The 57671-nt window shown below is 45.9% G+C and carries 52 protein-coding genes, 4 tRNA genes and 2 rRNA genes (1 of these 58 running past the window's edge); 25 read left to right on the top strand and 33 right to left on the bottom strand.

From position 1 onward, the window contains the following. The 16 genes from BM257_RS04055 to BM257_RS03990 form a co-directional block, all read left to right on the top strand. Positions 1-1172, top strand: partial view of a DNA gyrase/topoisomerase IV subunit A gene (locus BM257_RS04055; protein ID WP_092068617.1) — the final stretch only. The gene continues 1534 nt to the left of window position 1, outside the view; the window shows 1172 of its 2706 coding nt (coding positions 1535-2706); the start codon falls outside the window, past its left edge; it ends in the stop codon at positions 1170-1172. Next, complete coding sequence (locus BM257_RS04050) at positions 1156-1974, top strand: DUF3316 domain-containing protein (protein WP_255405519.1); 819 nt, start codon at positions 1156-1158, stop codon at positions 1972-1974. The genes BM257_RS04055 and BM257_RS04050 overlap by 17 nt, the downstream gene beginning before the upstream one ends. Beyond that, positions 1971-2996, top strand: a complete 1026-nt coding sequence (locus BM257_RS04045) for a S41 family peptidase (protein ID WP_092068614.1) — start codon at positions 1971-1973, stop codon at positions 2994-2996. The genes BM257_RS04050 and BM257_RS04045 overlap by 4 nt, the downstream gene beginning before the upstream one ends. A gap of 129 nt (positions 2997-3125) precedes the next feature. Next, a tRNA-Leu gene (locus tag BM257_RS04040) sits at positions 3126-3207 on the top strand. Positions 3208-3215: 8 nt separating this feature from the next. After that, a tRNA-Val gene (locus tag BM257_RS04035) sits at positions 3216-3289 on the top strand. A 163-nt stretch (positions 3290-3452) separates the two neighbouring features. Further along, the gene (locus BM257_RS04030) at positions 3453-4988 is read left to right on the top strand and encodes a phage integrase SAM-like domain-containing protein (RefSeq protein WP_092068611.1); all 1536 of its coding nucleotides are present in this window, start codon (positions 3453-3455) and stop codon (positions 4986-4988) included. A gap of 199 nt (positions 4989-5187) precedes the next feature. After that, positions 5188-5409, top strand: a complete 222-nt coding sequence (locus BM257_RS04025; RefSeq protein ID WP_092068608.1) for a hypothetical protein — start codon at positions 5188-5190, stop codon at positions 5407-5409. Between the two features lie 46 nt (positions 5410-5455). Further along, positions 5456-5629 carry a hypothetical protein gene (locus tag BM257_RS14720; protein ID WP_177216010.1) on the top strand — a complete coding sequence of 58 codons (174 nt, stop codon included), beginning with the start codon at positions 5456-5458 and terminating at the stop codon, positions 5627-5629. A gap of 269 nt (positions 5630-5898) precedes the next feature. Then, positions 5899-6213, top strand: coding sequence for a helix-turn-helix domain-containing protein (locus tag BM257_RS04020; protein WP_092068605.1), 315 nt, complete (start codon positions 5899-5901; stop codon positions 6211-6213). Continuing rightward, the gene (locus tag BM257_RS04015) at positions 6206-6496 is read left to right on the top strand and encodes a helix-turn-helix domain-containing protein (RefSeq protein WP_092068602.1); all 291 of its coding nucleotides are present in this window, start codon (positions 6206-6208) and stop codon (positions 6494-6496) included. Before BM257_RS04020 ends, BM257_RS04015 begins: the two co-directional genes overlap by 8 nt. A gap of 3 nt (positions 6497-6499) precedes the next feature. Next, positions 6500-7747 carry an AAA family ATPase gene (locus BM257_RS04010; protein ID WP_092068599.1) on the top strand — a complete coding sequence of 416 codons (1248 nt, stop codon included), beginning with the start codon at positions 6500-6502 and terminating at the stop codon, positions 7745-7747. Between the two features lie 138 nt (positions 7748-7885). Further along, the gene (locus tag BM257_RS04005) at positions 7886-9106 is read left to right on the top strand and encodes a DUF6371 domain-containing protein (protein WP_092068596.1); all 1221 of its coding nucleotides are present in this window, start codon (positions 7886-7888) and stop codon (positions 9104-9106) included. A gap of 557 nt (positions 9107-9663) precedes the next feature. Further along, entirely contained in the window at positions 9664-10317 is a 654-nt protein-coding gene (locus BM257_RS04000; RefSeq protein WP_092068593.1) for a recombinase family protein, read from the top strand. Between the two features lie 472 nt (positions 10318-10789). Beyond that, a complete protein-coding gene (locus BM257_RS03995) occupies positions 10790-11464 on the top strand; it encodes a hypothetical protein (RefSeq protein WP_092068590.1) in 675 nt (224 codons plus the stop codon). Between the two features lie 21 nt (positions 11465-11485). Continuing rightward, on the top strand, positions 11486-11689 hold the full coding sequence (locus BM257_RS14515; RefSeq protein ID WP_143096737.1) for a hypothetical protein: 204 nt from the start codon (positions 11486-11488) through the stop codon (positions 11687-11689). 100 nt (positions 11690-11789) lie between these two features. Then, positions 11790-12161 (top strand): hypothetical protein, encoded by a 372-nt coding sequence (locus BM257_RS03990; protein ID WP_092068587.1) that lies wholly within the window; start codon positions 11790-11792, stop codon positions 12159-12161. A 382-nt stretch (positions 12162-12543) separates the two neighbouring features. Here BM257_RS03990 and BM257_RS03985 read toward each other — a convergent pair whose 3' ends face one another. From BM257_RS03985 to BM257_RS03975, 3 genes are all read right to left on the bottom strand, one after another. Next, positions 12544-13557 (bottom strand): aspartate-semialdehyde dehydrogenase, encoded by a 1014-nt coding sequence (locus tag BM257_RS03985; RefSeq protein ID WP_092068584.1) that lies wholly within the window; start codon positions 13555-13557, stop codon positions 12544-12546. 133 nt (positions 13558-13690) lie between these two features. After that, positions 13691-16015 carry a glycoside hydrolase family 31 protein gene (locus tag BM257_RS03980; protein WP_092068581.1) on the bottom strand — a complete coding sequence of 775 codons (2325 nt, stop codon included), beginning with the start codon at positions 16013-16015 and terminating at the stop codon, positions 13691-13693. A 35-nt stretch (positions 16016-16050) separates the two neighbouring features. Next, positions 16051-17631 (bottom strand): carboxylesterase/lipase family protein, encoded by a 1581-nt coding sequence (locus BM257_RS03975; RefSeq protein WP_255405517.1) that lies wholly within the window; start codon positions 17629-17631, stop codon positions 16051-16053. 129 nt (positions 17632-17760) lie between these two features. Here BM257_RS03975 and BM257_RS03970 point away from each other — a divergent pair, with 129 nt between their 5' ends. The 3 genes from BM257_RS03970 to BM257_RS03960 are packed head-to-tail and all read left to right on the top strand — an operon-like array spanning position 17761 to position 21217. Then, a complete protein-coding gene (locus tag BM257_RS03970; RefSeq protein ID WP_092068578.1) occupies positions 17761-19887 on the top strand; it encodes a cation:proton antiporter in 2127 nt (708 codons plus the stop codon). A gap of 20 nt (positions 19888-19907) precedes the next feature. Continuing rightward, the gene (locus BM257_RS03965) at positions 19908-20594 is read left to right on the top strand and encodes an ABC transporter ATP-binding protein (RefSeq protein ID WP_092068575.1); all 687 of its coding nucleotides are present in this window, start codon (positions 19908-19910) and stop codon (positions 20592-20594) included. After that, positions 20591-21217, top strand: a complete 627-nt coding sequence (locus tag BM257_RS03960) for a CvfB family protein (RefSeq protein ID WP_092068573.1) — start codon at positions 20591-20593, stop codon at positions 21215-21217. Before BM257_RS03965 ends, BM257_RS03960 begins: the two co-directional genes overlap by 4 nt. Here BM257_RS03960 and asnS read toward each other — a convergent pair. The 19 genes from asnS to BM257_RS03865 all read right to left on the bottom strand — a co-directional run bounded on the left by asnS (position 21214) and on the right by BM257_RS03865 (position 44492). Continuing rightward, the gene (gene asnS, locus BM257_RS03955; protein ID WP_092068570.1) at positions 21214-22653 is read right to left on the bottom strand and encodes an asparagine--tRNA ligase; all 1440 of its coding nucleotides are present in this window, start codon (positions 22651-22653) and stop codon (positions 21214-21216) included. The two genes, BM257_RS03960 and asnS, sit on opposite strands and share 4 nt — an antisense overlap. A 39-nt stretch (positions 22654-22692) precedes the next feature. Further along, positions 22693-24141, bottom strand: coding sequence for a pseudouridine synthase (locus tag BM257_RS03950; RefSeq protein WP_092068567.1), 1449 nt, complete (start codon positions 24139-24141; stop codon positions 22693-22695). Between the two features lie 82 nt (positions 24142-24223). After that, entirely contained in the window at positions 24224-25570 is a 1347-nt protein-coding gene (gene purB, locus BM257_RS03945; protein WP_092068564.1) for an adenylosuccinate lyase, read from the bottom strand. 234 nt (positions 25571-25804) lie between these two features. Next, positions 25805-26230: an HU family DNA-binding protein gene (locus BM257_RS03940; protein WP_143096736.1), complete on the bottom strand. Its 426-nt coding sequence runs from the start codon at positions 26228-26230 to the stop codon at positions 25805-25807. Positions 26231-26441: 211 nt separating this feature from the next. Beyond that, positions 26442-26519, bottom strand: a tRNA-Val gene (locus tag BM257_RS03935). 78 nt (positions 26520-26597) lie between these two features. Then, the gene (locus tag BM257_RS03930; RefSeq protein WP_092068560.1) at positions 26598-27023 is read right to left on the bottom strand and encodes an ACT domain-containing protein; all 426 of its coding nucleotides are present in this window, start codon (positions 27021-27023) and stop codon (positions 26598-26600) included. 19 nt (positions 27024-27042) lie between these two features. Continuing rightward, entirely contained in the window at positions 27043-28341 is a 1299-nt protein-coding gene (locus tag BM257_RS03925; RefSeq protein WP_092068557.1) for a phenylacetate--CoA ligase family protein, read from the bottom strand. Positions 28342-28502: 161 nt separating this feature from the next. Next, a tRNA-Val gene (locus tag BM257_RS03920) sits at positions 28503-28577 on the bottom strand. 57 nt (positions 28578-28634) lie between these two features. Continuing rightward, positions 28635-29813: an OmpA family protein gene (locus BM257_RS03915; RefSeq protein WP_092069317.1), complete on the bottom strand. Its 1179-nt coding sequence runs from the start codon at positions 29811-29813 to the stop codon at positions 28635-28637. Positions 29814-29991: 178 nt separating this feature from the next. Then, on the bottom strand, positions 29992-31785 hold the full coding sequence (mutL, locus tag BM257_RS03910; RefSeq protein ID WP_092068554.1) for a DNA mismatch repair endonuclease MutL: 1794 nt from the start codon (positions 31783-31785) through the stop codon (positions 29992-29994). Next, entirely contained in the window at positions 31778-33424 is a 1647-nt protein-coding gene (locus BM257_RS03905) for an OstA-like protein (protein ID WP_092068551.1), read from the bottom strand. The genes mutL and BM257_RS03905 overlap by 8 nt, the downstream gene beginning before the upstream one ends. Beyond that, a complete protein-coding gene (locus tag BM257_RS03900) occupies positions 33421-34797 on the bottom strand; it encodes a peptidylprolyl isomerase (protein WP_092068548.1) in 1377 nt (458 codons plus the stop codon). The genes BM257_RS03905 and BM257_RS03900 overlap by 4 nt, the downstream gene beginning before the upstream one ends. 2 nt (positions 34798-34799) lie before the next feature. Further along, complete coding sequence (locus BM257_RS03895; protein WP_177216009.1) at positions 34800-35933, bottom strand: peptidylprolyl isomerase; 1134 nt, start codon at positions 35931-35933, stop codon at positions 34800-34802. A gap of 1 nt (position 35934) precedes the next feature. Continuing rightward, positions 35935-37416, bottom strand: coding sequence for an IMP dehydrogenase (gene guaB, locus BM257_RS03890; RefSeq protein WP_092068542.1), 1482 nt, complete (start codon positions 37414-37416; stop codon positions 35935-35937). A 98-nt stretch (positions 37417-37514) separates the two neighbouring features. Then, on the bottom strand, positions 37515-39698 hold the full coding sequence (recQ, locus tag BM257_RS03885) for a DNA helicase RecQ (protein WP_092068539.1): 2184 nt from the start codon (positions 39696-39698) through the stop codon (positions 37515-37517). A 12-nt stretch (positions 39699-39710) separates the two neighbouring features. After that, positions 39711-40928 (bottom strand): ATP-dependent Clp protease ATP-binding subunit ClpX, encoded by a 1218-nt coding sequence (clpX, locus tag BM257_RS03880; RefSeq protein WP_092068536.1) that lies wholly within the window; start codon positions 40926-40928, stop codon positions 39711-39713. Continuing rightward, positions 40928-41596: an ATP-dependent Clp endopeptidase proteolytic subunit ClpP gene (clpP, locus tag BM257_RS03875; protein ID WP_092068533.1), complete on the bottom strand. Its 669-nt coding sequence runs from the start codon at positions 41594-41596 to the stop codon at positions 40928-40930. The genes clpX and clpP overlap by 1 nt, the downstream gene beginning before the upstream one ends. A 122-nt stretch (positions 41597-41718) precedes the next feature. Then, complete coding sequence (gene tig / locus BM257_RS03870) at positions 41719-43083, bottom strand: trigger factor (RefSeq protein WP_092068530.1); 1365 nt, start codon at positions 43081-43083, stop codon at positions 41719-41721. Positions 43084-43937: 854 nt separating this feature from the next. After that, positions 43938-44492 carry a hypothetical protein gene (locus BM257_RS03865; protein WP_092068527.1) on the bottom strand — a complete coding sequence of 185 codons (555 nt, stop codon included), beginning with the start codon at positions 44490-44492 and terminating at the stop codon, positions 43938-43940. A 163-nt stretch (positions 44493-44655) separates the two neighbouring features. Here BM257_RS03865 and BM257_RS03860 point away from each other — a divergent pair, with 163 nt between their 5' ends. From BM257_RS03860 to BM257_RS03845, 4 genes are all read left to right on the top strand, one after another. After that, a complete protein-coding gene (locus tag BM257_RS03860; protein WP_092068524.1) occupies positions 44656-45648 on the top strand; it encodes a CDP-alcohol phosphatidyltransferase family protein in 993 nt (330 codons plus the stop codon). 58 nt (positions 45649-45706) lie between these two features. Beyond that, on the top strand, positions 45707-46744 hold the full coding sequence (locus tag BM257_RS03855; RefSeq protein ID WP_092068521.1) for a lysylphosphatidylglycerol synthase transmembrane domain-containing protein: 1038 nt from the start codon (positions 45707-45709) through the stop codon (positions 46742-46744). Positions 46745-46809: 65 nt separating this feature from the next. Continuing rightward, positions 46810-47874, top strand: a complete 1065-nt coding sequence (locus tag BM257_RS03850; protein ID WP_092068518.1) for a pyridoxal phosphate-dependent aminotransferase — start codon at positions 46810-46812, stop codon at positions 47872-47874. A gap of 19 nt (positions 47875-47893) precedes the next feature. Continuing rightward, positions 47894-48640 (top strand): phosphocholine cytidylyltransferase family protein, encoded by a 747-nt coding sequence (locus BM257_RS03845; RefSeq protein WP_092068515.1) that lies wholly within the window; start codon positions 47894-47896, stop codon positions 48638-48640. A gap of 39 nt (positions 48641-48679) precedes the next feature. Here the strand turns inward: BM257_RS03845 and lptB are convergent, their stop codons facing one another. Further along, a complete protein-coding gene (gene lptB, locus BM257_RS03840) occupies positions 48680-49501 on the bottom strand; it encodes an LPS export ABC transporter ATP-binding protein (RefSeq protein ID WP_092068512.1) in 822 nt (273 codons plus the stop codon). 195 nt (positions 49502-49696) lie between these two features. Between lptB and BM257_RS03835 the strand changes: the two genes are divergently transcribed. Further along, positions 49697-50449, top strand: coding sequence for an MlaE family ABC transporter permease (locus BM257_RS03835; protein ID WP_092068509.1), 753 nt, complete (start codon positions 49697-49699; stop codon positions 50447-50449). Continuing rightward, complete coding sequence (locus BM257_RS03830; RefSeq protein WP_092068506.1) at positions 50446-51240, top strand: ABC transporter ATP-binding protein; 795 nt, start codon at positions 50446-50448, stop codon at positions 51238-51240. The genes BM257_RS03835 and BM257_RS03830 overlap by 4 nt, the downstream gene beginning before the upstream one ends. Here the strand turns inward: BM257_RS03830 and BM257_RS03825 are convergent. The 10 genes from BM257_RS03825 to BM257_RS03780 form a co-directional block, all read right to left on the bottom strand. Next, a complete protein-coding gene (locus tag BM257_RS03825) occupies positions 51194-51586 on the bottom strand; it encodes a hypothetical protein (RefSeq protein WP_092068503.1) in 393 nt (130 codons plus the stop codon). The two genes, BM257_RS03830 and BM257_RS03825, sit on opposite strands and share 47 nt — an antisense overlap. Further along, on the bottom strand, positions 51583-52896 hold the full coding sequence (der, locus tag BM257_RS03820) for a ribosome biogenesis GTPase Der (RefSeq protein WP_092068500.1): 1314 nt from the start codon (positions 52894-52896) through the stop codon (positions 51583-51585). The genes BM257_RS03825 and der overlap by 4 nt, the downstream gene beginning before the upstream one ends. Beyond that, the gene (locus BM257_RS03815; protein WP_143096735.1) at positions 52896-53306 is read right to left on the bottom strand and encodes a hypothetical protein; all 411 of its coding nucleotides are present in this window, start codon (positions 53304-53306) and stop codon (positions 52896-52898) included. Before BM257_RS03815 ends, der begins: the two co-directional genes overlap by 1 nt. Before the next feature lie 26 nt (positions 53307-53332). Further along, positions 53333-54235, bottom strand: coding sequence for a GTPase Era (era, locus tag BM257_RS03810; protein ID WP_092069314.1), 903 nt, complete (start codon positions 54233-54235; stop codon positions 53333-53335). Continuing rightward, positions 54228-55238, bottom strand: coding sequence for a beta-ketoacyl-ACP synthase III (locus BM257_RS03805; protein WP_092068496.1), 1011 nt, complete (start codon positions 55236-55238; stop codon positions 54228-54230). The genes era and BM257_RS03805 overlap by 8 nt, the downstream gene beginning before the upstream one ends. Then, the gene (gene rpmF, locus BM257_RS03800; protein WP_092068493.1) at positions 55238-55426 is read right to left on the bottom strand and encodes a 50S ribosomal protein L32; all 189 of its coding nucleotides are present in this window, start codon (positions 55424-55426) and stop codon (positions 55238-55240) included. Before rpmF ends, BM257_RS03805 begins: the two co-directional genes overlap by 1 nt. Positions 55427-55454: 28 nt before the next feature. Continuing rightward, positions 55455-55979: a YceD family protein gene (locus BM257_RS03795; protein ID WP_092068489.1), complete on the bottom strand. Its 525-nt coding sequence runs from the start codon at positions 55977-55979 to the stop codon at positions 55455-55457. 135 nt (positions 55980-56114) lie between these two features. Beyond that, a complete protein-coding gene (locus BM257_RS03790; RefSeq protein ID WP_092068486.1) occupies positions 56115-57272 on the bottom strand; it encodes a sensor histidine kinase in 1158 nt (385 codons plus the stop codon). Positions 57273-57331: 59 nt separating this feature from the next. Beyond that, a 5S ribosomal RNA gene (rrf, locus tag BM257_RS03785) occupies positions 57332-57444 on the bottom strand. Between the two features lie 145 nt (positions 57445-57589). Then, positions 57590-57671: ribosomal RNA gene (locus BM257_RS03780) — 23S ribosomal RNA — on the bottom strand; the annotation flags it as partial.

The following is a 57671-nucleotide window of genomic DNA, read 5'->3' as shown; positions in this document are numbered from 1 at the left end:
CAAACCAGAAACTCTACATCAACCGCTCGGACGGTTTCATCGGGACAGGACTGAAGAAAGACGAGTTCGTATGTAACTGCTCCGATATTGACGATATCATCATCTTCTACAAAGACGGTAAGATGAAGGTGGTACGTGTTGCCGACAAGCTGTTTGTGGGTAAGAACGTGCTATGGCTGGGTGTCTTCAAGAAAAACGACCAGCGCACCATCTATAACGCCGTCTATCGTGACGGAAAGAAGGGCATCTACTATATCAAGCGCTTCAACGTACCATCGATTACCCGTGACCGTGAGTATGACATCACCAACGGTACACCTGGGTCGAAGGTGGTCTATTTCACTGCCAATCCAAATGGTGAGGCGGAGGTGATTAAAGTGACGCTTGACCCGGCTCCCAAACTCAAGAAGATTTTCTTCGACAAGGACTTCTCGGAGGTTGGCATCAAAGGACGCAGCGCCAAAGGCGTCATCCTTACGAAATACCAGATACACCGCATCGGACTCAAGAGTCACGGACACTCCACACTGGGTGGACGCAAGGTGTGGTACGACCCCGATGTCAACCGTCTCAACTACGACGAGCACGGACGACTGCTGGGAGAGTTCAACGATGGAGATGCCATCCTCGTCATTCTCAAAAATGGTGACTACTACCTCTCCGGTTTCGATGTCAACGTCCATTTTGAGGATAACATTGCCCTCCTGGAGAAATACGAGGCGGAAAAGGTATGGAGCTGTGTCCTCTATGATGCCGACAACCAAGGCTACCCATATGTCAAGCGTTTCCTGATGGAAGCCTCGAAGAAAAAACAGAACTACCTGGGCGAGAATCCTAACTCGCAACAGCTACTGTTGACTGACCAAGTTTACCCACGTATCCTGGTCACCTATGGAGGAGCTGATGAGTTCCGGGGCAGCGAGGAGATTGACGTAGAACAGTTTATTGCCGTCAAAGGCTATAAGGCTAAAGGTAAGAGACTCACCACTAACCAGACGGAAAGTATCGTGGAACTGGAGCCTCTGCGCTTCCCCACAGAACCTACCGAACCTGTCGATCCTGTTGAGGAAGAGGAAGAAAACCTCGACCCTGATGCCGGCAAGAGCCAGCAACAGGTATTAGATGAACTGACTGGACAGCAAAACCTATTCTCCGATGATGACTATCAGTAAACCTCTATTCTGCCTGCTCACCCTGCTTACCCTCGTGCACCTACCCCTTAGTGCCCAGAGTGACTCGGCAAAGATTATTACCAGCAGTCGTATGATAGGTGTAGGAGGCACGAATATCCTGGACACCTATCTTTCCGCAGAGCATTTCAAAGGGGTGGGTATCAGTTTCGTTGCCACAGTAGAACGAAAGAGACCACAACGCAGATGGAGCACACTGATGGAGCATGAGGCAAACCTTTCCTATGTCCATGATCGTGCGAATTCCAGAAAAGAACTAGAGGGTGCCTATAATTTCTATTGGGGAAAGTTCTATAACTGGAGCTTATTCGACCATCGGTTGACATTACAGGCTGGTGCCCTGGGAAATGCCACACTGGGATTCATTTATAACACCTCTAACTCCAACAATCCAGCTCAGGCTCGTTTCCATCTGAATATCATGCCTACTGGTATTGCCTCCTACAAGTTCACGCTCTTCCATAAGCCGATGATGGTACGCTATGAACTGAACCTACCTTTGGCTGGCGTGATGTTCTCACCCAACTACGGACAGTCATACTATGAGATATTCAATCGCGGCAACTACGACCATAACGTGGTATTCACGACTTTTGTAACAGCTCCGGAATGGCGCCAGATGCTCACCCTTGATGCCAACCTCACAGGCAAGTGGACACTGCGCATCGGTTACCTCGGCAACTATCAGCAATACAAAGTCAATCAGCTGAAACAACATGTCTATACACATCGTTTCCTGATAGGCTTCACACGTCGTTTCTCACTCATCCCGCATCGCTTATGAAGAAGATCATTAATATAGTTACTATAGTCACTATAGTATTAATAGTACCTGTAGTGTTTTCCTCCTGCGTTGATGAGGAGCAAAGAACGGATACACCAGCAGGCAACTTCGAGGCACTATGGCATATTATCGATGAGCACTATTGTTTCTTCGACTATAAGCAACATGAGTATGGACTCGACTGGCTGGAGGTGTATCATAAATATAAGGTACGCGTGAACGACCACATGACAGAGACTCAACTCTTTGAAGTGTTGTGTGATATGCTTGCAGAACTACGGGACGGACATGTCAATCTCTCATCCAGTTATGACTATGGCCGCTATTGGACTTGGCAGGAAGCCTACCCCAAGAACTATAGTGATTCATTGGAGCGCAAATACTTAGGGACGGACTATAAGATATCAAGTGGACTACAATATAAGGTCTTGGACGACAATATAGGATATATCCGCTATGAGTCTTTCACGAATCCGATTGGTGAGGGTAACCTGGACGATGTCCTCGCCTACTTCGCCCTTTGCCAAGGTATCATCATTGATATCCGTAACAATGGGGGAGGCGACTTGACGAACGCTGAGAAACTTGCTGCCCGTTTCGTTCAAGAAAAGACCCTGGTAGGTTACATGCAACACAAGACAGGAAAAGGTCATCAGGACTTCAGTGGTATGGAACCTCAATATCTGGAGCCGTCAAGTAATATCCGTTGGCATAAACCTGTATGTGTACTGACCAACCGCTCCGTATTCAGTGCCGCCAACGAGTTTACATCCATGATGCAAGCACTGCCTAACGTCAAGATTGTAGGCGACCATACAGGAGGAGGCTCTGGCATGCCTATGAGTAGCAGTCTGCCTAACGGATGGAGTGTCCGTTTCTCTGCCTGTCCGATGTACGACAAAGACAAGCAGCAAACGGAGTTTGGCATTGACCCGGACTATAACGTACAACTGACTGATGAGGATACGATGAAAGGAATTGATACGATTATCGAGACGGCAAGGAAACTTTTAGCGGAATAAATGGGGGTTTTTGCTCACTTATTAGATAAAATTCTCACGCTCGACCTAAAAAGTTCACTTTTTTGTTCTCACTTAATCGAATTTTTCGTACCTTTGCACCCGCAAACAATAGACTGCGTCAAATTGCAAGCGCCTGTGGCGGAATTGGTAGACGCGCTAGACTTAGGATCTAGTGTTTCACGACGTGCAGGTTCGAGTCCTGTCAGGCGCACAGAAAAAGTCGGCATAGCTCAGCTGGTTAGAGTATCACCTTGACATGGTGGGGGTCCTTGGTTCGAATCCAAGTGTCGACACAAAGCGTAAGTGGTTGATTTTCAGCCACTTTTCTTTTTCTGCCTATTTTGAGGTTAAGCGAGTTACTGCATTTTTACTGCATTTTTGTGTTTTTGCTATTTGGTAGTCTGAAAATAAACATCTATCTTTGCAACAGATTTATAACAGCAAAATTCAAATAGTATGGCTAATTTCTTTCTACAAACTACAAAGAAGAGTGGGACAGCAACTCTTTATGTGAGGATTAACCGCCCGGCCTTGGGAGTCAGGCAATGGTATGTAAATACGGAAATCAAAGTCGATGTTGTGGAATGGACTAAGGCTCAATCAGGCGCGAAGTATCTTGCAAAGTATCTTTCTACAGAGGAAGGAAAGAAAGTGCAGACATTGACGGACATTGTTGATGGTGTAATCAAAAATTTCTTTGATGGCATTAAAACGGTAAATAAGGGAAGTAAGGATCTGTTGTGTGACAGAATCAAATCAGTTGTGCGATTAGATTCCGATAAAGCCGAGGAAGAGGTAAGGCAACGTGAACTGGATGCAGTCAAGGCAAAGGCAGATGAAGAAAAGAATCGGTTGTATCAGATCTGGAACTATTTCGAGTTCTTTCTAAATGGTATTAAGGATGGCAGTATCAGGCATGGTGAGCAGAAGCGTTACACACCATCATCAATTAGCGCGTGGACTACATTCGGCATACATTTACAAGGCTTTCTCGAATATCGCCACAATTTAACTATGACATTCGAGGACATAGACCGTACAACGGCAACAGCCTTCATAACCTACTTAGAGCGCAAAGAGTTGATGAAGGCTACAATCAGCCAACAGACGAACCATTTCCGCAAACTTTGTAACATTGCCGCAGAAGATGGAAAGAACCGTAACGGAACAAGTCTTAGAGTTTGGAAGTCCCATGAGCAGAAGGATGATGAAAAGCGTGCTGAAATCGTTTTGTCGGATGGAGAGATAGATGCACTTTACGAATTGAATCTAACAGGGCATATTGAACAATGTCGCGACTTATGGATATTAGGGTATTTCTCTGCACAGCGAGTTTCAGACTACAGCAACTTTACAAGAGATAACTTTGCCATAAATGAAGATGGTACTCCAGTTATACGGCTACGTCAGCAAAAGACCCAAACAGAGTTAGAAGTACCTATATTGGATGATAGGGTATTTGAACTTTGCGAGAAATACAACTACCATTTCCCACCGTTAAAGCGTGACGCAATCAATCGAGGCATAAAGGCGGCTTGTAAGATGTTGGCTGAATCTGTCCCAACACTTAACCAATGGGAGGTTACGTTACTAGCTGCAAAGGAACGTGAAAAAGAGCAATGGTTTATAGAGACTAAGAAAAGGGTAGAGGCTGGCGAGAAACTTCACGGTGAAGAATCCAAACGTTACAAACGACTAAGGGAATATGCAATCGAACATGATAGCGGAGATTTTCTCTATAAAAGAGACTACCAGGGGCGAGTGATACGGCAACGTTGGGAGTTGGTGAGTTGTCACACAACTCGCAGAAGCATGATAACATCATTGCACAAGTCCGGGTTGTTCTCAGACCGAGAGATAATGAGTGTATCAGGTCACAGCACAATCAAGTCTTATGAAAAGTATATGAAGGTCAAAAAGACAGAGAGAGCAACAGACATCTTTAATAAATTCAAGAAAGCAAAGGAAATCAAAATGAAGAAGGAGGCTTAAAAATTTGTTTTTACTTAAACAAGCGAAAAAACCCTTTTGAGTAGTCTATAAAATAATACGTTAAGCACAATGAGAGACGTTAAAACCTTCATAAACAAAGGACTTTAAAAGCGTTTGCAGTTAGAACAAAGTGCAGTATTTACAAAGTAAAAAAGCGAGTAAAATAACATTATTGTCGAACTTTTAAAATTAAAGCATTATGACTAAAATGAATGAAAGTGAATGGTATTCGTTAAAAGCGTCTGTTGCAGATGCGTTTTCCGATGTGTATGCAGCCGAATGTGCAAGCAAACTGACTGAAGGTCAAGCCGAAAATCTCAAAATCTGCTTGAGTACTCTTAATATGTTTTTGGAAGAATATTCCACTACTTTTAATGATGGGAAAGATTACGACCCCGTAGATAAAGACATTCAGGAATGAAGATTGATCAGGAACAATTAAAGGCTGTCAAAGATACCTTGATACTTTGAAAAAGCGAACTGAGGTATTAGAGCAACAGAAAGAGGAGCAACGGAAGGTAGATGAACAAAAGCGAATTAAGCGTGAATACTGGCGCAAACGACTATATGAGACAAAGGGGCAAGGCTTAACCGTTGTTGTTCCCGATGATTCTATATTCAATAGGAAAGACGATGAATGAGCCACAGAAACGGCTTTCTACTGGCTTAAATCTTCAAAGGGGTGTAACTATTCGTTGCATCCTTTTTTTTGCTTATAGACAAAGATAGATACACCATGAAAAAACAATATTCAGCATCAATATTTTTTCTTTAAATTGGAAATGTTGCGGCGAAATCCCTTTTTCTTGCATTTTTTTCCTTGATGTTTCACAGATTACCATTAATTTTGCGTGCATCCTATTAATTAGGTTGTATATTTGCGGAGCGATATTTTTAAACACAGAAGTATATGAGAACAAAAACCAAACAGCAGTTGGCTAATGCTAGTGGAAACTTAGCAAAAGCAATCGAAGCCATTAAAGGCTTATCAGGTGAGGAACTAACGGAGTTGGTAAATGAACTAGAGAAAAAACTGTATGGTTCACCAATTCCAGATGGCGAGTATTTAAGCATCGTTGAGGTCTGCCAATACCTCAAGGTGGGTCGTACAACCGTATGGCGATACACAAAAGCAGGGATCCTTAAGCCTCGCAAAATAGGTTATAAGATTCTGTACGCACGTGGTGACATCGATAACCTTTTAAACGGAATGAGCCATGAATAACACAAATACTATTCTTAGCAGTCTATGTGCTGAGGCTCTACCCATTGTAGAGAATTGGCTACGTGATGTGATTCGTGATGAAGTACGCAGAACAATTGAAGAGGAACGGCAGAAAGCACGACCAGAGCGTTATCTTTCGCGTGATGAAGTATGTCAATTGATTGGTATCTCCAAACCTACGTTATGGAAGAAAACAAAGGATGGCGAGATAAAAGCCACAACTGTAGGCAGACGTGTAACTTATGCCGAAAGTGAGGTAAAAAGATTTATGGAGGAGGCTTAGCTTATGGAAGAAAGAAAAACGGCAGCAGCCGAAACCACCACCGATGTTCTTACAGACGATGCAAAGGTACAAACTATTCCCGAATCGGCAAAGGATTCTAATGTAAATCCCCAAAGTGAAAGTAAAATTTCCATGCTTGGGAGAGAACTTAAAGATAAAAACAAGATTCTTGAAGAAATGTCTGTTAAGAATGATAGGGACAAAGACGTGAGAATTATATTTGAATCGCTTGGATATAGCGACCCAAAGATGTTTGAGCGTTTCATAAAGTTCTTGGATAAGGGAGCGTTTAACGATCTTGACAAATCAATTACAAGTCCCAAATTCCGTTTCAATATCCTTGGGGTGGATTGTGTACCCAGTGGCGAAATAATTGGCATAGGAGGGAAACCAGGTACTGGGAAATCCACTACTCTTGCAATCTTTGTAGGAGTTTTGTTAGGTAAGACTTCTTTTGCAGGGATACGTTGTCTTACACCTTGTAAAAAAGTCTTGTGGATTGACACCGAAAAGGGAGATTATAGTTGCAAACAGAAGATGACAATATTTAGACGTATTGCAAACATGGTTGATAACAATCCTCTTGAAAAACATGGTGTAATCTTTCACCAAATGCGAGGGGAAAGGTTAGCAGACCGAATAGCATTTATTGATTGTCTGTTTGCTATGGATAATTACGATTGTGTTGTTATAGATGGCATCTATGACCTAACAGACGATGCAAACGACAATTGCGCACCAGTGATTGAACTATTACAACGGATAGTGGAAAAAGGCACGTCTGTATTCGCTATGCTACATACCAATAAGAATGATGATAATTTTCGGTATGCAATGGGTACTGAACTTACCCGAATAGCAACAACGATATTCAAAACAGACTTTAATAAAAACAGCGGCAATCATAGTATTACACATGACAAAAGCAATGACACAGCACTTGCGCCACAAGTTTTGTTTAAATTTGCCGATGATGGTAGTATTTGTGTGTCCGACGTTTCAACCGTTAAAGTTGAGAAGAAAAAGGACTGTAGGACGGATAAAATAGCAAAGCAATGGCAAAAAATGTTTGCCGACAATGAATCTTTGAGTTATAAAGAAATAATAGATTTATTTGCCAAAGAAGGTGTAAAAGATAATGCTGCAATACAAAGATTCAGAAGTGCTAAGAAGAAAGGTTATATAGAAAATAATTCTGATGGAAAATGGGTACTTAAAGACCCTGAAAAGGACGGGGTAAAATTGGGGTAAAATAAGGGGTAAAATTCCCCTTGGTAAATAAGGGGTAAAATTAGTGTGTATATATTTATATATAAATATACACTCTTTTTACCCTTTTACCCTTGCAAGGAATATATATCATTTAGGGTAAAATTAAAATTCTACACTATGACGTACAATTTCAAAGCGATAGCAAACGAGATAACAGAGCGTGGGATAAATCTGTTTGGCAATGAAGATGATTGGTTTAAGGGCTCCATGGCTCTAAGTAACCTTGGTGATGCAGGCAAAGAAATCTTTCATGCTATCAGCAGCCTTTCACCACTCTACAACTATAAGGATTCTGACTACCAATTTCGATATGCTACCAGAACCAACACAAAGATAGGGATTGCCACCTTCTTACAAATGGCAAAGAACGTTGGAATTGACATAAGCCGATTTAAGGTAAATGGCGATAATGTGCCCGATATCCGACTACTGAAGCCGACACCACCACCGACACCGCCAAGTTATATCCCAAAGGAATATCTTATCAAGTGTTTCTCTTATCGTAGTAAATTCGTCGAGTTCCTTTGCGGATTGTTCGACATCAAGACCATCGAAAGAGTTGCAGCAGATTACTATTTAGGCGCAACAAAGAGCCGTGATGTTATCTTTTGGCAAGTAGATGTTGAAAAAAGAATCAGAACGGGTAAAATTATGTCCTACGATTCGGAGACAGGACACAGAACCCATAACAGCGGAGCAACCAACTGGATTCATTCTTTGCTGAAAAAGCAAGGGTTGATAGATGGAGAGTTTAACCTCCAACAATGCTTATTCGGTGAACATCTTCTGAAGAAGTACCCGGGTAAGGTAGTTGCAATGGTTGAGTCTGAGAAAACGGCTGTTATTGCGTCCGCAGTATTTCCCAAGTATGTTTGGTTAGCAACTGGCGGTAAATACGGAATCAATGCCGATAAGATGAATGTTTTGGCAGGGAGAAAGGTAATACTTTTCCCTGACACCGACACCACAGGCGAGACTTACAACTATTGGAAAGAGAAAGCAACAGAATTAACTTATTGTCGTTGTGTCGTGTCTGACATCTTAGAACTAAATGCCACCAATGCAGAACGTATAAAAAAGATAGACATTGCTGATTGGTTATGCAAGGAGCTTGAAACAGAGCCTCAGCGAATAAGCGAGGTAATGACTGAGCAAGAGCAGATATTAGCCGACATGATCAAGACAAATGCAACCGTTAGACTGTTGGTTGAAGTCTTTGATTTGCAGATAGTGGAAGATGCTAAAGTAATACCAGATAGTGAGTTCTATTTTGCCACCCATGGACGAAAGCGTAAGGCAAAAGAAACTTGCGTATCAAAACACAAACTTTATTCGTAAGGCTTATGAGGTGCAAGGAGTGTGAAAATATGATTTGTCGGACATTCTACGCTAAAGAAGAACGATGGGTTGGATATTGCCGAGTTAAAGAGACATTCACCGAAGGGGATTGGGATTGTTGGGCTATTGATAAGACGGATTCAGGAGCCAATTAGACACCATTCTGAAGGGTTTAATGAAAGTTCCCACTTTGCAATGTGGAATCTGATACACACCACTACTACAGCATACAATTTAATAGAGCCTACGACCTTCACAGGTGGCAGGCTCTTAAACATTTAAGACTCCCCAATATGTGAGTATTGGAAAGTTGATGCAAAGGTAGGCATTATTCCCGAGACCGCCAAATATTGCATCATGTCTTTTGTGTGGTTTTAATGTGTGTGTGGTTTTAATCTTATTTGCTACGTGGAGATAGCAAAATTAGAGACTGTATTTGTGTGATTGTAATTTAAAAGGTTATTTCCATACAATACACACAAAGTTTTCTTAATTCTTGACAGCACTTTGAAAGATATTCGCTACCTTTGCAATACAAACATTTAAGATTCCTAATTATGAGTAAGAAAGCAATTATCTACGCTAGAGTTTCAACGTTGGTACAGGACACCGACCGACAAGTTACAGACCTTCAGAACTATGCCAACGGCAACGGATATGAGGTTGAAAACATCTTCACTGAGAAAATATCAGGTGCAAAGAAGAATGAGGAAAGAGCCGCATTACTGGAGGCTATTGATTATGCCACCGCCAACGGTTGCACCATCCTTTGCAGTGAGTTAAGCCGTTTGGGTCGTAACATTGATGAAGTATTGAAGTCTGTTATTTATTGCAAGGAAAATAAAATCAATGTCTATTTTCAGAAAGAGCAGTTATCTCTATTTAATGCTGATGGCAACGAGCACCCATTTTTGATGATTATGATTGCTACACTTTCAACGTGCGCACAGATAGAGCGTGAATCCATCCGTTTTCGCATGAAGTCAGGTTACGACAATTACCGAGCCAAAGGCGGCAAAGTTGGACGTAAGGAGGGTTACAGAGTAACAATAGAAGATTACGAAACCAAGTACCCGCAATTGGTTAAAGACCTCCGAGACAAAGCCAATGGCGCAAAAGGTAGCCTTTATTCAGTTAGAGCATTGGCAGAGCGTTATGAAGTCAATCCTAGTACGGTACAGGCAATTTCAAAGATGTTGAAAGCCGCATAATAACCAAAGCCAAACAGCGTAACGAATCCCTATCCTTCATGGATGGGGATTTATTGTTATTGCATCCGACATGGATATTTGCCCTATTGGGCATAGATACGCACAGAATTAGGCAATATACAGCGTACTATCTATTTGCCTATTGAATCCACAATGGTTATTCTCGTATTGATGGGGTACACCCCCCCCTTAACAACTTTGGGGAGCCCTACTGACCTTTCGTCGAGATTTTTTGAAATTTTTCATTTTTACGCAATTCCGAGACCATTTAGACTATTGCCACTACCGCACACAAAAGGCACATACCAGGGAAGAACTGGAGTAGATAGTAGATGCAAATGGTAATATCATAAGAACCAAGAAAGCAAAAGAATTGGAAAAGTTTTCGATTTAACAACCAAAAAACGAAAAAAATTTGGTGGTGTAAAATGTTATTACTTCCTTTGCAGCCACAACACAAAAACATTGAGATATGACAGAAACTGAGAATCTAGAAAAGATGCCAACGAGCATTGTTCTTGAAAGTGAGCGTAAAAGGATTGATAGCCTATTGCGCGAGGAATTGCGAGCAGCGCAAGAAAGTTACAAGGCAATCAAAGAGGAGGAAAACCTTGGTACGATTCCGCAACCGCAACTTTGTACGGAAGAATGGCTGCAAGCCATCTACGAAGATGGCAAAAAGGCAGTTGATGATGTTAAGTTCTTAACCATCGAGCAACGGAACTCTCAAAAGGGGCATTGGGGCAAACTCTACCATCGTATGCTACCGCACGTCCAACGGATTCAATCCTTCATTGCTGGAATCCCGCATGAGCAATTTGTGTTTGATGAAGAGTTAGGAACGTTCTTCTATCGAGACATTACAGCACTTGCAAAGGAACGTGCAACCTTCCAAGTACCAGCAGAAGCCGCTGAGCATTGGCAGAAGATTAAAAGCATTCTTAACGCAATCATGGATTTGCGGGCATGGGAAGCCGGACAGGACGTTAAGAAACTTCCACTAGATGTTTTGTTGCACTTTGACAAGAACCACTTTATTGAAGCATGGGCAACAAATGAGATCAAGCGCGACCACCGATTTGATTCTAAGCCATATATGCAACAGATGTTGGCAAATCAGAGAGAAAGCGAGAAAAAGTATTTATAACCACAAAAACTATTTCATATTATGGGAAAATTGATTATATTTGAAGAGTCCATGATTGAGACTCTTTCTATTGAAGAGAAGGCTATGTTCAACAGCCTAGTACAAAAGGCAAATGCCAAAACTGAGTCCGACAACTTTGACGTTAAAGCCTACTTAGAGAGGCGCAAACAGAATGAAGCCAAGGAGGAACAATACCGTGAGCAGTTAGAGCAGAGCTTTGTATAGCACTAAAGCGGGAAAGTCCCGCCTAATTTTGTTTTGTCCTTAACTATGGGGGTGTGGATGGAGGAATACCATTTCACTACCCCTTTCAAACAAAAAAAATATGATTTTGAGAAAACAAAATATACATAAAAATGCAGAGGAAGTTTCGATGATGATTAGTTTCACCGAGGCTGACGTTAAGCGGGCTATGCAGCACTATTATGCTAAATTTGCCGATATTTGCGGGAACACGTTTGCCAGGAACACATCGCATTCTGAGTTAGACCTATTGTATTTTTTTGAGCATACTATGTTTAAGAACTTTGTGCAGAAGTATCGGGAGCAACTATCTGCGTGGGCTTTCGCAATGGCAATTAGGCACAAATTCATTCTTGCGAGCCAAGATGAAGATGAATCCAAAAAAATCTATTTTCTTTCGGATAAGTTGTGCAAGAAAGTCGGCAGGCCGAGACTACTTGACGATGACGATTGATGCCTTCGCGCACGCGCATGTTGGGGGCGGCTCTATCGAGACAGATTCCGAATTACATTTAAAAATTGACATATACCGAAAATCAACAACTCAACTTTTATTTTGAATTTTGCTGGCCGCCATTGTCCGTGAGGATAGGGCGGTTTTTTCTTACTGCATTTTTACCACACTTTTACTGCATTTTTACCACACAAAAGCGTAATTTTGATTAATTTTGGGAAATCTTCAAAATAAGCAAAACTGCGAAAAAGCCTTTATTTACAAGGGTTTAGAGATTAAAATAAATTTTTTAAGATTAAATAACAGAGACCGAATCCAAGTGTCGACACAAAAAAGAAGCAGCCTTAGAGGTTGCTCCTTTTTATATGTACAAGCAATATGCTTATTTTACATTACCTACTTTGATTAAGTACTCTCCGATCTGAACTGCATTCAAGGCAGCACCCTTACGAATCTGGTCACCAGAGAGCCAAAAGGTCAGACCATTCTCATCAGAGAGGTCCTTGCGGACTCGACCCACATAGACATCATCCTTACCTGCTGTCTCCAAAGGCATCGGATAAACAAGGTTAGCAGGATCGTCAACAAGTGTACAACCAGGAGCAGCGGCTATCGCCTTCTGTGCCTCTTCAACACTGAGAGGACGTTCTGTCTCTATCCATACACTCTCAGAGTGAGAACGCAACGAACTGACACGTACACACATCGCAGAGCATTTCGCATCAGTATGCATGATCTTCTGTGTCTCGTTATACATCTTCATTTCCTCCTTCGTATAGCCGTTAGGCTGGAATACATCAATTTGAGGAATCACGTTATAGGCAAGCTGATGCGGGAATTTCTTAATGGTCTTCACCTCACCGTCTTCTACCATCTCCTTATACTGCTGTTGCAGCTCTGCCATCGCAGCAGCACCAGCACCAGAGGCACTCTGATAGGAAGACACGTGGATACGCTTAATATGACTCAATTGCTCCAAAGGCTGCAATACCACCACCATCATGATCGTCGTACAGTTGGGGTTGGCAATGATACCACGAAGACGCTTCAAGGCATCTTCCGCATTACACTCTGGTACCACCAAGGGTACATCATCATCCATACGGAAAGCCGAGCTGTTGTCGATCATCACACAGCCATATTTTGTAATCGTCTCCGCAAATTCCTTAGACGTGCCAGCACCTGCAGAGGTAAAAGCTATATCAATATCCTTGAAATCATCGTTATGCTGGAGCAGTTTCACTGTCAGTTCCTTACCACGGAAAGTATATTTCCTGCCAGCACTACGCTCTGAACCGAACAACACCAGTTCATCCATTGGGAAATTTCTCTGGTCGAGGATTCTCAAGAACTCCTGACCCACAGCACCTGAGGCGCCTACAATTGCTACTTTCATAAGTCTAATTCTTTTCCTATTATACTAAATTTGGCTGCGAAGGTACAACATATTTTTGATATAACCAAAAATAGACAAGAAAAACCGCATTGTTATAAAGTGATAACATCCGTATTATATCCGGCTTATCAGACTATAAATTCACCTGCAGCTCCTTTCCCTCATAACTAATTGTCTGGTGCTGACCGTCTGGAAGGACAATGATGAACTGGCGTTTCTGGAGCATGCCGGGATAGGAACCTTGACGGGCACCAATAGTCAGTGTCCTCATCTTATCGTTCCACTGGAAGGTAATCGTGCTGTAAACACCTTTCTCATAATTGTAGCTATCACCCTCATCCTCATACAACACAAAAGAGCCGTCAGAACCAGGATAGACACGCAGCTCAAGACTGTCCCAAGATTTCTCACCGACATACTGCATCTCTGGACCAAGAGGCAGGATACTACCTGTTCGCACGAACATCGGGACACGGTCGAGCGTTGTCTGTATAGCAACGAACTGACCTCCCTTCCTACGTTCATTCGTCCAGAAGTCATACCAATCAGTACCTTGTGGCAAGTATTTCGTGACGGTCTTGGTCTGCGACCAATCCACATCTTCATTTTTAATTTCTTTCATTTTTACATTATTCCTGTCCCAGCCCGTCATTGCGTCTTCCTTGATAATCTGTTCCTCTGTATACAATGGATTGACTATCGGAGTCGCAAGGATGCTCTGTCCAAACATCAGCTCATCAGTCATTTCCCATACCTTCTTGTCATCAACGAAATCACTGAACAAAGGACGCATATAACTCCCGTTTTGAGATGTCACCTGCCAAGCCGTACTATACAAATAAGGTATCAGTCGATAACGCAGACGAATCATTTTCTCTATGGCGTCATAAACGGGTTCACCTTTCTTGCCGAATTGCCATATCTCACGAGGTGCATCAGCACCATGACTACGAAATACTGGCGCAAAGAGCCCATACTGCATCCAACGCACATACAATTCCTGATACTGGGGATTCTGAGGTGCGGAGCCTGGACCCTTGGTGTTATAGGCATTACAGAAGAAGCCTCCGATATCTGTATTGAAATTGGGATTACCTGTCAGGGAGAAACTAAGTCCTGCCGGTACTTGCTTTCGTAGCATGTCCCACGACGAGGCGACATCACCGCTCCACATATTGGAGCCATAATGCTGTTGACCAGCATACGATGAGCGTGTCATGATAAACACACGTTTCGAGGAGTTCGGGTAATCCTTGCGTTGTGACTGATAAATGCCACGCACCGTCTCCAAGGGGAAAGCGTTACGTAGAGAGCGCCAGGTACCACCAGTAACCTTATGCTCATAATCCGACTCACGGGGATTGAAGAAATCTGGATCGGTAGAGTCCATCCACCAGGCATCCGTACCATAGTTGTACAGTGTCTTCAGATATTTCCAATAAATAGCACGTGCGACAGGACTGAAAGCGTCATACACCTTCACACCCGACGGATAGTCCATCCGAGGCGGCCATATATGTGACAGTCCACTCTGAGGCCATGTCTCAATCGGTAATAGCAGTCCTTTCTCACTGAGTTCCCGGAATTGCTGTGTCTGAGGTCCGAAACTTGCCCATATACTAATCATGAAATGCGCATGCTTCGCATGGACATTCTTAATCATCTGAGGACCATCAGTAAAATCTTCCGACAGGAAATCCATCGCATTCCATAGGTAATTACTACCCCAATACTGCCAGTCTTGGATAATACCATCCAAGGGAACTTGCAACTCACGATATCTATCAACGACACTCTCCGTCTCTGCAGCAGTCTTATAACGTTCCTTGGACTGCCAGAAACCGTAAGTCCATAAAGGAAACATTGGTACGTCACCCGTCAGATGACGCATCAGGGCTATCACGCCGTCAGCAGAACCACCATACATGAAATAATAGTCAATGCCCTCACCAACCTCTGAGGCGAATGTCATCCCATCCACATCGTCATCAAACTGCGTAGGTGAGTAATTATCCCAGTATATGCCCCATCCCTTAACAGATTGCAATACATTCTGGAAATCCTCTAAGTTCGACTGTTCCATCCGTTTATGCTCACCCCGGCGATTCATCTTACCATTCTGTATCGTTCCAAGTCCATAGATGGGCTCATCCTTATCAAGCAGGAATGTCTGACGAGCTTTCATCACATCACCATTCTTTTCACGAAGTAACACCTTCCCTGCTGCCGTCAAAAAAGTCAGGCTACCATTGACATCCTGTTTGACTGTCAGTTCACTACTCATCCACGTGTTACCTTTCCGCACTGTCTTTACGTTTTCGGGCTTTGCCGTGATAACCAGCGTCTTGGTAGGTTTACCCTTGACAACATGTACTATATTGGGAGTATAAAACTCTATATTCACATCCTGTGCCATACAAGGAGTGGTCATCATAAGACCACAGCACACAGTGAACATCTTGATTACTCTTTTCACTTCAACTAATCAGATTATTAACGACAATTATTTCGCTGCTGTTCGCATTCCTCACGCTTTGCTTTGTAGAAACGATCCACGAAGTTGATCTGTTCACGATTAGGAACCATAATAAGAGATGCCCCATTGCAAAACTGCATCGTTGTAGGCTTCGAATCATCGAATGTAGGCCAGTATGGTAACCCCTTGCCATTTGGATTACCCGTCTTGGCAAAATTGATCCAATACTGTTGTATCATCTCAGCAACAGCGGACTCTGCGGGATATTTGTCTGACTGAGTCAGGAACTCCCCATTAAGATAAAGGATGTCATCAGCATGTGCCACACCACGGCGACGAGGATCACCAGAGAAGCTACGAGTGGATGGCTGGTTAAGATAGGCGGCATATGCAGCACTCTTTCCCGTTTTGGACTGCAGACTCACCCAAGCATATGATGGCCAGGCAAACCCCATATCACGGAAAGCATCACCAAAACCATGCCATGCCTCATCGGCAGTACTGCCCGGATAGACTTTCTTCGCCTCATCAGCAAAGGAGCCGAAGATATTCTTGACGGTCTTGTCATAGTCCTCAGGAGTGATATTACCCGGGCTGAAGAGGGCCCCCTCATCAGAGTTGGTCATCACAATAACGGGGACATCATTATATTCGCCACGCTCATAGAGGCGATACTGGTCATCACAGATGACATACCCGTCAACACATGGCCAGAAGCCTGCAAAACCTACATGACCGTCACATAGTGACATCGCATCCATCTTTCGCAGCTGTTTGAGATTCTTTTTCTTCAGATGCTTCTGAAAGGCAAGTCCCTGTTGTTCGGCACCTTTCTGCGAAGCATCTATACCCAAGGTACGTGGCTGGTCACGCCAAGGAGCAAAAGAGCCTCCGCTCTGACTGATACAACGATGGAAGAGTCCCTTCGCCAACGGTGAGGCACAAAGGATACTACAACTGATGGCACCAGCGCTCTCACCGAAGATCGTGACATTCGAAGGATCGCCGCCGAAGTTGGTGATATTACGCTGTACCCACTGAAGAGCAAAAATCTGGTCAAGGATGCCGTAGTTACCTGAATGTCCCTCCTTATTCTCTTTCGTCAGTTCCGGATGTGCCATAAAACCAAGTGCACCTGTCCGGTACTCTACGCTGACGATGACGACCCCACGCATGGCAAGGTATTTCCACAAGTCGCCCCCATACCATTCCGTCTGAAAACCACCGCCATGAATCCATACCATCACTGGCAGGTGGTCATTAACAGATGTTGCTGGTGTTGCGATACCCAGATACAGACAATCCTCGTTCATCATATCCGCAGTACGCCCCGGACGGGTGGGTTGTGGAGGTAACGGTCCAAATTGATCCGCTTTCAACACCCCTTCCCATGCCTTGGCTGGCTGTGGCTCCCGCCAACGAAGGTCACCTACGGGAGGAGCAGCATATGGTATTGCTTTATACACGGCAAGGGTACTGTCAAGGACACCTTCTACATCACCTGTCTCCACATGGGCTTTCAGAAGCGGTTGCCCCTGAGCGTCAGTCATCATCATGAAAGCGCAGACCACCCAAACAATTGTCAATATTCTCTTCATCGTTTCTTGATAGTTTTTGCAAAGGTACAAAAATTTTTCGAACCTTTGACCACACCGAAGGTTCTTTTGTTCGGAAATGCTCAAATAAATTTGGCATTTCACTCACTTATTCGTACCTTTGCACACAATATGTTATATATTGCATCATATTTTCCGATTACTAATCCGACATTGATCTTCTGTGTCGTATTACTCATCATCCTGTTTGCACCCATCATCATGGGTAAACTGCGCATACCGCATATCATCGGAATGGTACTGGCGGGCATGTTGATTGGAAAATACGGATTGAATATTCTGGAACGAGACTCCTCCTTTGAATTATTTGGAAAAGTAGGATTACTATATATCATGTTCCTCGCCGGTCTGGAGATGGATTTGGAAAGTGTGAAGAAAAACTCCAGAAGGTTTCTGATTTTCGGATTACTCACATGTCTGGTACCACTCGTCATGACCTATTTCATGGCAATATGGCTATTGGACTATACCACACAGGCTTCTTTCCTTTTAGGGTGTATCATGGCATCAAACACCCTGATTGCATACCCTATTATTGGACGCTATGGACTGCAACGTGACTCCAGCGTGATGCTGAGCGTAGGTTCCTCCATGATTTCCCTGTTCCTTGCCTTGTTGATGCTTGCTGCACTTGCTGCTTCTTATGGAGAAGACACAGGGCTCACCTTCTGGCTTCTCTTCCTACTGAAATTTTGTCTGTTCTGCGGTGCTTGTATATGGCTGATCCCTAAACTCGCACGTTATTTCCTGCGGCGGTACTCCGATGCTGTCATGCAGTTTATCTTTGTTCTTGCCGTGATGTTCCTCAGTGCCGCAGCTTCAGAGGCTGTCGGTGTGGAAGGCATCGTAGGTTCCTTCATCTCTGGACTGATTCTCAACCGTTATATCCCCCATGTTTCCCCATTGATGAACCGTATCGAGTTTATCGGTAACGCACTCTTCATTCCTTATTTCCTGATTGGTGTGGGCATGCTCATCAATATCGGCTCACTATTCACTGGACTTCACATGCTCTGGATAGTGTTCATGATTGCTTTCTTCGGGACCTTTGGAAAGGCTGTCGCCGCTTATCTTTCAAGTTTGTTATTCCACCTTCCTAAATCAGCAGGACACATGATGTTTGGACTGACCAGTGCCCATGCTGCCGGAGCCATCGCAATGGTGATGGTGGGAATGCGCCTGGAGGTCAGTCCCGGTGTTTACCTGGTGAACGACGAAATTCTGAACGGTGTCGTTATCATGATTCTTGTTACCTGTATCATTAGTACAATGATGACTGCTCGTGCCGCCCAACAGATCGTGTTAGCCTCCAACCAACACCCGACAGCCATTAACCAAGGCGATGACGAGAAAATCATGCTTTGTGTGAAATACCCTGAGATAGCTCCTCAGTTATTGGAACTTGCTATTATGCTACGGAACCAGAAACTGAATCGCGGAATTGTGGCACTGAATGTGGTATATGACGACAACAATGCTGCCGTCAATCGTGATAATGGACTGCGCTTGCTAGAACAGTTACAGCAACAAGCTAGTGCTAGCGAGGTAAAAGTACAGACACAGGTACGCCTTGCCACTAATATTGCCAATGGTATTAAACATGCCTTCCGTGAGTTCTCCAGTTCAGAGATTATCATGGGAATGCACGTTCATACGGAAGTAAACCCGAAGTTCTGGGGAGACTTTATCCAGAGTCTGTATAATGGACTGAATCGCCAAATCCTTCTGACCCGTTTTGTACAACCCCTGAACACGCTGCGACGCATACAGGTTGCCGTTCCATCTCGTGCCGAATTCGAGCCAGGTTTCCATCGCTGGCTGGAACGTTTAGGACGCATGGCAGAGAACCTTGATTGTCGCATCCAGTTCCATGGACGTGATGAGAGTCTAGTCTTGATTAGGGAGTATATCAACAATCTCCATCCGGGTGTCCGTGCGGAATATACCTTCATGGCGCATTGGAATGAGTTACCCAAACTGGCAGAGACCATCAAAGAAGACCATATGTTCGTGGTGATCACGGCACGTAAAGGTACCATCTCATATAAGAATGCACTAGAACGGCTTCCTAATGAACTGATGCAACATTTCTCGGGTAAGAATCTGATGATTATCTTCCCAGATCAATATGGTAACACGAAAGAGGAGCGTATGACCTTCACGGAGGCACAACACCAAGAAGAGAGTAGTATTTATAATACCATCGCCCGATGGATTAACGACCATCGCTCCCATTAACCCCTAAACCAATCATCCCTATGATATCAATTCAAGGAATCAAGAAAAATTTCGGCTCCCTCGAGGTCTTGAAAGGTATCGACCTCCACATCGATAAAGGTGAGGTGGTCAGTATCGTCGGTCCCAGCGGAGCGGGTAAGACAACACTGTTGCAGATCATCGGAACACTAGATAAGCCAGATGCCGGTACTGTCTGCATCGATGGTATTGATGTGAGCCATCTCAGCAAGAAGAAACTGTCTGACTTCCGCAACCAGCATATCGGTTTCGTGTTCCAGTTCCACCAACTACTTCCTGAGTTCACGGCTATTGAGAACATCATGATACCTGCCTATATTGCAGGACTCTCCCAGCGAGAGGCAAGACAAAGGGCACAAGATTTGTTAGATTTCATGGGACTTACCGAACGCGCCAGCCATAAGCCCAATGAGCTAAGTGGTGGCGAGAAGCAACGCATCGCAGTGGCTCGTGCGCTCATCAATCACCCTGCTGTCATCCTTGCTGATGAGCCTAGCGGTTCTCTTGACTCCAAGAACAAAGAAGAACTGCACCAACTCTTCTTCGACCTACGAGACAAATTCGGACAGACATTCGTTATCGTCACTCATGATGAACAACTAGCAAGCATTACCGACCGTACTATCCATATGCGGGATGGTCTATTAGAAACAACACCTATAGATACTATAAATACTATAGAACTATGAAAATCAAACTCGGCGACTACAACACGCTTCGCATCGTGAAGAATGTTGATTTCGGCATGTACTTAGACGGAGGTGATGAAGGTGAGATTCTACTTCCATCACGCTATGTGCCAAAAGGAGTTAAAGTGGGTGACGACATTGAAGTCTTCATCTACCTTGACCAAGACGAGAAACTTGTTGCCACCACGCTCAAGCCAATGGCGAAGGTGGGTGATTTCGTCTGGCTGGAGTGTGCATGGACGAATGAATATGGGGCATTCCTCAACTGGGGGTTGATGAAAGATTTGTTCTGTCCATTCCGCGAGCAAAAACAACGGATGCAGAAAGGACAACGTTATTATGTCTATGTTATGGAGGATGAGAAGACTCACCGTCTCATGGCTACGGCAAAGGTGGAGCGATATCAGAAGCACAACGGCTATGAGCGTGCCCTTGATTTCTCTGACGAGCTTTTACGTTACCTGAAAGAGAACGGAGGGCATTGCGACTTGGGTGACAAAAGTTCCTCAGAGGACATCGCCCAACGCTTTGGTGTCTCGAAGAAAATCTATAAAAAATCAGTCGGCGACCTTTACCGCCGCCGACTGATTACTATTTCTGACGAAGGGATCTCCCTCGTTTAGAACTCTGCACTCTTTGGAGTACGTGGGAATGGGATGACGTCACGGATATTCTGCATACCTGTTACAAAGAGAATCAGACGCTCAAAACCGAGTCCGAAACCTGCGTGTGGACATGTTCCCCAACGACGGGTATCGATATACCACCACAGATGAGTCATATCCATCTGTCGACGATTAATCTCACTCATCAACTTGTCATAGCTCTCCTCACGGACTGAACCACCGATAATCTCACCGATCTGTGGGAACAGCACATCCGTACCCTGCATCGTAGGACCAGGAGCCGCAGCACCTTTGTATCCTACAGAGCCTCCATCAGCGGTATCCTGGTTCTGTTTCATATAGAACGACTTGAACGCGCGAGGATAGTCTGTCATGATGACAGGTTTCTTGAAGTGCTCCTCTACGAGATAACGCTCATGCTCAGAGGCAAGGTCATCACCCCAGTTGCAGGGGAACTCAAACTTCTTACCGTTCTTGATGGCTTCCTGCAGGATATTGATACCCTCCGTATAAGGAAGGCGCACGAACGTCTCCTTCAACACACCCTCCAAACGTTCGATGAGTGTCTTATCAATCATCTGATTAAGGAAGGCGAGATCGTCCTTGCAATTCTCCAATGCCCAACGGACACAATACTTGATGAAGTCCTCCTCCAAGTCCATCAGCTCGTCCTGATCCATGAAAGCAACCTCTGGCTCCACCATCCAGAACTCAGCGAGGTGACGGGGCGTATTAGAGTTCTCCGCACGGAACGTAGGACCGAAAGTATAGATAGCACCTAATGCCGTAGCACCCAGCTCACCCTCCAATTGTCCTGATACCGTCAGAGAGGTCTGCTCTCCAAAGAAATCGTCATCGTAGATAATCTTACCATTCTCGTCTTTCTTCAGGTCATAAAGGTTCTTGGTGGTCACCTGGAACATGTTTCCTGCACCCTCACAGTCACTTGCCGTAATCAGGGGGGTATGGAAATAGAAGAAACCATGCTCGTGGAAGTAGGTATGGATTGCCATCGCCATATTATGACGGATACGCATCACAGCACCAAAAGTATTGGTACGGAGGCGCATATGAGCATTCTTACGCATCACCTCAAAAGACTGACCTTTCTTCTGCATCGGATAAGTGTTGTCACATACGCCATAAAGCTCCAGAGCTGTTGCCTGGATCTCACAAGCCTGTCCAGCTCCTTGGCTCTCCACTAGGGTACCGACAGCACAGATACATGAACCTGTGGTGATATCCTTCAGCAGTTGCTCATCAAACTTTGTCGGGTCAACGACAATCTGTACATTCTTTATGGTTGAGCCATCATTTAAGGCAATGAAGTCTACAGCCTTGGAATTACGGTGCGTACGTACCCATCCCTTGACACAGACCTCCTTACCATATTCCGTACTTTTCAGTACATCAATTATCTTTGTTCTTTTCATTGAACTATGAACTCTAAACTATCAACTATGAACTATCAATTACTCATACGCTCCCATACGCAGGCGGTCAACCTCCTCCTCGGTCAGATAACGCCAGTCACCACGACGAAGGTTCTTCTTGGTCAGACCAGCAAACTGTACACGGTCGAGTTTCGTCACCTTATAACCTAGGCTTTCGAAGATACGACGTACAATACGGTTCTTTCCAGAGTGAATCTCGATACCTACCTGTTTCTTGTCAACAGCATCTGCATACTGGATATCATCCGCCTTGATGTCTCCATCCTCAAGGGTGATACCCTCTGCGATCTGCTGCATGTCATGGGCAGTAACGTTCTTGTCGAGATATACATGATAAATCTTCTTCTTCAAGAACTTCGGATGTGTCAGCTTAGAGGCAAGATCACCATCGTTAGTCAACAGAAGCACACCTGTCGTATTACGGTCCAGACGACCAACGGGATAGATACGCTCAGGACAAGCACCTTTCACAAGCTCCATCACTGTCTTACGCTGCTGAGGATCATCACTGGTAGTCACATAATCCTTGGGTTTGTTGAGCAGGACATATACTTTCTTCTCTGGAGTAACAGGAGCGTCATGGAACTTCACCTCGTCAGTACGCAACACTTTGGTACCCAGTTCTGTTACCACCTGTCCATTCACTGTCACGACACCTGCCTGGATGAACTCATCTGCCTCACGACGGCTGCATACACCAGCATTGGCGAGGAACTTATTCAGACGGATGGGCTCATTGGGATCGTAGTTCTCCTCTTTATACTCTATACGTTTCTTGAAACTATACTTAGCATTGGGATCATAATCGGCAGTATGCTGACGATAGCCACCACGCTGCTTGTTATACCCACCCTGCTGACGGGGCTGACCATAGCCGCCGCGCTGCTGGTAACCCCCACGAGGCTGTCCATAGCCGCCACGAGGTTGATAGCCACCTTGCTGACGAGGCTGGTAGCCACCCTGCTGACGGGGCTGATAGCCGCCCTGCTGGCGAGGCTGGTAACCACCCTCCTCTCCTTCTGCCTGTTGGTTGAAACGAGGGCGATAGCCACCTTGTTGATAACTGCCGCCACGAGGCTGATAGCCGCCCTGCTGACGGGGCTGGTAGCCACCCTGCTGGTAGCTGTTCGTACGGGGGCGATAGCCACCCTCACCATTATTATTGGGATTGAAGCGGGGACGATAGCCGCCACGAGGCTGACCATACTCACCCTGAGGACGCTGTGGCGCACTGCTCTGCAGACTTGCACCAAATCCCTCAGGACGGAACCCGCCCTCTTCTTGACTCTGATTACGATTATAGCCACCCTGATTGTAAGGACGTACCTGTTGATGAATACGTGGACGTGGTGAGCGTCCTGGTTTGTAACCTTGATAACCACTGGTTTGGTTTGTGAAGCCCTCACGGCTTGTAGTATTCTGTTCTGAATACTGCTCCTCTGTTTTGTTTTCGTTCTCTAATTCCATAATCTTTAATTCTTTAATTTTTTTATTCTTCTGTTTTTTAAACGTTAGCCGGAAGCCTCACGGCTCCCTCTTGTGTTGTTTGTTAAATACCTGTATAGTTCATAGGCGTAATCGCCATAAGCTCTTCTTTAACCTCCTCACTGACATCAAGTCCCTGAATAAACTCATGGATCAGTTCTGGTGTCATTTTCTGGTTGGTACGCGTAAGTGCTTTCAACGCTTCATAGGGATGAGGATAAGCCTCACGGCGCAGGATGGTCTGGATAGCCTCAGCAACCACTGCCCATGTATTGTCGAGATCTTCCTGCAACTTCTCCTCGTTAAGGATAAGCTTACGCAAGCCTTTTAAAGTACTCTGGATAGCTATCAGGGCATGTCCCATGGGGACACCCACGTTACGCAGCACTGTCGAGTCCGTCAGGTCACGCTGTAAGCGACTGACAGGCAGTTTTTGCGCAAGGAACTGCAGGATGGCATTGGCAATACCGAGGTTACCCTCTGAGTTCTCATAGTCGATGGGGTTCACCTTATGGGGCATCGCACTCGATCCTACCTCACCTGCCTTGATCTTCTGCTTGAAGTACTCCATGGAGATATACATCCAGAAGTCACGATCCAAGTCGATAATAATAGTATTGATACGACGCATGGCATCGAAGATGGCACCCAACCAGTCGTAGTTGGAGATCTGCGTCGTCCACTGCTCACGCTCCAGTCCGAGTTTCTCGCTGACAAACTTATTACCGAACTCACGCCAGTCATACTGCGGATAAGCCACATGATGGGCATTATAGTTACCTGTAGCACCACCGAACTTCGCAGTAATCGGGGTATCTTTAAGTCCACGCAACTGCTCTTCCAGACGATAGACATACACCATTACCTCCTTTCCCAAACGGGTGGGAGAGGCAGGCTGTCCATGTGTCTTGGCAAGCATCGGCACATTCTTCCACTGCTCGGCATAGTCGTTCAACTGCTCGATGAGTTCCTCCACCATAGGGTAATACACCTCTTCCAGTGCCTCCTTCACAGAGAGGGGCACACTGGTATTGTTGATGTCCTGAGAGGTCAGTCCGAAGTGGATAAACTCCTTGTATTTCTCAAAGTCACCTATCTTGTCAAGTTCCTCCTTGATGAAATACTCCACAGCCTTCACGTCGTGGTTGGTCGTCTTCTCGATTTCCTTCACACGGGCGGCATTCTCTTCCGTAAAGTGACGATAGATATCGCGCAAACGCTCAAACAGGTTATGGTCGAAATCCTCCAGTTGCGGCAAGGGTAACTCACAAAGCGTAATGAAATACTCTATCTCCACGCGGACTCTGTAGCGAATAAGTGCATATTCTGAGAAATATCCTGCCAACTGCTCTGTCTTACTTCTATAACGGCCATCAATAGGCGAAATGGCTGTCAACACGTCTAATTCCATTATTCTTTCTTAATACCTTAAATTATAAATATAGCTATATTCCCAATTGGACTGCAAAGGTACGAATAAGTGAAGGAAAAACCAAATATATTTGAGTTTTTCTGAACGAGAGTACCTTAAAAACTTGTTTTAAAGGTACGAATAAGTCAGCAAAGCACGAAATAAAAAGGGACTTTTTAAAATTTTATTGGCGAACGGGTGTTCCTCTCAGATAAAGACCATCGTATGTTTATTTCAGTATGTCGCCTCCTCAGCCTTGCAACCGTCTAGCAAATCACGATGCATGCGGTGGGCGAGATCGCCATTACCCGGTTTGTAACGATGACCTGAGGGGGTGTAGTTGCATTTGAAACCACTCAGGTGCTTGTCTACACGGAACGCCTTCGGATCGTCCACACAGACGCTCTTCACGGAGATGTAGAAACGTCCCAGGTCACCTAACTTCACCACATAGCCAGCCTGCATGTAATGACGGATAGAGTCGAACAACTCCTTTACAACCATACGCACATCGGAAGCTTTCGCGGAACAGCTCTGCTCTACCATGCGCTCTATCTCCTCCAACGACACCTCGCCCGCCTTGACGGTGTGGGCATAATACTTTCCGTAATTCTTGCTGCTCTTGATTTGATTCTTCAGCAATCTGTACTTAATACTCATACTAATTTGGTTTATTATATTGATAATACGTTGTTTCAAGGCACAAAGATACTAATAAAAATTCAATTACGCAAACTTCTGCAAGTAAATTCAGTGAAATTACTGAGTAAATTCAGTGTATTTGCTAAGTAAATTCAGTGTATTTAGTGAGTAAATTCAGTGAATTTACTTATAAAGAAAAAACCTCTCTCCATCGGAGAAAGGTTTTCTTTGGTGGGCGTTGACGGATTCGAACCGCCGACCCTCTGCTTGTAAGGCAGATGCTCTAAACCAGCTGAGCTAAACGCCCTTTGCTTTAAAAGCGGTGCAAAGGTACGACGTTTTTTTGAAACCGCCAAACTTTTGCACCACTTTTTTCTATTTTTTCTTATAATTTGTACAAATCGCTCGCTGCCATCAGGTCAACTTTCTTCTCCGCGAGGATCCGTTCACAGCTCTCAAGGTCGGTAGGACGGATGACCACATGGGCGACATCGCCATTGGCGAAGGAGTACATATACTCAATGAAAACACCTGCATCAGACAGCAGTTTGAGTACTTTGGCAAGGGAGCCGCTGGTGTTTGGACATACGAAACCTATCACATCCGTGATCTTCACGGCGAAATGAGCCGCCTTCAAAACTTGGTAAGCCTTGTCAGGATCGCTGACGATACAGCGCAGGATACCGAAATCTGAGTTATCAGCAATACTCATGGCAGAAAGATTGACTCCTGCCTCACCTAACACGTCAGTCACTTCTGTGAGGCGTCCTGACTTGTTCTCCAAGAAAATAGACAATTGTTTTGCTAACATAATATCTTCGTTTTAAATTTTACAGTTTACGATTATCAATCACACGCTTTGCCTTACCAGTAGAACGCTCGATACCCTTCGGCTCCACCAGTTTGATCTTGAAACCAAGACCTATCACAGAACGAAGCTCTGCCTCCAGTTTCTTCTGCAGTCCTACCATCGTCGCCATATCATCAGTGAAGTATTCTTCCTTCACCTCCACCTTCAACTCACTGGTATCGGTATTGTTGACACGATCGACTGTCAACAGGAAGTGTGGCTCATACTCTGGCAGCGAGAGGATGACAGCCTCGATCTGAGACGGGAAGACATTGACACCACGGATGATGAGCATATCGTCGCAACGACCCAGGATACGGTCCATACGCACCAAGGTACGTCCGCATGCGCATTTGTCATAGTGGAGAGCGGTCAGGTCGTGAGTACGATAACGCAGCAACGGCATTCCCTCCTTCGTCAGATGGGTGAAAGTCAGCTCACCCAACTCTCCCTCTGGCATCGGCTCACCTGTCTCAGGGTTCAGGATCTCTGGGTAGAAATAGTCCTCATTCAGATGGGTACCATGTTGGCACTCACACTCATAGCCCACACCAGGACCGGCGATCTCACTCAGTCCATAGATATCGTACGCCTTAATGCCCAGCGATGCCTCCAGTTTCTGACGCATCTCCTCTGTCCAAGGCTCAGCGCCAAAGGCGCCCACACGTAATTTGAAATCCTCACGAGGCCATTCGCACTCACGCAGCGCCTCTCCTAAGAACATAGCATAAGAGGGTGTACAACAGAGCACAGAGGCACCAAAGTCATGCATCAGCGTGATCTGCTTCTGTGTGTTACCCGACGACATCGGAATCACACTGGCTCCAATATTCGTTGCACCATCATGGGCTCCCAGTCCACCAGTAAAGAGTCCGTAGCCATAGGATATCTGGAAGATATCATCCTTCGAGGCTCCATAGGCAGTAAAGGCACGAGAGATCGCCTCTGTCCACATAGCAAGGTCCTTACGTGTATGCAGCACAACGACTGGTTTTCCTGTCGTACCAGACGATGCGTGGATGCGTACTATCTGACTCATCGGCACTGCGGCAAGTCCGAAGGGATAGTTATCACGAAGGTCGAGCTTGTTAGTAAACGGCAACTTGACGATATCATCGATGTCTTTGATATCGCCAGGCTCCAAGCCCATCTCTTGAAATTTCTTACGATAAAATGGCGTGTTATGATATACATACTCTGCCATCTTTCTCAACCTAATGCTCTGAATCTCACGTAACTGCTCGCGATCCATGCATTCTACACTTTCGTTCCAAATCATTGTATTACATGTTTATTCTTGTTAATGTTTTAAGTTTGTATAGTTTTGTGTGATGCAAAGATACAACATTTAAATGAAAACGAGAAACAAGAACTGAGAAAAATTATAATGTAAGCACCATATTATAAAAAAAGCCCCGAGTATTCTCGGAGCTTGGGGAGTGGGCGTTGACGGATTCGAACCGCCGACCCTCTGCTTGTAAGGCAGATGCTCTAAACCAGCTGAGCTAAACGCCCTTAAAAATCCCGAGCACCAGAAGTACTCGGGATTTGATGGTTATTGTTTCAATTGAATTACTTCAACTCAACAGTTGCACGACGGTTGTAGCTGATTGGAGACAGTGTGTCAACACCACCCTCAGCGTTAACCTCGATGTTAGAACGATCAACACCCATGTTAACGAGAGCGTCAGCAACAGCCTCAGCACGCTTCTGAGACAGAGACTGGTTGAAGTTAGAGCTACCAGTCTTGCTGTCAGCATAACCCTTAACAACGATCTTAGCATTGTTTGCCTTAGCAGCGTCAGCAATAGCCTGAACGTTCTGCAGATCCTTCTGAGAAGCGATCTTAGACTTACCAATGTTGAAGAATACTGATACAGGAGCAGAAACTACCTCCTTAACAGTCTTAACCTCACCAGTAGCTGTTGGGCACTTGTGGTTAGCAATCTGGTTGCGGAGACGAGCGTTCTCTGCGTTAGCGTCAGCAAGCTGAGCGTTCAGAGCGTCGATCTGACCCTGAGAGAGAGCCTTGATAGCCTCTACGTCTGGAGTCTTGTTCCAAGTAGCCTTGCCGAAGTTGTAAGTCAAACCAACCTCAACGCTGATGGTGCGATCCATGTTCTTAAAGCTGTTCTTCTTGCTTCCAAAGTGCTGAGAGAAACCATCGAAGCGAGGATCGAACAGACCGTAGTTGATATCGAGGTTGATAGCAACCTTCTTGTTCAGACGGAACATATTCAGGATACCAACATTCAGATCCATTGAATAGGTGTTGTAGCTCATGTTACGACCTACACCAGCACCAACGTAAGGAACAAAGTTCCAAACACGGTTCTCGTTGTAACCACACAGCATGTTGCTGAGGTTGAACAGAACCTGCTCGTTCAATACCCAATACTTGCTAGCGTTCCAGTCCTTAGCAGACTTGCCTGCTACATCGTTGTAAGTAATGACTGAACGACCCCAGATACCTGTGAACTTGGTACGAAGACCGATACCAGGAGTAAACCACTTACCAAGAGCTACAGAGAAGCCGAGGTTAGTGCGATAGCCTTTGAACAACTTAGAAGGCTTAATAGCTGAATTCTCCTGGCTTCCCCAGAAAGATGTTCCAACTGCATTAGCCTGGATGAACCAGTTGCTCCAGAAAGAATTTGTAGAAACACTGTACTTCTCAGTAGGTACAGCATCCTGTGCCATTGAGGCTACAGAAACACCGGCAAAAGCCAGTACCATTAATAACTTTTTCATACCTATACTAATATTAATGTTAAATGATATTGTATTTACACTTTTATCAATTTTCTGTGCAAAAGTAAACATTTATTTTGAATCTGCAAACTTTTTTGGCAAAAAATTGCACTTTTTTAGAAAAAAAGGAATATTATATCTGTTTCAATGCTCTAAAACACCCTAAATAAAGTTAAATTCAACCAAGCAACTGCTCTATTTCCCTTTGGGGTAAAATACAAAGTATCGCTTTCCCATCTGGAGTATAGTTGACATTTGAACAGGCGAAAAGCTCGTTGACGATATTCTCCATCTCTTCATTGCTCAGGATCTGACCTTGAGGGATGGCAGCATGACGGGCAAGGCTTAAGGCTAGAGAAGAATGGATATGATGAAGATTACCCGTTCCATTCTCTATGGTGTCACTGACCATCTCCCGAATCAATTGAGCGTAATCAAGTCCATCAAGCCCCGCTGGCACCGTCTGTATTCCATAGCTATACTTCCCCAAGTCTGTCAATTCGAATCCCATAGCGTTCAACTCTGGTAATAACTTCTCCAAGACGACAGCATCTGAAGGAGCAAACTGCACCACTTCAGGGAAGAGGACACGCTGACCGCTCACCGTCTGCGACTCCAACTGTGCCAGGTAGCGCTCATAACGGATACGGACATCGGCACGATACTGGTCGATAATCATCAGGCCCGACTTTACTGCCGTCATGATATACCGTCCCTTATATTGATAATGTATAGGAGACTTCTCCTCAACGGCAAATGCCTCTCCCTCCACAGGAGACTCCTGAGGGTGCTGTGGCAGTTGTTCGTAAAGTTTTTCCCAACCCTCAACGGTTTTCTTCGGACGCTCTGTATGCTGATGTTCTTTGAAAGGGTTATAGGAAGGGTTATAAGAAGGTTGCGGAAGATCCGCATGCTGTGAGACAGGGTTGAAAGCGGGGATATCCGGCTGCCCGACAGTATCAAAGTCTATCTGGGGTATCTCACAGAACTTGCCGATGGCATCTTTCACTGCAGCCACGAGGATCTGCCAGATAGCCTGTTCGTTCTCAAACTTAATCTCTGTCTTGGTGGGATGGATATTCACATCAATATCGGAGGGAGCTACCTCGAAATAGATAAAATAAGGGACCTGCATCCCTACAGGGACCAGACGTTCGAAAGCCTGCATCACTGCCTTATGGAAATAAGCATGTTTCATAAAGCGTCCATTGACAAAGAAGTAATCATGCGCCCCTTTCTTCTTTGCCGATTCCGGTTTCCCCACAAAACCCGTTATCTTACATATGGCTGTTTCCACTTTAACCTCTAACAAATCCTGGTTAAAGCGTTTCCCAAACACATCGGCTATACGTTGACGTAAAGTACCACTCTTCAGGTTCAGAAGCTCTTGTCCGTTACTATGCAGGGTAAAATGGATATCAGGACAAACCAGGATGATACGTTCAAAAGCCGTCAGGATATTATTCAACTCTGTCGCATTCGTCTTAAGGAACTTACGACGAGCAGGAACATTGAAAAAGAGATTCTCGACTTTGAAGTTACTACCGACAGGACAACTGACCAGTTCCTGGGATTCTAACTTAGACCCGGAGAAGCGCAGGTAAGTACCCAGCTCATTTTCTCCCATCCTCGTACGCAGCTCTACTTGCGAGACAGCAACGATAGAAGGTAATGCCTCACCACGGAATCCCATCGTCGTCAAAGCAAACAAATCATCTGCCTTACGGATTTTAGAAGTCGCATGGCGCTCAAAGGCAAGGCGGGCATCCGTCTCAGACATTCCCTTTCCATCATCTATCACCTGGATAGAAGTACGACCAGCGTCTACTACCAAGACCTGGATAGTATGAGCTCCGGCATCCACCGCATTCTCCACCAGTTCCTTAATCACAGAGGCAGGACGCTGTATGACCTCACCTGCCGCAATCTGATTCGCGACAGAGTCAGGTAATAGCTGTATCACATCACTCATTCTCTTCCCCTTTCCTACTCAGTTTCTGTTTAGGAGCCTCCCGACGCTTGACTTCCTTCAATTCCTGTCCAGAATTCTTAGGACGCCAGTTAAAGATATCTTCCTTATTAAGAGGTCTGATATAATCAAACCATGCATATTGCGGCAGGAAATACTTAGAAGGTGGAATCTGTGTCATCGGATAAAGGACTCCCACAGGCTTCTCCATCCATATTTTCTTCATCTTCCTGTTTTCCAAGAACATTTTCATCCAAGGTGTCTCCGTGTAATTCAGACCAATGAGAGTACTGTCTGACTCATCAACAGGATAGTAGACAATTAAGACATTCCCCACAGCATCCGTCTGATAAATCTCTCCTTTCTCAAAATAGGCAATCATCTCTTTGGATGATACCTGATTGAAATGCACAGTATCCGGCATCTGTTCTGTAGAAAAAGCTTGTCCGATCACATGCGCCCTATGGATGGTTGAATCCTTCATGAAGACACGGATGACCTCACCAAACAACTGTTGACTATTATTCCATACTATTGGATCGCGATACATGGTCATACAAGAGTCTTTGGAGTTGTAGACCAGCGAGTCACAGACCGCTTGCACATCAATGCGGTACGCGCGAACCTTATTATATGCATGTATCTTACGATAAACAGAGTCAGTATTGATATTGAAAGTATATAATTTAAACGTGTCAGCATGCATATACAACGTATCCTTCTGGGAAAAGTCCATTGCCACCGCACGGTCTGTCGCCATAGCATATCCCGTCGAGTCATTATACTCACAATAATCACCCGTCAGCCGGTTCTTATTGACAGAGTCTGTATAGACGACATTCCAATAGGCATGACTCGTCCCTTTCTTGGCGTCATGATATACACTGTCCCCGACAATCGTTCGTCCTTGGTCTTTCATCACCGACCGCCCGAAAAGCTCAGAAGTCTCCGTTTTTGTATTATAATAGCCATCCTCACTATAGATATGACTCGTACCGGAAGTGATATTCGACGGTCCTACGATATGGGCGCGAGAAGTCTGCGTATCATAATACAGGGAGTCTGTAGTCAGGTAAAAGTTCTTATCACGTAAACGGACATCATAATAGAACATCGCCATTTTCGTGTCAGTATGATATTCTCCCCAGTCACTTGTTAAAGTAGAACTATTATCCACCAATTTTCCTCCTTCGAAGAAATTACCGAAATTATACAGGCGGTCATAGTCCAGGCTATCCGTATAGAGCGTAGACTGTCTGTGTTTGAGAATCACATTATATCTAGCCTGGGCGATTTGTGCATTACCGTCATAATAGGCATAGTCGCTGAAGAGTTTCAGGGTGTCACCCTGTAACATCTTCACATGTCCGAAAGCTTCAAAAGAATTCGTCTGCTGAAAGAAATTAGCACTGTCACAATAAAGGTTAGCCCCCATGTGGCGGAAATGGACATTACCTACCAGGATCTGTGCGTCACCATTGCGATACTGATCATAACGCAACTGGTCAGAATGAACCAAATAAACACGTTTGTCCTCTTGCCGCTTACGGGTAGTATTGCGTTTGCGGGTAGGCTGCATCGCCCATACGAGGCTCAGTCCGAAGAGGCACAGCAGCAGGAAGGCAACTGTACGAAGTCTCATTTAATCCAACCCTGATATTCAAATTGACAGTCCTTATAGCGGTCGTTCACACGGACATAAGTCGCCTTAATTTTATTAACCACCCATTCATGTAGTTTCTCTTGACGGCGTTTTTCCAATACGACATCCTTCATCACCTGGAAATCCTCTGTGATCGTTGCCTTATGTCCTTCCGAACGACTCTTCAGCTTCGCTATCACACAGACCGTTTTTCCACGAGCGTTAATCATCTGGAAAGGTTCGGAGATATCACCGACCTTCAAGGTGTCCACAGCGCGAGCCACCTCAGGTGGAAGATCCTGCAACTGGAATCTGGAAGTACGACCGTTCTGTGTGGCATTCGCCATCAGTCCATTGTTGTTACGCGTATCCTTATCGTCAGAGATCATAGAAGCACCAGCCTCAAAAGAGAACTTACCCTCACGGATATCAGAACGAATAGAATCCAAACGTGCCAAGGCCTTGTCGATGGCCTCCTGGCTGACAACCGGTTTACGGAGGATATGACGGACATTCACCTTATCACCCCTTTTGTCAATCAGCTGAATAATATGGAATCCGAACTCCGACTCCACAATCTTTGAAACCTTCTTCGGGTCAGTCAGGTTGAAAGCCACATTCGCAAAAGACTGATCGAGCGTACCACGTCCTGTATAACCTAACTCACCACCACGGCGTGCTGTACCCGGATCCTCCGAATACAAACGAGCCAAGGTCTGGAAAGATGTCTCCCCTCGGTTCACACGGTCAGTATAGTCACGCAGTTCATCCTTGACCCTATTAATCTCTTCCTGATCCACACGCGGAGTCTGAGCAATAATCTGCACCTCCACCTCTGTCGGAACAAAAGGAATACTGTCTTGTGGCAAATGTTCGAAATAACGGCGCACATCAGCAGGAGTCACCGTAATATCTTTCACCAGTTGTCGTTGCATACTCTGAATCATCTGTCTGTCACGGAAAGACTCACGCAACTCACTGCGGATCTGATTCATACTCTTTTTTTGATACTCTTCAAGTTTCTCACGAGAGCCTATCACAGATATCATATATTCTATCTGTTGCTCGATACCTGCAGATATCTCCGCTTCTGTGACTTCAATACTGTCGATAGCGGCTTGATGGAGATAGAGCTTTTGCACTGCAATCTGTTCGGGAATAGCACAATCAGGATCCCCTTTCCAACGCATTCCTTCCTGTTGCCCCTGAATACGCATCGTCTCTACGTCAGACTTCAGGATAGCCTCATCACCAACTACCCAGATGACCTCGTCCACCACACTCTGTACATTTGTACTATCAGCAGTCCCTCGGGCTTGTGTGGGCAGAGTGATCAACAACGCCGCTATTGCAATAATACTTTGTATCTTCATATTCAATGATGATTATTTACTGTCTTTAAAACCTTCTTATTCACACTCACAGGATATTTTTTCCGCAGGTCAGCCACCCAGTGCTTATTCATTTCCTCTTGCAAGTCAGCAACCACAAGTTCCCGCACCTCACGATAATCCTTGGGCTTAAATCCCTTACGTCTGTATTTTTTCTTGTGCTTCTTGAAATAGTATTTCAACGCCTCCTCATCCTCAGCAGCCTGTCTGCCAACGGAATTTTTACTTTGCTCATACAAGAGGAGACCCTCATAATATGCTCTTTGCAAACCATCAGAAGGCATCTGTAATGTTTCCATAGTCACCGTCTCCGTCTGTCTCAGGACATCTCCCGACAAAGGTGTCATACAGATTTGTTGATGAACTTGGCGCTGTCCAACCTCAACAGAGAGACGTTCCTTCAAAGTATCATAATCCTCCAAAGCCTTACGGTCAGTCATCAAGAAGATATGATAACCTATCGTAGACAAGAAAGGACGAGTCATCTCCCCTTTCCTCATGTTGAAGACAACATCTTCTATCTCCTTGAGCATCTGCCCATGCGAATACCAGCCCATCACTCCACCCTGTTCGGAAGAGGCCCTGTCTTGAGAATACTGGCGAGCCATCTGTCCGAAATCAGCTCCATCTTGCAACTGCCGATAAAGGGATTCTATCCGCTGCTGAGCCTGACGTTGTTCCTCACGGCTGGCTTTCTGGGGGACACGAATCAATATCTGCGCAGGACAGACGAGTCCGTCATTTCCTGTTTCCTTCCTCAACACCTCATACGCTGTCCTCACAGAAGAGGAAGAGGCACGATAACCTTGAGAGGAGGATACAAGAGACATAGGAACCTCAGACAGACACCTCGCATACTCACTCTTAAACGAATTCGTCGCATCGATATGAGCATCCAAGGCTGCCTTGACCTTCAACTTATAGGCGATATACAACTCCAGATAGTCAGCTATCGTCAGATGACTGACATGACTGCCTGTAGTGTTTTGCAAATACGACTGTTCAAACTCCGAACGTGTCACAGGCATATCACCAACCGTAAACAATATCGGATCATCCGCTGCTTGAGCCATTAGCGGCACCAGCAACATGAAGACAGACAACAGTCGGGACCTCATCTTAATCGTTAGGGCGTGAATAGTTTGGAGCCTCACTGGTAATCGTGATATCATGCGGATGGCTCTCGTTAACACCAGCGTTGGTGATACGAGTAAACTTAGCGTCATGCAACTTCTCAATTGTCGAGGCACCACAATAGCCCATACCAGAACGCAAGCCACCCACCATCTGGTAGATCACCTCCTGAACCGTTCCCTTGTAAGGAACACGTCCAGCGATACCCTCTGGTACAAGTTTCTTCACATCCTTCGTATCTGCCTGGAAATAACGGTCCTTGGAACCATGCTCCATAGCTTCCAGGGAGCCCATACCACGATAACTCTTGAACTTACGTCCGTTGTAGATAATGGTATCACCAGGACTCTCCTCTGTACCTGCCACAAGAGAGCCGACCATCACGCAAGAGCCACCGGCGGCAAGAGCCTTGACGATATCGCCAGAATAGCGCAGGCCACCATCAGCAATCAGAGGTACACCTGTACCCTGCAGTGCCTGATAGACATCATAAACAGCGCTCAACTGTGGAACACCCACACCCGCTACAACACGTGTAGTACAGATAGAACCTGGTCCGATACCCACTTTCACGGCATCAGCTCCATTCTCCACCAACATCTTGGCAGCCTCGCCTGTAGCGATATTACCCACTACGATATCAATATGAGGGAAAGAAGCCTTCGCCTCACGAAGTTTCTCGACAACACCTTTGGAATGACCGTGTGCCGTATCAATGACAATTGCGTCGGCACCCGCATTCACCAGAGCCTGCATACGGTCAAGGGTGTCAGACGTGACACCAACACCAGCGGCAACACGCAGACGACCTTTCTCGTCCTTGCAAGCCATGGGCTTATCCTTTGCTTTGGTGATATCCTTATAAGTGATCAAGCCAATCAGATGATTGTCCTTATCCACCACAGGGAGTTTCTCAATCTTATTCTCCTGCAGGATCTGGGCGGCAGCCGAAAGGTCAGTCTGCTGATGCGTCGTCACCAGGTTGTCCTTTGACATGATCTCCTCGATGGGACGATCGAGACGACGCTCGAAACGAAGGTCACGATTAGTAACAATACCCATCAGATGTTTCTCCTCATCCACCACGGGGATACCACCGATATGGTACTCTGCCATGATATCCAGAGCCTGTGCTACTGTAGAGCCAAGGGGGATTGTCACTGGGTCGTAGATCATACCATTCTCCGCACGCTTGACGATAGCCACCTCACGAGCCTGGTTTTCAATAGACATGTTCTTGTGGATCACACCGATACCTCCCTCACGGGCAATGGCAATCGCCATCTGACTCTCCGTGACGGTATCCATTGCTGCCGTCACAAACGGCACATTCAGTTGAATATGACGTGAGAACTGGGTTCGCAACTCTACTGTCTTAGGCAGTACCTCTGAATAAGCGGGAATCAACAGGACGTCGTCAAAAGTCAAGCCGTCCATGACAATCTTGTCTGCAATAAATGATGACATATAAATACTCCTTTAATTTTTATTGCGTGCAAAATTACTCATTTTTTCCGACATGGCAAGCGTTTCGCCACATTATTAATACGATTTAACGCGGAGCATCAGTTTGCCATTTCTGAGATGAACTTGATACGCACCAGACGGATCTCGTCCTCAGAGCACTCGTCACCCAGTTCGTCGATAGCTGCCTCCAAGGAGTCAGTGTCACTCTCTGAGAAATAATCATAGATATCATCGATATGGTCCTCGTCCATCACTTCATCCAGGAAATAGTCGATATTCAACTTGGTTCCGCTATATACGATGGCCTCCACTTCGTCAAGGAGCTCCTCGAACTCCAGACCCTGTGCGTTGGCGATATCATCCAAAGCCACCTGACGGTCTATACCTTGGATAATCTTCACTTTCAGCATCGATTTCTTGGCGACAGTGCGGACACGCAGGTCTGCCTGACGGGTGATATCATTCTCCTCGCAATAGCGTTTGATGAGGTCGACAAACTCCTGGGCATAAGGCTGTTTCACCTTTCCCTCTCCCACTCCCTGGATATTCTTCAACTCCTCCAGGTTGACGGGATAGTCTGTTGCCATCTGTTCCAACGACACATCCTGGAAGATGACATAAGGAGGACGACCCATTTTCTTCGACACCTTCTTACGCAAGTCCTTCAGCATCGAGTTCAGTACAGGATCCAATGCGCTGGTACCTCCCTCCTGCTCTGGTGTGCTCTCATAATCATCATTGAACTCCTTATCCTCCACAATCATAAAGGACTCCGGCTTTTTCAAGAATTTCTTACCTGCCGAGGTGATCTTCAGGAGTCCGTAGTTCTCCACATCCTTCTTCAGATAGCCGGCTATCAATGCCTGACGGATCACAGGATTCCACAATTTCTCATCCTCATCCTCGCCAGCTCCGAAGAGGTCATGCTCCTGATGGTTATGGGCGATGATATCCTCCGTCTCACGACCCATGATAAAGTCTATCACATAGTCGGAACGGAAATTCTCCTTGAGGGCTATCACAGTATTCAGGACTATCACCAGCTGATCCTTTCCCTCTATCTTCGTCTTCGGATGCAGGCAGTTGTCACAGTTATGGCAGTTGTCCTGATCATATATCTCTCCGAAATAGTGCAACAGCATCTTTCGACGGCAGACGGAGGTCTCCGCATAGGCAGCCGTCTCCTGTAAGAGCTGACGACCGATATCCTGTTCTGCGACAGGTTTGCCCTCCATGAATTTATCGAGCTTCTGCAGGTCCTTATTAGCGTAGAAAGTGATACACAGTCCCTCGCCACCGTCACGACCCGCGCGACCCGTCTCCTGGTAGTAGCCTTCCAGCGACTTGGGGATATCATAGTGGATCACGAAGCGCACATCCGGTTTGTCGATACCCATGCCAAAGGCGATGGTGGCAACGATGACGTCAATCTGCTCCATGAGGAAGTCATCCTGTGTCTGTGAGCGAAGGGCAGAGTCGAGTCCCGCATGATAAGCCTGTGCCTTGATATCATTGGCACGCAGGATCTCTGCGAGCTCCTCCACTTTCTTACGGGAGAGACAATAGATAATACCACTCTTCCCGGGATGCTGCTTGATAAACTTGATGATATCCTTGTCCACATCCTTGGTCTTCGGACGTACCTCATAATAGAGATTGGGACGGTTAAACGAGCTCTTGAACTCCACGGCGTCCGTGATACCCAGGTTCTTCTTGATATCCGTACGCACCTTGTCTGTCGCTGTCGCTGTCAAAGCGATAATCGGTGCGTTACCTATCTCGTTGATAATCGGACGGATACGCCGGTACTCAGGTCGGAAGTCGTGTCCCCACTCAGAGATACAGTGAGCCTCATCGATGGCATAGAACGATATCTTCGCTTGTTTGAGGAACTCCACGTTCTCCTCTTTCGTCAACGACTCCGGAGCCACATAGAGCAGTTTGGTGCGTCCTTCCTTGACATCCGCCTTCACTTGGTCAATTGCCGCTTTGTTCAGGGAGGAGTTCAGATAATGCGCCGTTCCCTCCTCACTCATTGCACTAATCACATCCACTTGGTTTTTCATCAGTGCAATGAGTGGGGATATCACGATGGCGGTACCATCCATCAACAGCGATGGCAACTGGTAACATAGTGACTTTCCTCCACCTGTCGGCATCAGCACAAAGGTATCCTTGCCATCCAGCACATTCTGTACGATGGCCTCCTGGTCGCCTTTGAACTTGTCGAAGCCGAAGTATTTCTTCAGGGCTGCTGTCAGATTCATTTTTGTTTTTGGCATAGGCTTTCTTTTTTATTGTAAGTGTGACTTGTCGAGTTGCTGTTGCGCATACTCCGCTGTCACCTCAAAGGATTTTGTTCGTTTCGAGGGCACCTCGAACATCGCGTCCATCATGATACTCTCCACGATAGAGCGCAGTCCGCGGGCTCCAAGTTTATACTCCACCGCCTTGTCGACGATGAGTTTCAGGGCTTCTGGAGTGAACGTCAGTTTGATACCATCCATCTCAAACAGTTTCTCATACTGTTTCACAATGGAGTTTTTCGGTTCCACCAGGATACGCTCCAACGCCGCACGGTCGAGTGGATTCAGATAGGTCAGTACAGGCAGACGACCGATGATCTCCGGGATGAGTCCGAACGACTTCAGGTCTTGCGGCAGGATATACTGCATCATGTCACCTTTGTCTATCTTTCGCACGTTCTGTACGGAGTTATATCCCACCACATGGGTGTTCAGACGCTGGGCGATCTTACGCTCGATACCATCGAAGGCGCCCCCACAGATAAACAGGATATTCCTGGTATCCACATGGATATATTCCTGATCGGGGTGCTTACGTCCACCCTGAGGCGGTACATTGACGATGGTTCCCTCCAACAGTTTCAAGAGTCCCTGCTGTACACCCTCACCGCTCACGTCACGGGTGATGCTGGGGTTATCGCTCTTACGAGCTATCTTGTCGATCTCATCAATGAAGACGATACCCCGCTGGGCAGCCTCCAACTTATAATCCGCCACCTGTAACAGACGGGACAGGATACTCTCCACATCCTCACCCACATAACCAGCCTCCGTGAATACTGTGGCGTCGACGATGGTGAAGGGCACGTCGAGCAGTTTGGCGATAGTACGTGCGAGCAGGGTCTTACCCGTACCCGTCGAGCCTACCATGATGATATTGCTCTTCTCGATCTCCACCCCGTTCTCGTCGACGGGCTGCTGCAGTCGCTTATAATGGTTATAGACGGCAACGGAGAGGAAGCGCTTTGCCTCATCCTGTCCGATGACATACTGGTCGAGATAAGCCTTGATTTCCTTGGGCTTAGGCACTTTCTTCAAGTCTATCGCGGCATCCGGAGCCTTCTTGGCATCAGGACCATAGCCGTTCGCCTTGGCGATCTCATACGCTTGTGCAGCACATTCTTCGCAGATATTGCCGTTGAGACCCGTGATTAGCAGTTTTACCTCTTTGTCAGACCTTCCGCAGAAGCTACATGTTTTCCTCATTACTTCTTCACCAAAACCTGATCAATCATACCATATTCCTTTGCCTCCTCTGCCGTCATCCAGTAGTTGCGGTCAGAGTCGTTCCACACCTTGTCATAAGGAGTGTGCGAATGCTCCGAGATAATCGTGTAGAGCTCCTTCTTGAACTTCATGATCTCCTTCGCCTCAATCTCGATATCAGACGCCTGACCCTGCACACCGCCCAGCGGTTGGTGGATCATCACACGACTGTGGGGCAGTGCGGAGCGCTTACCCTCCTTACCAGCCACCAGCAGTACTGCTGCCATCGAGGCTGCCATACCCGTACAGATCGTAGCGACATCTGAGGAGATAAACTGCATGGTGTCATAGATGCCGAGACCTGCCGTCACACTACCACCCGGGGAGTTCAGATAGATAGAGATGTCCTTGCCACTGTCCACGGAGTCAAGGTACAGCAACTGTGCCTGCAGGGTATTTGCCGTATAGTCGTCAATCTGAGTGCCGAGGAAGATGATGCGGTCCATCATCAGACGTGAGAACACGTCCATCTGGGTCACGTTCAGCTGACGCTCCTCCAGGATATATGGGTTCAAATACTGGGCCTGTGCACTGACTACTTCATCGAGTACGAGGCCGTTCATTCCTAAATGCTTGGTAGCATATTTTCTAAAATCATTGTTTATCATTTCTTCTTTCGATTTAGCACAAAAAAGAGAGTTACCAACTCTTTTCCGCATATTGTAAATACAAAATTACGAAAAAAGTTGGTAACCCCGAAAGATAATGCTGTTTTTTTTCTTAAAAAAACTTATTTTTCTTGCAGCATCTTCTGGAAGTCCTCCAAAGTGATGTCTTTCTCGTTGAGTTTGACCACACCCTTCAGGGCTGCTGTCAACTTCACGTCAACGGCACGGTCAACGAGTCCGTCTACGTTCTCACGCTTCTTCAACATCTCTGCGGCATAGTTCTCCAGATACTCATCAGGCACGTTTGACATACCATACTGTGCGAACTGGGCACGAGCTGCCTCCTTGGCGACATTCTTCAGGTCGTCATCCTCAACCTTGATCTCCTGAGCGGCAACGAGCTGCTCCTTGATCAGATGCCAACCGAGTTCCTTGATGCTTGCCTCGAAGTTCTTCTCCACGAAGTCAGCACCCTTGTCCTTGTTATTGTTCAGCATCACACGCTTCAGGATAGCCTCTGGGAACTCCAGCTTGCCCACCTTCTTCTCCATGTGCTTGCGGACATCCTGCAGGAACTTATAGTCGCTGTCTGCCTTGAACTGCTGACTGATGATGTCGGCGATCTTCTGACGGAACTCCTTCTCGTCCTTCACAGTTCCCTCACCAAAGGTCTGGTCGAACAACTGCTGGTTGATCTCTGCCTTCACGAAACGGCTGATCTCTGTGATCTGGAAGGTGAAGTCGCCCTCGTGGTCCTTCACTTCCTCTTTCTGGATCTTCAACAGGGAAGATACCTCCACGTCGCTCTCCGGGTATGCCTTGCGGGGATTCCATGTGATGATGTCACCCAACTTAGCACCGTCGAAGAGTTTCTTCTGGTCGTCGACTTTCATATACTGGGGCATCAGCACAGCGTCAGCAACAGTGATACCACCCTCCTTGACGTTTCCTTTCTCGTCCAGCTCACGGAGGTCACCCTTCAGCATGTCACGCTGCTCGGGATCATACTGCTCTGCCTTCTCATACTGTCCGGCACGGCTCTGGTACATCTCCACCTGCTGGTCGATGAGTTTGTCGTCAACGGTGATGTTATAATAGTCGATCTTGTCTTTACCACTCAGTTTTGCCTCGAACTCTGGAGCCACGGCGATGTCGAACTTGAAGGTCAGGGGAGCGTCACCCTCGAAGTCAAGGGTCTCCTGCTTGTCACTGGGCAATGGCTCACCAAGCATCTGGATCTTGTTCTCACGAACATACTCGTAGAGTTTCTCACCCAGCATCTTGTTGACAACGTCTACTTTCACAGCAGCACCGAACTGGCGCTTGATCAGCCCCATCGGGGTCATACCTGGACGGAATCCAGGAACGTTAGCACGCTTACGATAGTCCTTCAAAGTCTTCTCGACTTCTCCCTGATAGTCTTCTTTCTCCAATGTAATGGTCATCAAACCATTAATCTTGTCGGGAGCTTCAAATGAAATATTCATCTTATTATTACCTTATTTATATTTGTATTTTCCGTTTTGAGGGTGCAAAGGTAATGTAAATTGTGCAGAATACAAAACAAAAAGGCGATTTTTTTGTTTTATTCTCGAACGTAAGTACCTTCGACCTTCAGATCGTATCTCTAATGTTTGTCTTTGTTTAACTAATTTTCACAAATCGTCTTGTCTGGAAAGGGGTAATTGGGGGTCATTAGGAGCGTTTTGAGGTTCAAAAATCAGCGATTTAACATTTCTGAGAGGCGATTTAACATAAAAACGAAGGGGATTTTATGCATATACATGCAGAAATAGACTTTTAAGGTGGAATTTACCCTTATCAAATTCAAGCGGATTTTGACTCAAAACGGACTCCAAAAATGTTAAATCGCCTCTTGGAAATGTTAAATCACCCTTTTTCAAGCCCCGATTTGAGTCATTTTTGCCTGTTTTTACCCCTTTTGTGACAGTTACTGAAATCTGAGATTTTTACATCTATCTGATTTTTAGCCACTTAGATAAATAAGTGTAACAGATAACAGTTACAGTTAAGTTCATTTCCATTCTTACTATACTATTACTATATATATAATATATATATTATATATATAGTAAATAAATATACCGTATTTTGCATAAAATTGCAGGAAAATCGATTTTGACCTAACTGTAACTGTTATCTGTGATTACAAGTTAAAGGATGTTAACGGAAGGGCGTGTCCTCATTCCACCTTCCGATGCCTCTGATACCTGATCCCAGTATCTGTAACGACTCATTCCAATATCTCCCGTCTGTTATTCCAGATACTGGAACACCCCTATGGGAGATATTGGAATGAGCGACAGAAGGTATCAGTGTCTTAGAAACTGAGTTGACGCTTCTGTCCAGAGCTGAAGGTAGACCTGGCTCCGTTCTTTTTCTTGGACGAGGACGTAGAGCGAGAAGAGGAAGACTTACCCTTCCTATAGTCGTCATACATCTTCTTGTACTTCTTATATTTCTCAGCCGTCATCACGAGGAAGAAGCCCTGACCGGCAATACTGTTCTCACCGAGCTCACGATGCAGTCCGATCTTTTTCTGTGCCTCCGTGATCTGTGAGCTACTGGCAAGCGACACGATCGTCTCCCCAAAATACTTGTTGATGCAGTTCACCATCTTCTGTTTCTTACCATCACTCACGATGGCAGCATTGGTGACACTGGTATTAGGACCATGAGCTTTCTCACCCGTTGCTGCCCAATAGTCGTAATAGGTAATCGGCTCACGGGTAATGGCAAACTTGCCATTTACCAAGGTAGCTCTTGCGAAAAGGTTCATCATGGCAGACTCCTGCTGTTGCTTACTCATCTTCTGGGCATGGACGGAGAGGGACATCGACAACATAGCCAATAGTAACATCATCATTTTCTTCATAAGTACATACATTTTAATCGGTTTAACAAAAAGTTATTTAATCTATATTTCAGATGCAAATATAATGAATATTTGACTTTCATGCAAATGTTTCTGAAAGAATTTGGCTAAATAGCAAAAAAATTGTACCTTTGCAGGCTGATTAAAATAATTAAATAGGAACATGAACGAAAAGATTCAGAAAACACTTAAATCCGCCGAGACAGAGGACTGGCTGGACCTGCATGTGGTACGTCCGTTCTGCTATTGGTGGGCAGTGTTCTTTGCCAAGCTCGACATACACCCTAACACCGTCACCATCCTCTCGATGATCATCGGAGCTGCAAGCACCTTCTTCTTTGCCTGTGGCAGTTTCTATTATGAGGGTACCAACGGACTGGTGATGAACATCATCGCCATCCTGCTGCTCTGTCTTGCCGACATCTTCGACTGCACAGACGGACAGCTGGCACGTATGACGGGTAAGAAGAGCCGCTTAGGACGTATCCTTGACGGTGTGGCAGGCTTCACATGGTTCGTGCCCATCTATCACGGACTGGTATACCGCTTCTATATCCACCACGACATCGAGTTTGCATGGCTGGGGATTGCCGATACGGAGCAGAACGTCATCATTGCCACCATCGTCGTCTATATCCTCGGCATCATCTCTGGTGTGGCAGGACTGGCAGGACAGCAGCGCCTTGCCGACTATTACATCCAGGCTCACCTCTTCTTCCTGAAAGGAGAGAAGGGCTCTGAGTTGGACAACTCCAAGAAACAACAGGAGATCTACGACCAGATGACGAGTGAGACACCATGGGTGGAGCGTTATTTCCAGAAGTCGTATATCGATTATACCAAGAAACAGGAGCAGAAGACACCTGAGTTCCAGAAGATGCTGAAGGCGATGCGTAAGAAATACGGCAGCCTTGACAATATCCCCGCGGACATCCGTGAGGACTTCCATAAGAGTTCACTCCCCGTGATTACGTGGAACGGTCTGCTGACCTTCAATTTCCGCTCGGCATGGCTGTTCCTGTTCTGTCTGCTGGACATCCCCGTGATGAACTTCATCTGGGAGATTGTCGCCATGGGACTGCTGGCATGGTATGTCAACCATCGCCATGAGACATTCTGCAAACGAATCAGGACGAGGATTGAAGGGTTGAAGTAATCGTCGCAAGACGCTTTTACAAAGCGAAGCGACTAAAAGAACTGAAGGATTGAGAGCCATGAAGTGGACGAAACAAAGACTGAATAACTTGTTTTTCTTCTTGGGAGTGGCAGCATGCGTTGTCATGCTGTTTACCTTTGACGTCAGCTTCGTCGAGCTATGGGACCACCTCTGTCACGCCGGCTACTGGCTGATACCCATCGTGGGGGTGTGGATCATCGTCTATGGTCTTAACGCCTTCGCTTGGAAAGCCATCATCGAGGGGAATATCCAAGGAAAGATGCCTGTGAGTTTCTGGAGACTCTATCGCCTGACGATCACTGGCTATGCCCTCAACTATGCCACACCTGTGGGTGGACTCGGTGGTGAGCCCTATCGTATCATGGAACTATCGAAGGACATTGACAAGCAGCATGCCACCTCCAGTGTCATCCTCTATGCCATGATGCATTTCTTCGCCCATTTCTGGTTCTGGTTTATCAGTATCTTCATCTATCTCGCCCTTGTCATCGTTGGCGACCTCCCCATCAATGTCACCATTGGCACCACCCTGGGGATCATCGTGGTGTTCTGTCTGTTTTTCTTCTATCTCTTCTCAAAGGGATATCGTAACGGATTGGTGAAGTATGTGCTGGGGGTTGTGGCGAATATCCCCGGACTAAAGAAATGGACCCTCCGGTTCTGGGCACGTCACTCAGAGGCTATCGAGAACATCGACAAACAAATCGCAGCACTTTACGGACAGGACACCCGTGCCTTCTATCGTAGTCTGGTGCTGGAATATTTCTCTCGTGTGGTACAGAGCTCGGAGGTGATGTTCATGCTCCTGCTCTTCGGCATCGACTGTGGAGGTGGATGGGACGGTCTGACACTTACCTTCCTGCACAGCATCCTGATCGTCGCCTTCACGACCCTCTTTGCCAACCTGATAGGTTTCCTGCCGATGCAGCTGGGTGTACAAGAGGGTGGTTTCGTGCTCTCCATCGCCGCACTGGGTCTCTCCGCAGCCCTGGGCATTTTCGTGAGCATCATCTGCCGTGTGAGGGAGATTATCTGGATTGCCATTGGCATGGCGCTGATGAAATTGAAAGATTAAAGTAACATCGGAATATCGAAATATCGGAATATCGGAATATCGAAAAATCAAAAAAACAATATAACATGAATTATCTCGACAGAAACGAATTTAATTTTGAGCCCAGCCAGAAAGTGGTGGAGGCTATTAAGAATTTCGACCCTAAGACATTGTGTTTCTATACCCGTATCTATGACCAGGGTAAGAAGAGCGTCATCTCCGTACGCCTCAGCGAAATCTACAATGTTCCAGAGAACCAGGTACTGCTGACGTATGGTGGTGAGGACATGCTGAAGAATGCTATCCATTATTTCCTCTCCATCAACAGCCAACAGCCTGCGAATGGGCAACAGCCTAATACCAAGATCCTCATCCCGGAATTCTCTTGGTGGTACTACAATCGTGTGGCAAGCGAGTGTGGAGGTACTTTTGAGATGTATCCCCTGCATGAACAGGACGACACCTTCGCCTATGACATCGATGAGGTCATCGAGTACACCAACCGCGTACATCCCCGCATGCTGCTGCTCGCCTCTCCCAACAACCCCACAGGTAACGGACTGACCCCTGAGGAGATCGGGCGTATCATGGAGAATATCCCCTCTGACACGATGGTACTTATCGACGAGGCTTATGCCAGCTTTATCAGCACAGATACCGCCTATATCGCTCCATTGGTCAACAAATACAGTAACCTGATCATCTCACGCACCTTGTCTAAGTTCTACGGACTGCCGGGTCTGCGTGTAGGCTTCGGCTTCATCGGAAAGGGACACGACCAGTTTGAGAGCTATGTCAACAAATACCTGGGCTACAACCGCTTCTCGGAGGCTGTCGCCCTTGCTGCCCTTGACAGCGACGAGCACTACCGCAAGGTTGCTGACGACATGGAATGGGGACGCCAGTTGTATAAGAAGGAACTCGGCAGTCTGCCTGGCTTCAAAGTCTATAAGTCTGTCGCTAACTTCATCCTCATCAAGTATCCTGTGGAGATCAAAGACGCTCTGATGGAAGCACTGAAGGTGCAGGACTACAAGATCAAGTTCATGGGTGACAAAGGACTGGAGTCTTGTCTGCGCATCACCCTGGGACGTAAGGAACAGACCCAGACGGTGGTCGATACGATCCTGAAGGTCTATAACAAGAAATAAAACCCTGTTCTCAATTGGTATGATTGGAGTTATCTTAGCCGCTGGTATGGCGAAACGCCTGCGCCCCCTGACAGACACGAAACCTAAGTGCTTGCTGAAGGTGGGTGAGCGCACTCTCTTAGAGCGTACCGTCCGTGCCATGCAACAGGCTGGCATCAGCGAGTTCGTAGTAGTCACTGGCTATTGTGCAGAGCAGATCGTGGCATTTTTAGAGAATCAAATAGAGCCTATAGGCACTATAAAATCCCCCACCTTCCACTTCCTCCACAATGCCGACTACGAGCATAACAATAATATTTACTCATTATGGATGGCTGGAGAGTATGTGCGTGGCAAGGAGTTCCTGTTGATGGACAGCGATATCCTCTGCGACCCTGCCGCTGTGGCACGTATCGCCCATGAACCGGAGTCTGCCCTCGCCCTCAACCGTCATGAGTGCGGAGAGGAAGAGATCAAGGTCATCGTGGATGCCGATGGGCATATCACGGAGATCAGCAAGGTATGCAGCATCCAAGACGCCATCGGTGAGTCTGTAGGTATCGAGAAAATGACTGCCGACTATAGTACGGCACTCTACAAGGAACTCGACCAGATGATTCTGAAAGAAGGACTCATCGACGTGTTCTACGAGCGTTGCTTCGAACGACTCATCCCACAGGGACATACGTTCAAGATGGTTGACACCACCAGTTACTTCTCGTACGAGTTAGACACTCCTGAGGACTTTGAACGGGCCAAGGAGCTCATGCCCAAGGAACTGCTATAAAAAAGAAAAAGGAATCAACCTGTTGGCTGATTCCTTTTTTTATGATACGGCATCTTCTGCCTCCTCTTTTCGCTTCTTCTCCTCTGCCATCCGCTGGAAGTCTTTCTTCTGCAAGACGAAATTGGAACCGAGGTATTTCTCCTTCACGATCGGATTGACGGCAAGCTCGTCAGGACTTCCTTGGAAGAGGATTCGTCCCTCAAACAACAAATACGCACGGTCTGTGATATTCAAGGTCTCATGCACGTTATGGTCGGTAATCAGGATACCGATATTACGATATTTCAACTGCCACACAATCTGCTGGATATCCTCTACGGCAATAGGGTCGACACCGGCAAAAGGCTCGTCAAGCATGATAAACTTTGGCTCGATGGCGAGACAACGGGCAATCTCCGTACGACGACGCTCACCACCAGAGAGCTGGTCACCCTTGTTCTTACGCACCTTATTCAAGCGGAACTCCTTGATCAGACTCTCCAGCTTCTCCAACTGATAGTCACGGGGCTTACCTGTCATCTCCAGCACAGAGAGGATGTTATCCTCCACGGACATCTTGCGGAACACGGAGTTCTCCTGTGCCAGATAACCGATACCAGCACGGGCACGACGATATACAGGATAGTCGGTGACCTCCTCCTCTCCCAGATAGACATGCCCGCCATTAGGAACCACCAGACCTGTCGTCATATAGAAAGAGGTGGTCTTACCAGCACCGTTAGGTCCCAGCAGTCCCACAATCTCACCTTGTCGGACGTTAAAGCTCACGTCGTTCACTACAGTACGCTTGCCATACACCTTCACAAGTCCTTCCGTACGAAGTACCAGTTGTTCTTCTTGTCTATTTACTGTCTCGTCCATAACGAGTGCAAAGATACGCATAAGTGAGAAGAAAACCAAAAGAATTTTGAGTTTTCTCGAACGTGAGTATCTTCGAAGAAGTCAAAAATTGTTTCACTGCGTCACCACGCAAAATAGATTTTTTCTGTAAATGATAGCAAAAATAGGAAATTAATTTTGTTCTACCCTTGCTTTTTTGTACCTTTGTCGTCGAATATGATTAATTTACTGCATAAATCGCTGACCTCGTTTGGCAAATTCCTGATTCTGATGAGCAGGACATTCAAGCGCCCGGAACGGCTGCGTATGTTTGCCAAGGAGTATATCAAGGAGATGGCACAACTGGGTGTCAACTCCATTGGTATCGTATTGCTGATTTCCTTCTTCATCGGAGCGGTGATTTGTATCCAGATGAAACTGAACATCCAGAGTCCTTGGATGCCCCGCTGGGTCAGCGGATATACTACTCGAGAGATTATGCTGTTGGAGTTCTCCAGTAGTATCATGTGTCTGATATTAGCAGGTAAAGTAGGGTCTAACATCGCCTCAGAAATCGGCACGATGCGTGTGACCCAACAGATTGACGCCCTAGACATCATGGGCGTGAACTCTGCAAACTTCCTGATACTACCCAAGATTACCGCAATGCTGACCATTATGCCGATCCTTGTGGTGTTCTCCTCTGCGATGGGTATTATAGGAGCATATGGCACAGCCTATCTCGGACATATCATCGTTCCTGACGACCTGACATTAGGGCTGCAACACTCGTTCCAGCCATGGTTTGTGTGGATGAGTATCATCAAAAGCTTGTTCTTTGCCTTTATCATATCCGCAGTTCCTTCCTTCTTCGGCTATACAGTGGAAGGCGGCTCTGTGAATGTGGGTAAGGCGTCAACAGACGCTGTGGTATGCTCCAGTGTCCTCATTCTGTTCTCTGATGTATTCCTAACACAACTGCTGTCATGATTGAAGTAAAGAACCTTTGCAAGAGCTTTGACGGTCTGGAGGTGCTGAAAGATATCAGTACGGTTTTCGAGGATGGAAAGACCAATTTGATCATCGGTCAGAGCGGTAGCGGAAAGACTGTGTTGATCAAGAATCTCGTAGGATTATTTGAGCCTACCAGCGGACAGATTCTTTATGACGGACGCGACTTTGTTGCCTTGTCTAAAGAAGAGAAAATCTTGATGCGTCGTGAGATGGGAATGATCTTCCAGAGCGCAGCACTATTCGACTCGATGACAGTATTGGAAAATGTAATGTTCCCACTTGACATGTTTGCTCCCATGACACTTCGTGAACGCACGAAACGGGCAATGTATTGCCTGGACCGTGTCAACCTGGTGGGCGCCGAGGAGAAATACCCTGGGGAGATTTCCGGTGGTATGCAGAAACGTGTGGCTATTGCACGTGCTATCGCCCTGAATCCCAAATACCTTTTCTGTGATGAGCCGAACTCAGGACTAGACCCCAAGACATCATTAGTCATCGATGAACTGCTGCATAGTATCACACAGGAGTTCAATATGACAACCATTATCAATACGCATGATATGAACTCCGTGACAACAATCGGAGAGAATATCATCTTTATCTACGAAGGTCATAAGGAATGGCAGGGTGTCTCTGCGGATATCATGGGGTCTACCAATAAACGGTTGACTGATTTTATCTTCGCCAGTGAACTCCTGAAGGAGATGCGGGAAGTGGTCAACGCATCTTCCACTGCCCGTCAAGCTGCACCATCGGGACAGTAATCTCCTCTTTCACAGAATCCTTAAAATGAAGTAGCAAGAAGGCATGCATCAGTTGTTGCGTGCTGTCAAGTTTTGCATTTGATATCGTCACTGTGGCTAGCCCTCCATGCAACTGTTCCAGCTCTTGCCTGTATTTCTCACAAGCTTTCATCATCTGGGCACGATAGTCACCAGGAACAGAATTCATACCTGCCTTCCCACTAAGAAATCCTTCAAAATCGCCTGTCAGCAGACTGTCGTAATATCCCTTAGCGGCAAGACCGGCTTGTTCCTCTGGTGTCTGCTCTTGTCGTGAACAGGCACATATAACGAATAACAATACCAGCAGAAAAAGACTTCTCCTCATTTCTGTCGTATAAATACATTAATAGGTGTTCCCGTCAACGTCCAGTTCTCACGCAACTTGTTCTCCAAGAAACGCCTATAGGGTTCTTTCACATATTGGGGCAAGTTGGCATAGAACACAAAGGTAGGAATCTGCGTATCTGGCACCTGGGACACATACTTGATCTTAATATACTTACCCTTGATAGAGGGTGGTGGTGTCGCCTCTATCAATGGCAACATCACTTCATTGAGCTTAGAGGTTCCAATCTTGATAGTACGATTCAAATATACTTGTTTTGCTGTCTCCAAAACCTTGAAGATACGCTGTTTCGTCACGGCAGAGGCAAAAACGATAGGGAAGTCGACAAAGGGAGCCATACGGTTGCGGATGGCATTCTCAAAGGTCTTAATAGCAATCTGCGACTTGTCTTCTACCAAGTCCCACTTATTGACTACAACCACCAGCGATTTGTTGTTTTTCTGAATCAACTGGAAAATATTCATATCCTGGGCTTCAATACCTCTGGTGGCGTCTATCATCAGGATGCAGACGTCTGAGTTTTCAATGGCACGGATACTACGCATCACACTGTAAAACTCCAAATCCTCCGTCACCTTGTTCTTACGACGGATACCTGCTGTGTCCACCAAGTAAAAATCAAAACCGAACTTGTCGTATTTGGTGTAGATGGAATCGCGCGTAGTACCTGCAATCTCTGTCACGATATTACGGTCTTCACCGATAAAGGCATTAATAATACTCGACTTACCAGCATTAGGACGACCGACTACTGCGAAACGGGGAGTACCATCCTCCATATCATCCACCTCTTCTGTCTTCAACTTAGAGAGGATATCATCAAGCAAATCACCTGTCCCACTTCCAGTGGCAGCACTCACGCAATAGGGATCACCAAGTCCTAACTTGTAGAACTCATATTGTCCATAGAGGTCTTTTCCATCGTCAGCTTTGTTAGCTACTAAGATGACCGGGAGTTGGGAACGTCTTAGAATCTGGGCGACATCCATATCCAAGTCTGTCAGACCATTCTTGATATCTACCAGGAAAAGTACCAAATCGGCCTCCTCGGTGGCAACAACAACCTGTTTGCGAATCTCCTCCTCGAAGATATCATCACTATTAACGACCCAACCACCAGTGTCTACTATAGAGAATTCACGACCGTTCCACTCGCATTTGCCATATTGGCGATCACGGGTAGTACCTGCCTCGTCACTCACAATAGCACGACGGGAGTTTGTTAACCTATTAAACAAGGTAGACTTACCCACGTTGGGGCGTCCTACTATCGCTACTAAGTTTCCCATTAATATTGCTGCATCAATTGAAATTCATACTTCTTTCCCCGACCGTTGGTGAAGGTTCCATAGAATCCATCGCCACGTCCTTCAACAGTTCCCTTAAAAGTACCCGTATGGTTGCCCTTGGGTGAATACTCATAAAGAACGACCTTATTAAAACCTTTCGGATTGGGTTCGTTCTCCATCATCTTCAATGTGAACTTGGTCTGAGGACGGTCATTGTAATAATAGTAGCCTGCATCCTCTTCGCCATAACTACGCATGTTGATGAATAGTGTGATAGCATACGGACCGATCTTACCAGCATACTTCGTGTAATCCGCCTCCTGCTCCGTCTGTGCAGCTGCTGATAGTGTACCCATCAATAGCAGCAGACAGCAAAACAACACTTTGACTCCATGACGATGTAGTTTCATAATTTACCTCCTTTTCTTTATCGTTTTTATTCTGGGTTATATCCAAATGAGTCCAGCTCTTTCTGCGACGAGCGCCAGTCCTTGTCAACCTTGACAAAGGTTTCCAGATAGATGGGTTTGTCGAAGAATTTCTCCAAAGCCTTACGAGCCTCCGTACTTACTTTCTTTAGGGCAACGCCTTGATGTCCAATGATGATTCCTTTCTGAGATTCACGCTCCACATAGATGACAGCATTGATACGAATGAGCTTTTCTTCCTCCTTGAAACGCTCCACACGAACCTCTACCGCATAAGGAATCTCCTTGTCGTAATAGAGAAGGATTTTCTCACGGATAATCTCTGACACGAAGAAACGGGCAGGCTTGTCTGTCAATTGGTCTTTGTCAAAATAGGCAGGACTCTCTGGTAATAACTCATGGATACGCTTCAACAGCATGTCTGTCCCGAACTTGTTCTTTGCCGAGATAGGTAATATTTCCGCATGAGGTAGCAGCTCATGCCATTTCTCCACGATACTGTTAAGTCTCGACTGACTATTTCTACTATTATCACTAGCCAACTCATCTATCTTGTTGATAAGTAGAATAACAGGTATCGTCATTCTCTGGACTTTCTCCAAGAAGTCCCTGTTCTTCTCCGGGTTCTCTACAACATCCGTCACATAAAGCAAGACATCCGCATCCTGCAATGCCGACTCAGAGAAGGCAAGCATGGACTCTTGCAATTTATAGTTGGGTTTCAACACACCTGGTGTATCACTGAATACAATCTGCATATCATCTGTATTCACGATACCCATGATGCGGTGCCGAGTGGTCTGTGCCTTAAACGTCGCAATCGAAATACGCTCACCAACCAACTGGTTCATGAGCGTACTTTTACCTACATTGGGATTTCCAACGATATTTACGAATCCTGCTTTATGCATGGTCTTTTCCGTCATATGCCCATCGATAGAAACTTGCTCCATGAACGAATCCTGCTCCGAAAGCGGTGAAAATCATATTATCACCTTTCTTCAACAGATGCTCGTTCTCCCAAAGTGCTAATGGAATCGTTGCGGCAGAGGTATTCCCAAAATGCTCTATGTTCACCATCACTTGTTCCATTGGAAGCTCCAAGCGCTTTGCCACTGCTTCAATAATACGCATATTCGCCTGATGAGGAACCACCCATTGGATATTATCCTTGTTTAAGCCATTGCGCTCTGCTATTAAAGCACAGTCGTCACTCATATTTGTCACTGCGTAACGGAAAACGGTACGTCCCTCTTGATAGAGGTAGTGTAAACGATGGTCTACCGTGAAATGACTAGGAGGACATACAGAACCACCTGCTTTCAAATGAAGGAATGGGAGTCCCTTACCATCAGCACGGAAATAAGAGTCCATCACACCGATATTCTCTTCTTCCGAGCCCTCTACAAGAACAGCGGCTGCACCGTCACCAAACAATGGACAGGTCGCACGGTCTTTGTAATCAATAACAGACGACATCTTGTCTGCACCTATCACTATAATCTTTTTATAGCGACCGCATTGAATCATCGAGGCGGCAACATCAAGTGTATAGAGGAATCCACAGCAAGCTGCCCAGAAATCGAATGCGAATGCGTTCTTTAATCCAAGCTTACCTAATACGATACTGGCTGTAGACGGGAACTTATAATCAGCCGTCGAGGTGGTAACAATCACAGCGTCAATAGTATCAGGATCAACACCAGTCTTCTGAATCAACTGTTTGGCTGCTTTTCGAGCCATATAGCTGGTTCCCAAGCCTTCCTCTGTGAGGATATGGCGTTCCTTAATACCGACACGAGTCATTATCCACTCGTCATTGGTGTCCACCATGCGAGACAATTCCTCATTATTCAGAATATAGTCTGGCACGTAGCCACCAACACCGGTGATTATCGCACTGATTTTTCCCATTACTCAGCTGCTTCGTCCATTACAATGGCAATCTTACCACGATAGTAGCCACAGGTGGGGCATACTGTGTGATATACATGATATGCACCACAGTTAGGACATACTGCCAATGTGGGTGCTACTGCCTTGTCATGAGTACGACGTTTCAGTGTACGAGTCTTTGATTGTCTTCTTTTAGGATGTGCCATAATTCTATAAACTTTAATCTTTTAAACTTTAAACTTTTAACTTCTTAAGTGCCTCCCACCGCGGGTCTATTTCCTTTGCCGCCTCTTCGCTGCTCCGGACAGCGCCACTCAGCTCTTCGAGCTTCTGTGTCATCGCACTATTGCATTTTCCAGGTGCATGAACGTGCTTAATGGGTATGGCAAGTGCCACAAACTCGTATATGAGCCATGATGTATCGAGCATTCCTTCGTTCTCGTCAACAATCACGACATCATCATCCTCGGTATTGGTCTCTGTCCCCAACTTTGCCACTAAACGGTTATCCGTCATAATAGGCTGCTCCATGTCATCCAGACACAAATCGCAAGGAACAGTTACTGTGCCCTCGGTGTGAAACAGCAGTTCATAAAAGCCGGAAGCCTTGCGTATAGACACCGACACGTGCAATGCTCCACCATTCACCTCTGAGGCATCCAGAACCTTGAAAAACTCATCATTCAGGTCGAATTCCAGACTTTGCTCGTCGGTCTTCATCCCCTTCAAATCAATCTTAAAGGTCTCTAAATCGCACATAACAACACTTTTGGCTTGCAAAGTTACGAAATATTTATGAATTACAAATTAGGAATTATAGTTTTTTTGCTTTTCCTTTGAAAATCAACCACTAACAAGCTGTTATATTGCACACATCTCCCATTGTTTGTGCAATCATTTTGGCATTTCAATACGAAAAGTTGTACCCTTTCCTATTTCTGATGTCTTAACAAAGATGTGCCCTTTGTGATACTCTTCCACTATACGTTTAGCAAGTGACAGGCCAAGTCCCCATCCTCTTTTTTTGGTTGTGAAACCAGGGGTAAAGACATTCTTGATATCCTTCTTTCTGATACCCTTTCCTGTATCTTGAACTTCTATTATAACATCCTCATCACCTGACCAGAGAGAGAGCGTGATGATACCTGTCCCCTCCATAGCATCCACAGCATTCTTACAGAGATTCTCTATCACCCATTCAAATAACGACGCATTCATTTTAACAATCACATCCTCCTCCGGCAAATTACTGATAATCTGAACTTTCTGAGAGGTGCGACGGTTCATGTATTCTATAACGTGAGCCAACACTTCATTCATGGAAGCGTCAACAGGCTCTGGTACTGACCCTATCTTGGAGAAACGCTCGGCAATACGCTCCAATCGCTTCACATCCTTATCCATCTCAGGCAACAACTCGTCATCGGGATAATTCTCCTTCAACATCTCTGTCCATGCCATCAAACTAGAGATAGGAGTACCTAATTGGTGGGCTGTCTCCTTAGACAATCCAACCCATACTTTATTTTGCTCTGCCCGTTTAGAGGATAGTAAGGCAAATATAGCCACTACAACAAAAATCAGGACGATGCCTAGCTGTACGTACGGCCAGGCGGCAAGACGCTTCAGCATGACAGAATCATCATAACAAACAAGCTGATAATCTGTAGAATCCCCTATCTGTATCTTGATAAAACGATCAGCATCTCTCATCCGCTTCCCCATACGCTCCACATAAGAAATGGTATCAAGAGCATTCTTTGCCTTAATCTCTATATTACGATAGTCAGCGACATGACCATCTTTATCCAGCACTATTACAGGAATCGTATTATTACCTTCCATTACACTCAGGACTAAAGAAAGATCAGTATGCTCATCCGCCTCATTGAGAGAGTGTAGCGCTTGTGCCCATACTTCCATCTTTTTTCTTTCTTCATTGGAAAGGTCTTTTACCAAAAAATGGGAAACCAACAAAGAAGCGACAGCGATAATCACCGCTGATATAACTAATAAGATCTTGACCTGTCGGATTTTGTCAGTCCATTGCATACATCTATAAAACGAAGAAGCCCCGCGGATATTGCATCCGCAGGGCCTCGTCTGTGAAAAAGTGGCGGTCTCCTACTCTCCCGCATTGCATTGCAGTACCATCGGCGCAGGCGGGCTTAACTTCTCTGTTCGGAATGGGAAGAGGTGGGACCCCGCCGCAATAACCACCTGATAATTCTTCGGATTAGTAATTAGGAATTAGGAATTAGTAATTATGATTACATCACTCTCCCACCACATCACCAACCGTATAGGTGACAATCTCCACAAGCAAGACGCCGGTCAGGACAGCGAAACAACAACTGAAGGGATGACTCGACGCGAAAGCGTTCGGGCAATTAGTACAGCTCGGCTTTGACGTCACCGTCTTTACACCTGCTGCCTATCAACGTGGTAGTC

The organism is Prevotella sp. tf2-5, assembly GCF_900115435.1.
GTDB lineage: Bacteria > Bacteroidota > Bacteroidia > Bacteroidales > Bacteroidaceae > Prevotella.
This window is presented reverse-complemented; position numbering and strand designations above follow the sequence as displayed.

What these genes read in the sequence shown, in the direction of transcription:
- BM257_RS03865 (WP_092068527.1), bottom strand. Translation starts at nt 44,492, where the DNA reads ATGAAGAAAATGATGATGTTACTATTGGCTATGTTGTCGATGTCCCTC.
- BM257_RS03915 (WP_092069317.1), bottom strand. Translation starts at nt 29,813, where the DNA reads ATGAAAAAGTTATTAATGGTACTGGCTTTTGCCGGTGTTTCTGTAGCC.
- BM257_RS03990 (WP_092068587.1), top strand. Translation starts at nt 11,790, where the DNA reads ATGATTTTGAGAAAACAAAATATACATAAAAATGCAGAGGAAGTTTCG.
- clpP (WP_092068533.1), bottom strand. Translation starts at nt 41,596, where the DNA reads ATGATAAACAATGATTTTAGAAAATATGCTACCAAGCATTTAGGAATG.
- BM257_RS03965 (WP_092068575.1), top strand. Translation starts at nt 19,908, where the DNA reads ATGATATCAATTCAAGGAATCAAGAAAAATTTCGGCTCCCTCGAGGTC.
- BM257_RS03970 (WP_092068578.1), top strand. Translation starts at nt 17,761, where the DNA reads ATGTTATATATTGCATCATATTTTCCGATTACTAATCCGACATTGATC.
- mutL (WP_092068554.1), bottom strand. Translation starts at nt 31,785, where the DNA reads ATGAGTGATGTGATACAGCTATTACCTGACTCTGTCGCGAATCAGATT.
- lptB (WP_092068512.1), bottom strand. Translation starts at nt 49,501, where the DNA reads ATGGACGAGACAGTAAATAGACAAGAAGAACAACTGGTACTTCGTACG.
- BM257_RS03895 (WP_177216009.1), bottom strand. Translation starts at nt 35,933, where the DNA reads ATGAGGTCCCGACTGTTGTCTGTCTTCATGTTGCTGGTGCCGCTAATG.
- BM257_RS03940 (WP_143096736.1), bottom strand. Translation starts at nt 26,230, where the DNA reads ATGAGTATTAAGTACAGATTGCTGAAGAATCAAATCAAGAGCAGCAAG.
- rpmF (WP_092068493.1), bottom strand. Translation starts at nt 55,426, where the DNA reads ATGGCACATCCTAAAAGAAGACAATCAAAGACTCGTACACTGAAACGT.
- clpX (WP_092068536.1), bottom strand. Translation starts at nt 40,928, where the DNA reads ATGAGGAAAACATGTAGCTTCTGCGGAAGGTCTGACAAAGAGGTAAAA.
- era (WP_092069314.1), bottom strand. Translation starts at nt 54,235, where the DNA reads ATGCATAAAGCAGGATTCGTAAATATCGTTGGAAATCCCAATGTAGGT.
- BM257_RS04025 (WP_092068608.1), top strand. Translation starts at nt 5,188, where the DNA reads ATGACTAAAATGAATGAAAGTGAATGGTATTCGTTAAAAGCGTCTGTT.
- BM257_RS03995 (WP_092068590.1), top strand. Translation starts at nt 10,790, where the DNA reads ATGACAGAAACTGAGAATCTAGAAAAGATGCCAACGAGCATTGTTCTT.
- BM257_RS03805 (WP_092068496.1), bottom strand. Translation starts at nt 55,238, where the DNA reads ATGGGAAAAATCAGTGCGATAATCACCGGTGTTGGTGGCTACGTGCCA.
- asnS (WP_092068570.1), bottom strand. Translation starts at nt 22,653, where the DNA reads ATGAAAAGAACAAAGATAATTGATGTACTGAAAAGTACGGAATATGGT.
- BM257_RS03975 (WP_255405517.1), bottom strand. Translation starts at nt 17,631, where the DNA reads ATGAAGAGAATATTGACAATTGTTTGGGTGGTCTGCGCTTTCATGATG.
- BM257_RS04020 (WP_092068605.1), top strand. Translation starts at nt 5,899, where the DNA reads ATGAGAACAAAAACCAAACAGCAGTTGGCTAATGCTAGTGGAAACTTA.
- BM257_RS03790 (WP_092068486.1), bottom strand. Translation starts at nt 57,272, where the DNA reads ATGCAATGGACTGACAAAATCCGACAGGTCAAGATCTTATTAGTTATA.
- BM257_RS14515 (WP_143096737.1), top strand. Translation starts at nt 11,486, where the DNA reads ATGGGAAAATTGATTATATTTGAAGAGTCCATGATTGAGACTCTTTCT.
- BM257_RS03960 (WP_092068573.1), top strand. Translation starts at nt 20,591, where the DNA reads ATGAAAATCAAACTCGGCGACTACAACACGCTTCGCATCGTGAAGAAT.
- BM257_RS03850 (WP_092068518.1), top strand. Translation starts at nt 46,810, where the DNA reads ATGAATTATCTCGACAGAAACGAATTTAATTTTGAGCCCAGCCAGAAA.
- der (WP_092068500.1), bottom strand. Translation starts at nt 52,896, where the DNA reads ATGGGAAACTTAGTAGCGATAGTAGGACGCCCCAACGTGGGTAAGTCT.
- guaB (WP_092068542.1), bottom strand. Translation starts at nt 37,416, where the DNA reads ATGTCATCATTTATTGCAGACAAGATTGTCATGGACGGCTTGACTTTT.
- BM257_RS03925 (WP_092068557.1), bottom strand. Translation starts at nt 28,341, where the DNA reads ATGATTTGGAACGAAAGTGTAGAATGCATGGATCGCGAGCAGTTACGT.
- BM257_RS03860 (WP_092068524.1), top strand. Translation starts at nt 44,656, where the DNA reads ATGAACGAAAAGATTCAGAAAACACTTAAATCCGCCGAGACAGAGGAC.
- BM257_RS03830 (WP_092068506.1), top strand. Translation starts at nt 50,446, where the DNA reads ATGATTGAAGTAAAGAACCTTTGCAAGAGCTTTGACGGTCTGGAGGTG.
- BM257_RS03825 (WP_092068503.1), bottom strand. Translation starts at nt 51,586, where the DNA reads ATGAGGAGAAGTCTTTTTCTGCTGGTATTGTTATTCGTTATATGTGCC.
- BM257_RS04050 (WP_255405519.1), top strand. Translation starts at nt 1,156, where the DNA reads ATGATGACTATCAGTAAACCTCTATTCTGCCTGCTCACCCTGCTTACC.
- BM257_RS03835 (WP_092068509.1), top strand. Translation starts at nt 49,697, where the DNA reads ATGATTAATTTACTGCATAAATCGCTGACCTCGTTTGGCAAATTCCTG.
- BM257_RS04000 (WP_092068593.1), top strand. Translation starts at nt 9,664, where the DNA reads ATGAGTAAGAAAGCAATTATCTACGCTAGAGTTTCAACGTTGGTACAG.
- BM257_RS03985 (WP_092068584.1), bottom strand. Translation starts at nt 13,557, where the DNA reads ATGAAAGTAGCAATTGTAGGCGCCTCAGGTGCTGTGGGTCAGGAGTTC.
- BM257_RS03950 (WP_092068567.1), bottom strand. Translation starts at nt 24,141, where the DNA reads ATGGAATTAGAGAACGAAAACAAAACAGAGGAGCAGTATTCAGAACAG.
- BM257_RS03980 (WP_092068581.1), bottom strand. Translation starts at nt 16,015, where the DNA reads ATGTTCACTGTGTGCTGTGGTCTTATGATGACCACTCCTTGTATGGCA.
- BM257_RS03855 (WP_092068521.1), top strand. Translation starts at nt 45,707, where the DNA reads ATGAAGTGGACGAAACAAAGACTGAATAACTTGTTTTTCTTCTTGGGA.
- recQ (WP_092068539.1), bottom strand. Translation starts at nt 39,698, where the DNA reads ATGCCAAAAACAAAAATGAATCTGACAGCAGCCCTGAAGAAATACTTC.
- BM257_RS04015 (WP_092068602.1), top strand. Translation starts at nt 6,206, where the DNA reads ATGAATAACACAAATACTATTCTTAGCAGTCTATGTGCTGAGGCTCTA.
- BM257_RS04010 (WP_092068599.1), top strand. Translation starts at nt 6,500, where the DNA reads ATGGAAGAAAGAAAAACGGCAGCAGCCGAAACCACCACCGATGTTCTT.
- BM257_RS03795 (WP_092068489.1), bottom strand. Translation starts at nt 55,979, where the DNA reads ATGTGCGATTTAGAGACCTTTAAGATTGATTTGAAGGGGATGAAGACC.
- BM257_RS03900 (WP_092068548.1), bottom strand. Translation starts at nt 34,797, where the DNA reads ATGAAGATACAAAGTATTATTGCAATAGCGGCGTTGTTGATCACTCTG.
- purB (WP_092068564.1), bottom strand. Translation starts at nt 25,570, where the DNA reads ATGGAATTAGACGTGTTGACAGCCATTTCGCCTATTGATGGCCGTTAT.
- BM257_RS03815 (WP_143096735.1), bottom strand. Translation starts at nt 53,306, where the DNA reads ATGAAACTACATCGTCATGGAGTCAAAGTGTTGTTTTGCTGTCTGCTG.
- BM257_RS04030 (WP_092068611.1), top strand. Translation starts at nt 3,453, where the DNA reads ATGGCTAATTTCTTTCTACAAACTACAAAGAAGAGTGGGACAGCAACT.
- BM257_RS03930 (WP_092068560.1), bottom strand. Translation starts at nt 27,023, where the DNA reads ATGTTAGCAAAACAATTGTCTATTTTCTTGGAGAACAAGTCAGGACGC.
- BM257_RS03905 (WP_092068551.1), bottom strand. Translation starts at nt 33,424, where the DNA reads ATGAGACTTCGTACAGTTGCCTTCCTGCTGCTGTGCCTCTTCGGACTG.
- BM257_RS04045 (WP_092068614.1), top strand. Translation starts at nt 1,971, where the DNA reads ATGAAGAAGATCATTAATATAGTTACTATAGTCACTATAGTATTAATA.
- BM257_RS03845 (WP_092068515.1), top strand. Translation starts at nt 47,894, where the DNA reads ATGATTGGAGTTATCTTAGCCGCTGGTATGGCGAAACGCCTGCGCCCC.
- BM257_RS04005 (WP_092068596.1), top strand. Translation starts at nt 7,886, where the DNA reads ATGACGTACAATTTCAAAGCGATAGCAAACGAGATAACAGAGCGTGGG.
- tig (WP_092068530.1), bottom strand. Translation starts at nt 43,083, where the DNA reads ATGAATATTTCATTTGAAGCTCCCGACAAGATTAATGGTTTGATGACC.